This is a genomic window from Pseudomonas sp. St29 (assembly GCF_001547915.1).
In the GTDB taxonomy this organism is placed as follows: domain Bacteria; phylum Pseudomonadota; class Gammaproteobacteria; order Pseudomonadales; family Pseudomonadaceae; genus Aquipseudomonas.
Genome location: NZ_AP014628.1, coordinates 830001 through 886403, shown reverse-complemented (window position 1 = coordinate 886403; position 56403 = coordinate 830001). Strand labels below are relative to the sequence as shown.

The 56403-nt window shown below is 64.7% G+C and carries 49 protein-coding genes, 2 rRNA genes and 2 pseudogenes (2 of these 53 running past the window's edge); 25 read left to right on the top strand and 28 right to left on the bottom strand.

Annotation, left to right across the window (positions count from 1 at the left end):
• A protein-coding gene (locus tag PST29_RS03935) for a hypothetical protein (protein WP_173664400.1) crosses the window boundary here: on the top strand, window positions 1-185 show its 3' portion. Its footprint begins 184 nt before the window's first position; 185 of the gene's 369 nt are visible here — the last part of the coding sequence; the start codon falls outside the window, past its left edge; it ends in the stop codon at window positions 183-185.
• 130 nt (window positions 186-315) lie between these two features.
• Window positions 316-1782: an ArnT family glycosyltransferase gene (locus PST29_RS03930; RefSeq protein ID WP_060842422.1), complete on the top strand. Its 1467-nt coding sequence runs from the start codon at window positions 316-318 to the stop codon at window positions 1780-1782.
• A 55-nt stretch (window positions 1783-1837) separates the two neighbouring features.
• On the opposite strand, the gene PST29_RS03925 is transcribed toward PST29_RS03930, so the two are convergent.
• The gene (locus tag PST29_RS03925; protein WP_060842421.1) at window positions 1838-2173 is read right to left on the bottom strand and encodes a hypothetical protein; all 336 of its coding nucleotides are present in this window, start codon (window positions 2171-2173) and stop codon (window positions 1838-1840) included.
• A 211-nt stretch (window positions 2174-2384) separates the two neighbouring features.
• Here PST29_RS03925 and PST29_RS32350 point away from each other — a divergent pair, with 211 nt between their 5' ends.
• On the top strand, window positions 2385-2933 hold the full coding sequence (locus PST29_RS32350) for a hypothetical protein (RefSeq protein WP_231979001.1): 549 nt from the start codon (window positions 2385-2387) through the stop codon (window positions 2931-2933).
• An 87-nt stretch (window positions 2934-3020) separates the two neighbouring features.
• Window positions 3021-3479, top strand: a complete 459-nt coding sequence (locus PST29_RS03915) for a hypothetical protein (RefSeq protein WP_060842420.1) — start codon at window positions 3021-3023, stop codon at window positions 3477-3479.
• A gap of 42 nt (window positions 3480-3521) precedes the next feature.
• On the opposite strand, the gene PST29_RS03910 is transcribed toward PST29_RS03915, so the two are convergent.
• Entirely contained in the window at window positions 3522-4079 is a 558-nt protein-coding gene (locus tag PST29_RS03910) for a pesticin C-terminus-like muramidase (protein WP_060837438.1), read from the bottom strand.
• Between the two features lie 168 nt (window positions 4080-4247).
• On the opposite strand from PST29_RS03910, the gene PST29_RS03905 reads away from it, so the two are divergent.
• From PST29_RS03905 to PST29_RS03895, 3 genes are all read left to right on the top strand, one after another.
• Window positions 4248-4631, top strand: coding sequence for a hypothetical protein (locus tag PST29_RS03905; RefSeq protein ID WP_016965010.1), 384 nt, complete (start codon window positions 4248-4250; stop codon window positions 4629-4631).
• 82 nt (window positions 4632-4713) lie between these two features.
• On the top strand, window positions 4714-5373 hold the full coding sequence (locus PST29_RS03900; protein ID WP_047283839.1) for a DUF2589 domain-containing protein: 660 nt from the start codon (window positions 4714-4716) through the stop codon (window positions 5371-5373).
• A gap of 80 nt (window positions 5374-5453) precedes the next feature.
• Complete coding sequence (locus tag PST29_RS03895; protein WP_060842419.1) at window positions 5454-6038, top strand: DUF2589 domain-containing protein; 585 nt, start codon at window positions 5454-5456, stop codon at window positions 6036-6038.
• A 46-nt stretch (window positions 6039-6084) separates the two neighbouring features.
• Here the strand turns inward: PST29_RS03895 and PST29_RS03890 are convergent, their stop codons facing one another.
• A complete protein-coding gene (locus PST29_RS03890) occupies window positions 6085-6762 on the bottom strand; it encodes a histidine phosphatase family protein (protein ID WP_060837436.1) in 678 nt (225 codons plus the stop codon).
• A 359-nt stretch (window positions 6763-7121) separates the two neighbouring features.
• Here PST29_RS03890 and PST29_RS32675 point away from each other — a divergent pair.
• The 3 genes and pseudogenes from PST29_RS32675 to gliR form a co-directional block, all read left to right on the top strand.
• Window positions 7122-8135 (top strand): annotated as a pseudogene (locus tag PST29_RS32675) (methyl-accepting chemotaxis protein); the annotation flags it as partial.
• Between the two features lie 42 nt (window positions 8136-8177).
• Window positions 8178-9041, top strand: a complete 864-nt coding sequence (locus PST29_RS32670; protein WP_371920251.1) for a methyl-accepting chemotaxis protein — start codon at window positions 8178-8180, stop codon at window positions 9039-9041.
• A 319-nt stretch (window positions 9042-9360) separates the two neighbouring features.
• On the top strand, window positions 9361-10389 hold the full coding sequence (gliR, locus tag PST29_RS03880; RefSeq protein WP_060842417.1) for an AraC family transcriptional regulator GliR: 1029 nt from the start codon (window positions 9361-9363) through the stop codon (window positions 10387-10389).
• 6 nt (window positions 10390-10395) lie between these two features.
• Here gliR and PST29_RS03875 read toward each other — a convergent pair whose 3' ends face one another.
• From PST29_RS03875 to PST29_RS03840, 8 genes are all read right to left on the bottom strand, one after another.
• Window positions 10396-10764: a glyoxalase superfamily protein gene (locus PST29_RS03875; RefSeq protein ID WP_060837433.1), complete on the bottom strand. Its 369-nt coding sequence runs from the start codon at window positions 10762-10764 to the stop codon at window positions 10396-10398.
• Between the two features lie 116 nt (window positions 10765-10880).
• Window positions 10881-12347: an N-acyl-D-amino-acid deacylase family protein gene (locus tag PST29_RS03870; RefSeq protein ID WP_060842416.1), complete on the bottom strand. Its 1467-nt coding sequence runs from the start codon at window positions 12345-12347 to the stop codon at window positions 10881-10883.
• A gap of 1 nt (window position 12348) precedes the next feature.
• On the bottom strand, window positions 12349-13209 hold the full coding sequence (locus PST29_RS03865) for a MurR/RpiR family transcriptional regulator (RefSeq protein WP_060837431.1): 861 nt from the start codon (window positions 13207-13209) through the stop codon (window positions 12349-12351).
• Window positions 13210-14559, bottom strand: a complete 1350-nt coding sequence (locus PST29_RS03860; RefSeq protein WP_060837430.1) for a GntT/GntP/DsdX family permease — start codon at window positions 14557-14559, stop codon at window positions 13210-13212.
• Window positions 14560-14774: 215 nt separating this feature from the next.
• On the bottom strand, window positions 14775-16220 hold the full coding sequence (locus PST29_RS03855) for a SulP family inorganic anion transporter (protein WP_060842415.1): 1446 nt from the start codon (window positions 16218-16220) through the stop codon (window positions 14775-14777).
• 212 nt (window positions 16221-16432) lie between these two features.
• Window positions 16433-18100 (bottom strand): gamma-glutamyltransferase, encoded by a 1668-nt coding sequence (gene ggt, locus PST29_RS03850; RefSeq protein WP_060842414.1) that lies wholly within the window; start codon window positions 18098-18100, stop codon window positions 16433-16435.
• 710 nt (window positions 18101-18810) lie between these two features.
• Entirely contained in the window at window positions 18811-19722 is a 912-nt protein-coding gene (locus PST29_RS03845) for a LysR family transcriptional regulator (RefSeq protein ID WP_060842413.1), read from the bottom strand.
• Window positions 19723-19797: 75 nt separating this feature from the next.
• On the bottom strand, window positions 19798-20388 hold the full coding sequence (locus PST29_RS03840) for an NAD(P)H-dependent oxidoreductase (RefSeq protein ID WP_060842412.1): 591 nt from the start codon (window positions 20386-20388) through the stop codon (window positions 19798-19800).
• Between the two features lie 203 nt (window positions 20389-20591).
• Between PST29_RS03840 and PST29_RS03835 the strand changes: the two genes are divergently transcribed.
• Window positions 20592-20906 carry a putative quinol monooxygenase gene (locus tag PST29_RS03835; RefSeq protein ID WP_060837425.1) on the top strand — a complete coding sequence of 105 codons (315 nt, stop codon included), beginning with the start codon at window positions 20592-20594 and terminating at the stop codon, window positions 20904-20906.
• Window positions 20907-20915: 9 nt separating this feature from the next.
• On the opposite strand, the gene PST29_RS03830 is transcribed toward PST29_RS03835, so the two are convergent.
• Window positions 20916-21680: a sulfite exporter TauE/SafE family protein gene (locus PST29_RS03830; protein WP_060842411.1), complete on the bottom strand. Its 765-nt coding sequence runs from the start codon at window positions 21678-21680 to the stop codon at window positions 20916-20918.
• A gap of 215 nt (window positions 21681-21895) precedes the next feature.
• On the opposite strand from PST29_RS03830, the gene PST29_RS03825 reads away from it, so the two are divergent.
• The 3 genes from PST29_RS03825 to PST29_RS03815 all read left to right on the top strand — a co-directional run bounded on the left by PST29_RS03825 (window position 21896) and on the right by PST29_RS03815 (window position 23845).
• On the top strand, window positions 21896-22777 hold the full coding sequence (locus tag PST29_RS03825) for a LysR substrate-binding domain-containing protein (protein ID WP_060842410.1): 882 nt from the start codon (window positions 21896-21898) through the stop codon (window positions 22775-22777).
• Between the two features lie 56 nt (window positions 22778-22833).
• The gene (locus PST29_RS03820) at window positions 22834-23409 is read left to right on the top strand and encodes an NAD(P)H-dependent oxidoreductase (protein ID WP_060842409.1); all 576 of its coding nucleotides are present in this window, start codon (window positions 22834-22836) and stop codon (window positions 23407-23409) included.
• 64 nt (window positions 23410-23473) lie between these two features.
• The gene (locus tag PST29_RS03815; protein ID WP_060837421.1) at window positions 23474-23845 is read left to right on the top strand and encodes a MerR family transcriptional regulator; all 372 of its coding nucleotides are present in this window, start codon (window positions 23474-23476) and stop codon (window positions 23843-23845) included.
• Here PST29_RS03815 and PST29_RS03810 read toward each other — a convergent pair.
• Window positions 23842-25270, bottom strand: a pseudogene (locus PST29_RS03810) (amino acid permease). The gene PST29_RS03815 and the pseudogene PST29_RS03810 overlap by 4 nt on opposite strands.
• 110 nt (window positions 25271-25380) lie before the next feature.
• On the bottom strand, window positions 25381-26631 hold the full coding sequence (gene kynU / locus PST29_RS03805) for a kynureninase (RefSeq protein WP_060842408.1): 1251 nt from the start codon (window positions 26629-26631) through the stop codon (window positions 25381-25383).
• Window positions 26632-26819: 188 nt separating this feature from the next.
• Here kynU and PST29_RS03800 point away from each other — a divergent pair, with 188 nt between their 5' ends.
• Complete coding sequence (locus PST29_RS03800) at window positions 26820-27293, top strand: Lrp/AsnC family transcriptional regulator (protein WP_016964416.1); 474 nt, start codon at window positions 26820-26822, stop codon at window positions 27291-27293.
• Between the two features lie 6 nt (window positions 27294-27299).
• Here PST29_RS03800 and PST29_RS03795 read toward each other — a convergent pair whose 3' ends face one another.
• Window positions 27300-28313: an AraC family transcriptional regulator gene (locus tag PST29_RS03795; protein ID WP_060837418.1), complete on the bottom strand. Its 1014-nt coding sequence runs from the start codon at window positions 28311-28313 to the stop codon at window positions 27300-27302.
• A 338-nt stretch (window positions 28314-28651) separates the two neighbouring features.
• On the opposite strand from PST29_RS03795, the gene antA reads away from it, so the two are divergent.
• The 5 genes from antA to PST29_RS03770 all read left to right on the top strand — a co-directional run bounded on the left by antA (window position 28652) and on the right by PST29_RS03770 (window position 34447).
• On the top strand, window positions 28652-30040 hold the full coding sequence (gene antA, locus PST29_RS03790) for an anthranilate 1,2-dioxygenase large subunit (RefSeq protein WP_060842407.1): 1389 nt from the start codon (window positions 28652-28654) through the stop codon (window positions 30038-30040).
• Window positions 30041-30042: 2 nt separating this feature from the next.
• A complete protein-coding gene (gene antB / locus PST29_RS03785) occupies window positions 30043-30534 on the top strand; it encodes an anthranilate 1,2-dioxygenase small subunit (RefSeq protein WP_060837416.1) in 492 nt (163 codons plus the stop codon).
• A gap of 18 nt (window positions 30535-30552) precedes the next feature.
• Window positions 30553-31575: an anthranilate 1,2-dioxygenase electron transfer component AntC gene (gene antC, locus PST29_RS03780; RefSeq protein WP_060842406.1), complete on the top strand. Its 1023-nt coding sequence runs from the start codon at window positions 30553-30555 to the stop codon at window positions 31573-31575.
• Window positions 31576-31654: 79 nt separating this feature from the next.
• Window positions 31655-33055, top strand: a complete 1401-nt coding sequence (locus tag PST29_RS03775; protein WP_060837414.1) for an amino acid permease — start codon at window positions 31655-31657, stop codon at window positions 33053-33055.
• A gap of 183 nt (window positions 33056-33238) precedes the next feature.
• Entirely contained in the window at window positions 33239-34447 is a 1209-nt protein-coding gene (locus PST29_RS03770) for a benzoate/H(+) symporter BenE family transporter (RefSeq protein ID WP_060842405.1), read from the top strand.
• 14 nt (window positions 34448-34461) lie between these two features.
• Here the strand turns inward: PST29_RS03770 and pdxR are convergent, their stop codons facing one another.
• The 3 genes from pdxR to kynB form a co-directional block, all read right to left on the bottom strand.
• Window positions 34462-35961: a MocR-like pyridoxine biosynthesis transcription factor PdxR gene (pdxR, locus tag PST29_RS03765; RefSeq protein WP_060837412.1), complete on the bottom strand. Its 1500-nt coding sequence runs from the start codon at window positions 35959-35961 to the stop codon at window positions 34462-34464.
• Between the two features lie 314 nt (window positions 35962-36275).
• The gene (gene kynA, locus PST29_RS03760; protein WP_060837411.1) at window positions 36276-37127 is read right to left on the bottom strand and encodes a tryptophan 2,3-dioxygenase; all 852 of its coding nucleotides are present in this window, start codon (window positions 37125-37127) and stop codon (window positions 36276-36278) included.
• A gap of 106 nt (window positions 37128-37233) precedes the next feature.
• Entirely contained in the window at window positions 37234-37875 is a 642-nt protein-coding gene (gene kynB, locus PST29_RS03755; RefSeq protein ID WP_060837410.1) for an arylformamidase, read from the bottom strand.
• 296 nt (window positions 37876-38171) lie between these two features.
• On the opposite strand from kynB, the gene PST29_RS03750 reads away from it, so the two are divergent.
• The 3 genes from PST29_RS03750 (at window position 38172) to PST29_RS03740 (ending at window position 39641) form a co-directional block, all read left to right on the top strand.
• Entirely contained in the window at window positions 38172-38516 is a 345-nt protein-coding gene (locus PST29_RS03750) for a cupin domain-containing protein (protein WP_060837409.1), read from the top strand.
• Window positions 38517-38640: 124 nt separating this feature from the next.
• Entirely contained in the window at window positions 38641-39126 is a 486-nt protein-coding gene (gene parS / locus PST29_RS03745; RefSeq protein WP_060837408.1) for a type II RES/Xre toxin-antitoxin system antitoxin, read from the top strand.
• Window positions 39123-39641, top strand: coding sequence for an RES family NAD+ phosphorylase (locus tag PST29_RS03740; protein WP_060842404.1), 519 nt, complete (start codon window positions 39123-39125; stop codon window positions 39639-39641). The genes parS and PST29_RS03740 overlap by 4 nt, the downstream gene beginning before the upstream one ends.
• A gap of 154 nt (window positions 39642-39795) precedes the next feature.
• On the opposite strand, the gene mmsB is transcribed toward PST29_RS03740, so the two are convergent.
• Window positions 39796-40683: a 3-hydroxyisobutyrate dehydrogenase gene (mmsB, locus tag PST29_RS03735; protein ID WP_060842403.1), complete on the bottom strand. Its 888-nt coding sequence runs from the start codon at window positions 40681-40683 to the stop codon at window positions 39796-39798.
• Window positions 40684-40693: 10 nt separating this feature from the next.
• Window positions 40694-42220, bottom strand: a complete 1527-nt coding sequence (locus tag PST29_RS03730) for a CoA-acylating methylmalonate-semialdehyde dehydrogenase (protein WP_060842402.1) — start codon at window positions 42218-42220, stop codon at window positions 40694-40696.
• Between the two features lie 148 nt (window positions 42221-42368).
• Between PST29_RS03730 and PST29_RS03725 the strand changes: the two genes are divergently transcribed.
• Together PST29_RS03725 and PST29_RS03720 are read left to right on the top strand one after the other, a co-directional pair.
• The gene (locus PST29_RS03725) at window positions 42369-43319 is read left to right on the top strand and encodes a LysR family transcriptional regulator (RefSeq protein ID WP_016965434.1); all 951 of its coding nucleotides are present in this window, start codon (window positions 42369-42371) and stop codon (window positions 43317-43319) included.
• 38 nt (window positions 43320-43357) lie between these two features.
• Entirely contained in the window at window positions 43358-43795 is a 438-nt protein-coding gene (locus PST29_RS03720; RefSeq protein ID WP_041115802.1) for a hypothetical protein, read from the top strand.
• 37 nt (window positions 43796-43832) lie between these two features.
• Here the strand turns inward: PST29_RS03720 and PST29_RS03715 are convergent, their stop codons facing one another.
• The 8 genes from PST29_RS03715 to PST29_RS03680 form a co-directional block, all read right to left on the bottom strand.
• A complete protein-coding gene (locus tag PST29_RS03715; protein ID WP_060841871.1) occupies window positions 43833-44327 on the bottom strand; it encodes an OmpA family protein in 495 nt (164 codons plus the stop codon).
• 14 nt (window positions 44328-44341) lie between these two features.
• Window positions 44342-45610, bottom strand: coding sequence for a diguanylate cyclase domain-containing protein (locus PST29_RS03710; protein ID WP_060837403.1), 1269 nt, complete (start codon window positions 45608-45610; stop codon window positions 44342-44344).
• Window positions 45607-46188, bottom strand: a complete 582-nt coding sequence (locus PST29_RS03705; RefSeq protein ID WP_060841870.1) for a YfiR family protein — start codon at window positions 46186-46188, stop codon at window positions 45607-45609. Before PST29_RS03705 ends, PST29_RS03710 begins: the two co-directional genes overlap by 4 nt.
• Before the next feature lie 116 nt (window positions 46189-46304).
• Complete coding sequence (recD, locus tag PST29_RS03700; protein WP_060837402.1) at window positions 46305-48386, bottom strand: exodeoxyribonuclease V subunit alpha; 2082 nt, start codon at window positions 48384-48386, stop codon at window positions 46305-46307.
• The gene (recB, locus tag PST29_RS03695; protein ID WP_060842401.1) at window positions 48383-52075 is read right to left on the bottom strand and encodes an exodeoxyribonuclease V subunit beta; all 3693 of its coding nucleotides are present in this window, start codon (window positions 52073-52075) and stop codon (window positions 48383-48385) included. Before recB ends, recD begins: the two co-directional genes overlap by 4 nt.
• Window positions 52072-55524: an exodeoxyribonuclease V subunit gamma gene (gene recC / locus PST29_RS03690; protein WP_060842400.1), complete on the bottom strand. Its 3453-nt coding sequence runs from the start codon at window positions 55522-55524 to the stop codon at window positions 52072-52074. Before recC ends, recB begins: the two co-directional genes overlap by 4 nt.
• A 165-nt stretch (window positions 55525-55689) precedes the next feature.
• Window positions 55690-55805, bottom strand: a 5S ribosomal RNA gene (gene rrf, locus PST29_RS03685).
• A 148-nt stretch (window positions 55806-55953) separates the two neighbouring features.
• Window positions 55954-56403: ribosomal RNA gene (locus PST29_RS03680) — 23S ribosomal RNA — on the bottom strand (it continues 2443 nt past the right edge of the window).

Genomic DNA, 56403 nt, shown 5'->3' with positions numbered 1-56403 from the left:
GCTCGCTGCAACTGCAGGTGTATCACCTCGACCAGCCCGTGCCGGCCATGGGCGTGAGCCTCCAGGACTACTCTGCCGAGTGCGGTGCAGAGGCCATCGAGATCAGCGTGCTGGGCATTGGCTACCCCCTCTACGAGCAGCTGTTCCCGCATGCCGTGGCCGCCTACCTGAAAGCCCCGGGGTGACTGGGCCGTGCTCGGAAAAACCGACTATTTCCCCCTACTTGTTCACAATTTGTTAAGACTCGCCTCCGTATACTTTGGCGCTTGCCCGCAGCCTTCCGGCTGCGCCTCTTGATCTGCCGGCGCACAACTCATGTCACGACCCGCTCCGCTGCTGTTCCTGCTGGCCTGCCTGCTGTTCTTCTTCGCCCTGGGCAATCACCAGTTGCAAGGCTCCACCGAGGCCCGGGTCGCCGGGATCGCCATGGAAATGCACCTGGACGATGACTGGGTCACGCCGCGCCTGTTCGGCACGCCATTCCTGGAAAAACCACCGCTGAGCCTGTGGCTCGATGCCAGCGCCATCCGCGCCTTCGGCGGCACGCCCCTGGCGGTGCGCCTGGCCTCGGCCTTTGCCGGGCTGTTCAGCGTGATGCTGCTGTACGCCATGCTGCGCCGTTTTGGCCGCCCGGCCACCCTGGCGGCAGTGGCCGGGCTGATGCTGGCGACCATGGCCAGTTACTGGAGCAACGTGCGCGGCGTGGGTGAGGATGCCCTGCTCAGCCTCGGAGTGACCCTGGCCCTGCTGGCGTTCTTTCAGGCCCAGCGCCGTCAGGCCGAACAGCAACCGGCGTTGCTGGCCTGGTTGGCCTTCGCCGGCGGCATCGCCATCGCCACCCTGAGCAAGGGCGTGCTGGGCCTGGCCATGCCGGGGGTGGTGATCTTCGCCTACCTGCTGGCCGACAGCCTGATCGAAAAACGCTTCAGCTTCGGCCAGTGGCTGCGCCCCGGCTTGCTGACCCTGCTGGGCCTGGTGCCGCTGATGATCTGGCTGTACATGCTCTATCAGCGCGGCGGCCTGCAAGCCCTGGGCGAAGTGCTGTGGACCAACAGTGTCGGGCGCTTCGACGGCTCCTTTGTCGAGGCCGGGCACTACGAGCCCTTCTATTACTACCTGGCCAAGCTGCCCCAGGCCTTCCTGCCGTGGAACATCCTGGTCTACCTGGGCCTGTGGCACTTTCGCAAAACCCTGGTGCAAAACCGCTACCTGCTGTTCTTCAGCCTCTGGTTGCTGGCGCAGTTCACCCTGCTGTGCCTGGCCTCCAGCAAACGCACGGTGTACCTGATGTCCCTGACTCCGGCAGCGGCGGTGCTGGCGGCGGAATATGGCGCGGTGCTGTACCAGCGTCTCGCGCAGCGGGCTGCGGGCAGCGGTTTCTGGAGTGCGGTGGGGCGTCGGCGCCAGGGCCTGGCGATCGCCCTCATGAGCCTGATCATCGGCGGTTATCTGGTGAACGCCCAATGGGCCGCGCCCCGGGCCGACCGTGAACTGTCGTTCGTCCCGGTGACCGACCAGATCATGGCGCTGCAGGCCAGCGGGCATCAGTTGGCGCTGTATCAGGCCAACGAGCGCATTGCCGGCGCCAGCGTGTTCTACACCCAGAGCCTGCTCAAGGACCTGCAGACCGAAGCGCAGTTGCAGGCCTTTCTCGCCGAGTCGCCGCAGCATGTCGCCGTCATCGGCGGCGACCAGACGCCCAAGCCGCCATTGCAGATCCTCAAGACCCTCATGGTCAGCCGCCAGGCCTACCACTTCGTCAGCCTCGCGCCGGGCCACTGACCCAGCAACGAAAACGGCACCTGAATCAGGTGCCGTTTGTCTATCCGGGCGAGGCTTACTGAGGGTTCTTCAGCTTGACCACATCACCGGAGACCTTGGTGGTGTAGCCGTTCAGGACCCAGGCCCAGAACCAGCTTTCCTGGACCTGGGTGTTGATCAGAGCGTCGCCGCCCTTGGCCTTGATCGCCGCAGTCTGCGCGCGGACGAAACGGTTGTTCTGCTGGATCGGGAACATGCCCAGCAACATGATGCCGGTGGCGCTCCCTTCACTGTGACCGATCACGGTGTACTGGCTGCTGTCCAACTGCTGGGTTTTCATCGGGGTGCCGGTGCAGCCCGCAAGAACCAGACCGAGGCAGGCAGAGGCAACGACTTTGCTGATGTGCTTCACGACGCAACTCCATGGAAAAAGCGTCCGGGATTCATTTCCCGGGCGCGGCACTTCACTCGCGGGACATTGAAATGCCCATCCCCGTGGCCCCGCCCCTTGCCCACGCCCCCTTGAACGCCACCCCTTGAACCCTTTCCCGCTGATACCCGCTCACCGCCCTTGAAACCATGACTCCTGCCCATTGACGGGCATTTCCTCAAAGGAGTCAGTCATGACCATTACCGTTACCACCACGACCCTGGACCAGGCCGTCGCCCAGAAGCGTTTCGACGATGCCTGCCACTATCTGCGCCAATCCGACCTGGCCAACTTCCTGATCGACGAACTGATCGCCGTCAAGGAAGAGCTGATCGTGGAAGTCACCAACTCGTCGGCAGCGGACAAGACCGACCGCTGGATTCCTCCGGCTGCCAACTCCACCACTTCCGCCGGGCGCGTGGTGTGGAACCTCAAGTCCCAGGTGTACGCCATCGAGAAAAAATACAAGCAGCCGGACCTGAGCAATTTCCAGAAATTCCTCGCGCTGTTCAGCAGCGACCGGGTCGAGCGCCTGTCCCCCGCCCTGGTGCTGATGCACGAGCTGGGACACGCCTGCCAGTTCCTCACCAACAAGGCCGAGTTCCGCCAGCAACTGGCGAACAAAAACATCCTCGAAGTGGAAAACATCAACGTCAACGCCATCGAGAACACCGTGGCCAAGGAATTGACTGCTAAAAACAACAAGGAAGGCCTGCGCTGGGATTACCTCGACGCCCGCTAAGCCTTGCTCCCCGGCGACAGCCTGTCGCCGGGGGGACTTCCCCCGTGTTCGTGTCGGGCCGTGCGGCCTGGAAAAGGAGTTATTCCCATGTTGATTCTGCGTTCACTGATCATCGGCCTGAGCCTGCTGGCCAGCGCTGCCCACGCCCTGGAAACCGCCCAGGTGCCGCCCGCCACCCTCAAGGCCTACGCCGCCACCCTGAGCACCGTCGCCGGCAGCAGCCAGTGGCAGCAACTGTGGAAACGCTCTCGTGACCAGGGCGTGTTCGTCCACCAGGGCGAGCAACCGCGCTTTACCGTCAGCCAGGACAAACTGCCGGACATGGCCCGCAGCACCTTGCTCAACGCCGGCAGCGTCACCCCGCAAAACACCACTCAGGCGCTGTACCGCTACGACTTTTCCAACCCCATCGGCCAGGCCAAGGGCATTTCCCTCAGGGCCATGTGCCTGTTGGTGGACTGGCGTACGCTGCCCAGCAATACCCAGCCCGATGACACCCACTACATGGGCAGTGTGAGCCTGCTGCACACCTACCCCTGCCCTTGAAACCGGCCAGCCGCCCAGGCCCGGGGCCTGGGCGGCAACCGCTCATGAGCCGAGCTGCGAGCCCAGCAGATCGGCCTCCTTGCGCCGCCGAGTGCCGTAGCTGTCGCCAAAATTGCGCAGGTTGGCCAGGGCACTCTTCCAGTCGCGGGCCACCACCTGGGCCCAGAACTTCGGCGTGCGGCTGGCCAGGCTGCCGTACTGAAAGGCCACCGAGGCGATCACGGTCTGCATCGGCGCCGGCAGCTGGGCGAAATCCACCCCGCTGGCCTGGGTGTAGGCCGCGGCCAGGCGATCGACGAAGGGCGCCTTGTACGCCTCATCGATCAGCTCGGCCTCGGCGCTGCTGATGCTCAGGGGCTGGTCAACCAGAAACTGCTTGGCCTTGAGTCCCGTCAGCCCCAGGTAGGGCGTCAGCCGCCGCACCAGATCCGCCGGCAGATTGAGCGCCTGCAGATCCTGGACCCCGCGCTGCCCCAGGTCGAACCCGGTGCCCACCGTCACCCCGCTTTTGCTGTTGGCCGCATCGGGCACATAACCGCGAGTCATGGCACCGCCTTCGAGGGCGGCGATAAAACTGAAATCAATCGCATAACGTGACATGGATATTTCCTCCAACGGTTGAAGAAAATCCAGTGCACCACCCGCGACCGATACAACATCAGAATGTAATAGTTCCCTTTAATAGGGGGGAAATTTCCCACTGAACAACGGACGAGGCACCTCCTTAGGATCGAACCAGCGTTATCCATAATTCCAAGGAGGTACCAAATGGACGTGAAAGACCTCAGTCTCATTGATGTTCGCCAACTACCCCACTCGCTCCAGGCCCTCATCGACTGCATCGGCCTGGAGAACGCCTACCGCCTGACCCGGGAATACGGCGGCCGTCCCAAGTACATTCCCAAGCACGCCGAACGCACCTCGCTGGCCCTGATCCTGCCCCCCGACGCCCTCAACGCCCTGATCGAACGCTTTGCCGGCCTGGCCCTGGAAATCCCCAAGGCCGATCACTTCTGCCGGCAGATCCGCAACCAGCACATCCAGCTGGAAAGCCTGGGCGGCATCTCCCGCAGCGTGCTGGCGGACAAGTACGGCCTGAGCCTGCGGCAGATCGGCAATATCCGTCGCCTGGAAGCCAACACTCACCGGTAATCGATTCCCGCTGAATCGGCCGTCACGGCTTTCTTAAGGTACAGGGGCGCATTTCGCGCAACGAAGAACAAGGAGCTAGACCATGGCAGATATTGATAAGGGCTTGATCGGCGGCGTGATTGCCGCGCTGCCCCTGGACAAGATGATCACCGGCCCACTGATGGCGATGATTCAGGCGCAGGTCGCCGCGAGCAAAGCCTATGCGGACTTCCTCATGGGCGTGTGCATCAAGGACGGCCAGGCGGTATCGGTGCAGTTCGACTACGACGAAACCCTGGTGGATGAACAGGGCGTCTACAAGGGCACGGTGAAGAAGTCGATGCGCATTCCGCTGCTGGCGGCCATCAGTCACCCCAACATCACCATCGAGGAAGGCTCCATCGAGTTCGAGCTGACCATCAGCCAGATGGCCGAGGACACCAGCTCCACCGAAGCCTCCGGCAGCTTCGAGGCGAAGCTGGGCTGGGGCCCGTTCAGTGTGTCGGTCAAGGGTGCGGCAAGCCACAAATCCACCCAGACCCGCAAGACCGACACCCGCGCGCGCTACGCCATCAGCACCAAGATCGTCCGCCAGGACCCACCGGAAGCCCTGATGCGTGTCATCGACTTCCTCACCGACGCCGCCACCAAGCCGGTGCGGCTGCCGAGCACTCAACCGACCGACCCGGACAAGCTGCCAACCGCTAATACGCTGGCAATGCCGGGCGCTGCGGCCGAGAAGAAAACCGGCACCGGCGGTTGATCCACGCGGCACCTTCGACCCAGTAACCCGCCCCGCCTTCACGGCGGGGTTCTCCAGCCACCGAACAAGGAGCGTGATCCATGGCATTCTTTTCCCGCCGCAAGGAGCCCATGTCAGCCAGCGACCTGAGCCACATCACCCGGGGCATGCACCAGGCCGCCGCCGCCACCCACAACCTGATCGCCCAGCAGTACATCAAGCTGTTCGACCAGTTCTTCGATTACAACGTCAACGACCTGGGCACGCCGATGAAGGCCAAGATGGTCGAGGTGGCGCTCAACGAGCAGCACATCATCAATGTGCCGCTGATCGCCCTGGTTTCGCCCAAGGGCCTGGCCCTGCACAAGATGACCGTCGACCTGTCGGTACGCATGCATGGCACCGAACTGCAGAAGGCCAGCCACGACCTGGAGAATGGCGAACTGCAAAGCGAGAAGTTCTTCGTCACCTTCGGCAGCGGCAAGCGCGAGGGCCAGGAACGCGACCCGGACGAAGTGCAGATCAGCATGGAGTTTCGCGACTGCGAGCCGCCGGAAGCGATCCAGCGCCTGATCGAAGAGTTCACCAACCTGATCAGTCCGCAACGGATCGAGCACGGCCCCGCGCCGACGGCGATCGCGCCCGCCGGCAGCCCGCCAGCCGATCCGGACCTGCTGGCCCCCTGAGCCCGGGGCGCGCCCGGCTGACCGCAGCGGTCAGCCCCGAGGCGCATCAAGGCTTGAGGTTCACCGAACGCCAGTCGCTGGCCTCGATCATGCCAAGCATCTTCGGCGCGCCATTGAGGGTATCGGTGGTGATGAACAGGGAAGCGCCATAGCCCAGGGTCGGGGTCGCCAGCTTCAGTTCCTGTTCCAGTTCATCCATGCATTCACTGTGGGTCACCAGCACAAGATTGCGCCCGGCCACCTTGTGCGCCAGCACGTCGCGCAACAGATTGCCCTTGCAGTCGTACAGCCAGCCATCGCCACTGCTGACCTTGCTGAACATGTAGCCCGCAGTCTGCGCGGTACGGGTCATGGGGCTGTTGTAGAGGTCGGTGCGTTCCAGGCCCAACTGCTCGAATCGCGCGCCGATGGCTACCGCCACCTCCCGGGCACGATCGGTAATGCCATCGGCGGGCCCCAGGCAGGGCGCGCTGGAACGGTCGCAGCGCTCCACATGCCGCACCAGGACAATGGTGTCGCCCTTGGCCCAACTGCTGGTCACCGCCTTGATCCCGGCCACATTGCCGTGAGCCAGGTCGGGCACCGCCGTCGGCTGCAACAGCAGCAGGCCAAGGGGAATCAGCAAAAAGGCCGCCAGCAGCAACCCCAGGCGGTTCTTGTAACGCGTCAGGCCGCCCATCGCGAATGAGCGTTTGACCGGCGGCAAAGCGAGTCTTGTGGCCACTGTCCAACCGCCCCTCTGAGAATGATCCGATGTGTTGAGCGACGCGCCATCAGGCTAGCGCCTGCTGATGACAAACGAGCGCCGCCGAATGCCGGCGGCATCGACTCGTCGGACTCTAGGGCGGCAAGCGTGGGGCGCGGGTGAAATGAATGTGAAAAAAAGCTCAACGGACCGACGGTGATCCCGCAAAATGACCGTCCATCGCATCAAACATTGTCCTGGGACAATACCGACGAAATCGTTTCAGCTATGGAACGTCCCGCCGATACACCCCCTACAAAACACCTTGCTGGTCACCAACAACAACAATCTTCCAGCCAACTCAAGATCAAGAAGAGCTACGTTCCTGGAGGAATTCAATGAGTAGTTGGTTTGCCAACATCAGCGTCAACCTTAAGCTGGGCCTGGGTTTCGGCCTCGTCCTGGCCCTGACCACCGTCCTTGCACTGACCGGCTGGACCAGCCTGGGCAACCTGATCGACCGCAGCAACTGGATGAGCGACATCACCCAGCTCAACAGCGGCCTGACCAAACTGCGGGTCACCCGCCTGCAGTACATGCTGGCCAACGGCGACGAAACCGCCGCCCAGGGCGTGCAGAGCACCCTGGACGATTTCAGCGCGCAGCAGAAAAAGCTCCTGGCCTCGTTCCAGAGCCCGGACAACATCAAGCTCCTGCAAGGCCTGGGCACGACCATCAGCGCCTACCAGGACTCGCTGAACAAGATGCGCAATGCCTACCGTACCGGCGACGCCGCGCGCCAGGCGATGAACCAGAACGCCGAGCGCGCCAACGACCTGATCAACGCCATCAACGCCCGGGTCAAGCAGATGCCCCTGAGCGACGAGCGCTTCGAGCAGTTCCAGGCCATCACCCAGGCCAAGGACGCCTTCCAGCTGGCCCGCTATGAAGTGCGCGGCTACGTCACCACCAACAACCCGGACACCGAACAGAAAGCCGCAACCCAGCTCAATGCGGCGATTGCCGAGCTGGACCAGCTCAACGCGCACTTCGGCAGCACCCAGCGCGACGCCATGCAACAGCTGGAAGCGGCCCTGAGCGGCTACCGCAGTTCGCTGCAGGCCTTCAAGCTGGCCTTCAGCGATGCCGTGCAGGCGCGCAAGGAAATGACCGACCAGGGCGCCGACATCGTCAGCCGCAGCGACGCCCTGTACCAGATCCAGCTGGACCGTCGCGACATCGAAAGCGCCCAGGCCCGCAGCCTGCAGTTGATCAGCACCCTGCTGGCGCTGCTGGTGGGCGTACTGGCCGCCGTGATCATCACCCGGCAGATCACCCGCCCGCTGCAGGAAACCCTGGCCGTGGTCGAGCGCATCGCTTCCGGCGATCTCACCGAAAACCTGCGGGTTACCCGTCGCGATGAACTGGGCGTGCTGCAACAGGGCATCGCCCGCATGGGCGTGACCCTGCGCGAGCTGATCGGCGGCATCCGCGACGGCGTGACCCAGATCGCCAGCGCCGCCGAAGAACTGTCGGCCGTGACCGAGGAAACCAGCGCCGGGGTCAACAGCCAGAAAGTCGAGACCGACCAGGTGGCCACCGCCATGCACGAGATGACCGCCACCGTGCAGGAAGTCGCACGCAACGCCGAAGAGGCCTCCCAGGCCGCGGCCGCCGCCGACGGCGAAGCCCGCCAGGGTGACAAGGTGGTGGCCCAGGCCATCGAACAGATCGAGCGCCTGGCCAGCGAAGTGGTGCGCTCTACCGACGCCATGACCGTGCTGCAACAGGAAAGCGACAAGATCGGCAGCGTCATGGACGTGATTAAGGCCGTGGCCGAACAGACCAACCTGCTGGCGCTGAACGCCGCCATCGAAGCCGCCCGGGCCGGTGAAGCCGGGCGTGGTTTTGCCGTGGTCGCCGACGAAGTGCGGGCCCTGGCCCAGCGCACCCAGAAGTCCACCGAAGAGATCGAGGAACTGGTGGCCGGCCTGCAGAACGGCACCCAGCAAGTGGCCACGGTGATGAACAACAGCCGCAGCCTGACCGACAGCAGCGTCGAGCTGACCCGCAAGGCCGGTGCCTCGCTGGAAAGCATCACCCGCACCGTGTCCAACATCCAATCGATGAACCAGCAGATCGCCGCCGCCGCCGAACAGCAGAGCGCCGTGGCCGAAGAGATCAGCCGCAGCATCATCAACGTGCGCGACGTGTCCGAACAGACCGCCGCCGCCAGCGATGAAACCGCGGCCTCCAGTGTTGAACTGGCGCGCCTGGGCGGCCAGTTGCAGATGATGGTCAGCCACTTCCGCGTTTGATTTGCGCCCCGTCGCCGCCCCCCTTGAACCAGGGTGGCGGCCACACGCGGGTTGGTAGACCGGTACTCCAGACAACCGGCGCACGCAAGGTGCCCCGCGCATGGACGCCCTACCTCTGTAGCCGCTGCCGCAGGCTGCGACAAGGCCCGCAGGGCCTTCCTGGGCCCTCAAGAGCGGCGTCCCCTTCGGGGCCGGTCGCAGCCTGCGGCAGCGGCTACAAGAAGCGGGGGCGCCGGCCATTTACAGCCCTTGGGGTTTGCCCTTACCTTTCCCGCTCTTCGTCCTGCTGTCCTAGGGATTAGTCACCAGGAACCCGTACATGCCCAGCCTCGGTTTTACTTCGGTCCCGCCCCTGCTGAAATACCTGCTCTATGCCGAGCAACTGGGTATTGCCACCGAGCCGGCGCTGGCGGCGGCCGGGCTGCAAGCCGCGCAGTTGAACGACACCAGCCTGCGCCTGCCCATGGAGGTGCATGAACGGCTGCTGGACTATTTCTGCCAGCACTCCGGCGATCCGCTGTTCGGGCTCAATTCGGCGCGCTTCGTCAAACCCAGCTCCTGGAACGTGCTGGGCTACATCACCATGAACTGCGCGACCCTGGGCGAAGCCATGGGCCGCATCATGCCGTTCGAAAAACTGGTGGGGGACATGGGCACCAGTCGCGCCGAGGCGGCAGGCGATCAGGTGCGGCTGATCTGGAATTGCCGCCATCAGCGCCCGGACATTCGCCGGCACCTGGTGGAAAACGTCCTGGCCTCCTGGCTGTTGTACGCGCGCTGGATCGCCGACTCGCAGTTGTCGCCCAGCGCAGTGTGGTTCGAGCACGCCCTGCCGGACCAGGCCGAGGCGGCGCAGTACGAGGCGTTGTTCGGCTGCCCGGTGCTGTTCCAGCAACCCTGCTCAGCGCTGGTGGCGCCACTGGACTACCTGCAGTTGCCCCTGCGCCAGGCCGACGCACGCCTGCTCAAGACCCTGGAAGAACATGCCCAGGCGATGATGGCGTCCCTGGGCGATGCGCCCCTGGCGTTGCAGGTGCAGAACCTGTTGCGCCAGTTGCTCAAGGACGGCCTGCCGCGCAAGGAGCAGGTGGCGGAGCAGTTGCAGATGTCGGAACGCACCCTGCAGCGCCAGCTGCAACAGGCCGGCACCTCCTACCAGCAGATTCTCGATGACTTGCGCCAGGAGTTGGCCGAGCACCACTTGCGCCACAGCGCCCTGTCGATCCAGGACATCGCCGATTGCCTGGGCTACAGCGAATCCCGTTCCTTTCACCGCAGCTTCAAGAACCGCACCGGGCTGACCCCGGGGCAATTCCGTCAGGCCACGCTGAGCACCGGCAAGGCCTGAGCCCCCTCAGACGCAAATGGCGTTGGTGAACACCAGTCGATTGCCGAATGGATCGCTGACGGTCATGTCCTGGCTGCCCCAGGGCATGGCCTGGATCTGCGGATGGGAGAAACGGTAGTTCTTGGCCAGCAATTGCTGCTGGAAGGCTTCCAGCTCGTCGGTCTCGATCCGCAGCGCCGCACCCGGGGTGCTATCGCCGTGATGCTCGGACAGATGCAGCACGCATTCGCCCCGGGACACCTGCATGTACAGCGGAAAGTCATCCTCGAAACGATGCTGCCAATCCAGGTTGAACCCCAGGAAGTCGAGGTAAAACTCCCGGGCCTTGGCTTCATCGAAGATCCGCAGGATGGGGGTGGTTTTGCCAAAGCTCATTGCACGACTCCCTGACCGAAATAAGCCGCCTGTACCGACGGCGGTTCCCAGCACTTCGGCGCCACTCAGGGATTCTTTAATAGCACCGCGCCATCACTGTGACGAAGATCAAAGAATCAGCCCGCGGTGCGAAAGCCCCGGCGCAAATCCCCCTCCCGCGGCAGGAAGCGCCCGGCGCGCTGAGCGTTGGCCCGGCCCTGGGCATAACTGCACACCCCGTTGACCCAAACCCCGTCGATCCCTTGCGCCGCTTGCTGCGGGTGCTTGAAGTCGGCCACGTCGCGCACCCGCGCCGGGTCGAACAGCACCAGATCCGCCCAGTGCCCTTCGCGGATCTCGCCGCGCTGCTGCAGGCCGAAGCGCGTGGCGGAAAGCCCGGTCATCTTGTGCACCGCAGTGTGCAGCGGGAACAGGCCCAGGTCGCGACTGAAGTGCCCGAGCACCCGGGGAAAGGCGCCCCACAGGCGCGGATGGGGGAAGGGATCGTCCGGCAGGCCATCGGAGCCGATCATCGACAGCGGATGGGCGAGGATGCGCCGCACATCGCTTTCATCCATGCCGTAGTACACCGCCCCCGCCGGTTGCAGGCGCTCGGCGGCGGCCAGCAGGCTGACGCCCCACTCGTCGGCAATCTCGTTCAGATCACGACCGCCCTGTTCGGGGTGCGGCGTGGACCAGGTGATGGTGATGCGGTACGCATCGGTGACCTGCTTGAGATCCAGGGTCGAAGAGCTGGCGGCGTAGGGATAACAATCACAGCCCACCGGATGATCCTGGGCCGCCCGCTCCAGGGCCGCCAGCAGTTGCGGGCTGCGCCCCCAGTTGCCGGCCCCGGCGCATTTGAGGTGGGAGACGATCACCGGCGCCCGGGCCGCGCGACCAATGAGGAAGGCCTCGTCCATGGCCTCCAGCACCGGCTCGAACTCACTGCGCAGGTGGGTGGTGTACACCGCGCCGAATGCCGTCAGTTCCTGGGCCAGTTGCAGCACTTCATCGGTGTCGGCGCTAAACGCGCTGGCGTAGGCCAGCCCGCTGGACAGGCCCAGGGCCCCCTGCTCAAGGCTCTCGCGCAACTGCCCGCGCATGGCCGCGATCTGATCGGCGCTGGCGCTGCGGTACAGGTCCGGCAGGTGGTTGCTGCGCAGCGCCGTGTGCCCCACCAGGGCCGCGACATTCACCGCTGGCTGCGCCTGGTCCACCGCCGCGCGGTAGTCGCAAAACCGTGGGTAGACAAACATGCCGCGCTCGCCCAGCAGGTTCATCGGGTCCGGCGGGTCGCCCTTGAGGCTCACCGGCGCGGCGCTGATCCCGCAGTTGCCGACAATCACCGTGGTCACGCCCTGACTGAGCTTGGGCAACATCTGCGGCTGGCGGATCACCACCGTGTCGTCATGGGTGTGCACGTCGATGAAACCCGGGGCCAGCACACGCCCGGCGGCATCGATATCGACCTCCGCCGTGGCCATGGACAGATCGCCAATACAGGCGATGCGACCGTCGCCGATCGCCAGGTCGGCGGGGTAACCCGGGCGGTCGCTGCCGTCGATGATCAGGGCGTTGCGGATCAGCGTGTCGTAGCGCATGTCAGTCTCCCAGGGGCAGGCAGTCTTCGCCGCCACGGTAATGGTCCAGGGCCAGCTTGATCCGCCGCAGGCGCTCCTGGTTGTCGTCCGGCTGGGCCAGGGCCAGCTCGGTGGCCAGCACGTCGATGGCCAGGAGCATGCCGTAGCGGGCCGCGGTGGGTTTGTAGATGAACGGGGTTTCGGCGCTGTGCAGGGGCAGCAGCACATCCGCCAGTTGCGCCAGGGGCGAGTCGGGCAAGGTGATGGCCAGGATCCCCGCACCGTAGGTGCGCGCCAGGGTCACCGCCTCCAGCAGCTCGGGGGTGATGCCGGTCAGGGAACAGGCGATCACCGCGTTTTGCGGCCCCAGGGCGGCGGCGGTGACCCGCATCATCACCGGGTCGTGACAGGCGGCGATGGGGTAGCCCAGGCGCACCAGGCGCACCTGCAGTTCATCGCTGCACAGGGTCGAGCAGCCGCCGCTGCCGAAGGCGTGAATCATCCGCGCGCGCCCCAGCAAGCGCACCGCGTCGGCGAACTGCGCCTGGGTGAAACCGGCCAGGTGCCGATGCAGCACGGACTCGATGTCGCCGACGATCTGCCGGTAGAAACCGGACTGCTCGGGCGTACTGCCCGGGTCGAGAAAGCGGCTGCCGACGCCGCTGGCCTGGGCCAGTTGCAGGCGCAGTTGACGCAAGTCGCGGCACCCGACGCTGCGGGCAAACCGCGACAGGGTGGCGGCGCTGACTTCGGCGCGTCGGGCCAGTTCGTCGAGGCTGGCGGAGGCGCCAAAGCCGACGTCGTCCAACAGCAGACGGGCGATCCGCTGCTCCCCGGCGCTGAAGTCGTTCAGCCCCGAACGGATCTTGTAAAGAATGTCCATCTACAGCAGCTCCGCGAGACCCAGGGTCAGGCCGAAGGCGATCAGCGAGATCAGCGTCTCCAGCACGGTCCAGGTCTTGAAGGTTTGAGTGACGGTCATATTGAAGTATTCCTTCACCAGCCAGAAGCCACCGTCGTTGACGTGGGACAGAATTACCGAGCCGGCGCCGGTGGCGATCACCAGCAGTTCCGGGTGCGGGTAGCCCAGGCCGACGGCCACCGGCGCCACCACCCCCGAGGCGGTGGTCAGGGCCACGGTGGCGGAACCGGTGGCGACCCGCATCAGCACCGCGAACAGCCAGCCCATCCACAGCGGCGACAGCTGGAATTCATGGGCCAGGCCGACGATCTGCTCGGTGACCCCGGAGTCGATCAGAATCCGATTCAGGCCGCCCCCGGCCCCCACCAGCAAGGTGATGCTGGCCGTGGGCGCCAGGCACTCGTTGGTGAACTTGAGGATCGATTCACGGTTGATGCCCTGGGCCAGCCCCAGGGTCCAGAAACTCACCAGGGTCGCCACCAGCAGGGCGATCACCGAGTTGCCGATGAACAGCAGGAACTGATTGAGCCCGGTGCCGGGCTCGGCCAGCAGGTTGGCCCAGCCGCCGATCAGCATCAGCACCACCGGCAGCAGGATGGTGAACATGGTCAGGCCAAAGCTGGGCAGGCGCGCCCGGGGTTCGCGAGCAATGAACTGACGCTCCAGGGGGTTCTCGGCCGGCAGATGGATGTGCGGCACGATGAACCGGGCATACACCGGACCGGCGATGATCGCCGTGGGCACGCCGATCAGGATCGCGTACAGCAGGGTCTGCCCCACCGACGCCTGATAGGCCTGCACCGCCAGCATCGCCCCCGGGTGCGGCGGCACCAGAGCGTGGACCACCGACAGCCCGGCGACCATGGGCAGGCCCACCATCAGCAGCGACACCCCCACCCGCCGTGCCACGGTGAAGGCAATGGGGATGAGCAGTACAAAACCCACTTCGAAAAACAGCGGCAGCCCCACCAGAAAGGCGATACAGACCATGGCCCAATGGGCGTTGCGCTCGCCGAAGCGGTCGATCAAGGTCCGCGCCACTTGTTCGGCGCCGCCGGATTCGGCCATCAGCTTGCCGAGCATGGTGCCCAGGGCCACCACCAGGGCGATATGGCCCAGGGTCTTGCCGACCCCGGCTTCATAGGCACCCACCACGCCGGACGGCGGCATGCCGGCCATCAGCGCCAGGCCGACGGACACCAGGGTGATGACAATAAAGGGATTGAGCCGGTAGCGGGCGATCAACACGATCAACGCAATGATGGCGACTGCGGCGTAGCCCAGCAGCCAAAAACCCGATGCAGGAGCCATGGGACCCTCCTTGAAGACAGCGTCACTTCGAATGGTTGTGAAACGCTTTAATCACTTAAGGAGGCGGGTTTCAAACCCAGTGAAACTAATTTTCGTAAAGAGGCAGGCCTTGTCGCGAACAGCTAAGTAAAACGCCGCTCGATGAAAATCGGCAGTGGATATTTTCACTCCACGGCCCTGACAAACCGCCGAGCGGAACGACTCGCCCGAGGGCTTCAGTCGGGCTGCACCCGAGCCCGTTTCAGCAGCTGCCTGCAACGTTCGGACAGGTGCAGCACCTGCAGGTGCTTGCCGGCCTTGGCATAACGCTCGCGCAGGGTTTTCAGGGCGGCGATGGCCGAGTAATCCACGAAGCTCAGGTGGCGACAGTCGACGGTGACGTGCTGCGGATCGCCCGCCGGGTCGAACTGGTTGAGAAACGGCGTGGTGGAGGCGAAGAACAAAGTGCCGTGCAACTGATAGCGCTTGCTGCCGTCGGCCTCCAGGTGAGCGTCGGCATACAGCTCCCGGGCCTGCTGCCAGGCGAAGTTGAGGGCGGCGATGACAATGCCGCAGAACACCGCCATGGCCAGGTCGGTGAACACCGTGATCACGCTCACCGCCAAGATCACCAGCACATCGTTCAGCGGCACCTTGCGGATCACCCGCAACGAGGCCCAGGCAAAGGTCTGCTGTGACACCACGAACATCACCCCCACCAGCGCCGCCAGGGGAATGCTTTCGATCAGCGGCGCCGCAAACAGCACGAACAGCAGGATCAGGCCACCGGCCACCACCCCGGACAAGCGCCCGCGGCCGCCGGAACTGAGGTTGATCACGGTCTGCCCGATCATCGCGCAGCCACCCATGCCGCCGAACATCCCCGAGACCATGTTGGCCGCCCCCAGGGCCACGCATTCACGGTCCGGATGGCCGCGGCTCTCGGTGATTTCATCGGTGAGGTTGAGGGTCAGCAGGGTTTCCAGCAGGCCGACCATGGCCATCAGCAGCGCGTAGGGCGCGACGATCGACAGCGTCTCCAGGTTCCACGGCACCTGGGGCACGGCCAGGCCCGGCAGGCTGCCGGCGATGTGCGCCATGTCGCCCAGGGTGCGGGTCGGCAGGTCCAGCAGGTACACCAGCAAACCGACGCCGAGGATCGCCACCAGGGCCGGCGGCACGGCGCGGGTCAGGCGCGGCAGCAGATAGACGATGGCCATGGTCAGCGCCACCAGGCCGCCCATCAGGTACAGCGGCCGGCCGCTGAGCCAGTGTTCGCCGCTCTTGAAATGCTCCAGCTGGGCCAGGGCAATCACGATCGCCAGGCCGTTGACGAAGCCCAGCATCACCGGGTACGGCACCATGCGCACCAGCTTGCCCAGGCGCAGCAGGCCGAAGGCGACCATCACCAACCCGCCCAGCAACACCGTGGCCAGCAGGTACTGCACCCCGTGCTGCACCACCAGGGCGACGATCACCACCGCCATGGAACCGGCAGCACCGGAGATCATCCCGGGGCGACCGCCGAACAGCGCGGTCAGGGTGCAGATGAAGAAGGCGCCGTACAGGCCCATCAACGGGTTGAGGTGAGCCACCAGGGCGAAGGCGATGCATTCGGGGAGCAAGGCGAAGGACGTGGTGAGTCCGGCCAGGACATCGGCGCGCAGACGTTTTGCTTTCATGGTTGACCTGATCGACGGACCGGCGGACGCGGTCCTGGGGGAGAGCGGAAAAAGGCGCGCAATGGTACGGAATTGAAGCGCCGCCGAACAGCCGCTCGTCGGCGCGTGAGCAACAAAGGCAGGAGCTGGCTTGCCAGCGAAGCGGCGCTCGATCGGGCGCCAGGCTGACGGGCCCGTTCGCCGGCAAGCCGGCTCCTACAGCGGTTCAGCGGTTATTTGACGACCTTGCCGACGCCACGACCACGGGGGTCGGAAGCGGTTTCAAGCGCGGTGCCGTTGACCCGGATCGCCTGGATGTCGCCCATCTCCCAGCCCTGGTCTTCCAGGGTGTAGCCCATGGCTTTGAGCTCGTCGGCGACCTTGCCGGTGAGCGGCGCGTAGGCGTCGTAGTAGATCGTGTCCTTGGGCAGCAACTGGTGATGCACGCGCTGCGCGGCCACGGCCTTCTCCAGGGGCAGGTGGTAGTCGTAGAGGTTGTTCAGCACCTGGAAGATCGAGGTGAAGATCCGCGAACCACCGGGGGTGCCCAGCACCAGGGTGACCTTGCCGTCACGGGTCACCAGGCTCGGGCTCATGGACGACAGCATGCGCTTGCCGGGAGCAATGGCGTTGGCGTCACCGCCGACCACGCCAAAGGCGTTGGCGACGCCGGGCTTGGCGCTGAAGTCGTCCATTTCGTCGTTGAGCAAGAAGCCCGCGCCCTTGACCACCACGCCGCTGCCGTAGTCCCAGTTCAGGGTGTAGGTGTTGCTCACCGCGTTGCCCTGGGCATCGACGATGGAGAAGTGGGTGGTCTGGTGCCGCTCAAGCCCGGGACGCACCTTCTCGGTGGCCGAGATGGCATTCGGGTTGACTTCGGCGGCGCGTTTTTTCAGGTACGCCGGGTCGGTCAGCTGCTTGACCGGCACCTCGGAAAACGCCGGGTCGCCCAGGTAGTCGGCGCGGTCGGCGAATACGCGTTTCTCGATTTCCGCCAGCAGGTGGATGTACTTGGCCGAGTTCAGCTCGACGCCCTTGAAGTCCGCGGCGCGCTCTTCCTTGATGCTGATCAGCTGCGCCAGGGCGACCCCGCCGGAGCTGGGCGGCGGCGCGGTGTACAGGGTGTTGCCTCGGAAGGTCACCTGCAGCGGCTGGCGCCACTGGACCTTGTAGTCCTGCAGGTCCTGCTTGGTGATCAGGCCCTTGTCGGCCTGCATCTGGGCCACCAGCAAGTCGGCGGTCTTGCCGCTGTAGAACTCCTTGGCGCCCTGGTCGGCGATGCGCTCCAGGGTCGCGGCCAGCTCCGGCTGACGGAAGGTTTCACCGGGTTTCATGCTGCCGAAGTAGTCGCCGAAGTTGGTGCTGCCGTTGAACAGCTTCAGCGCATCTTCGCGGTACTGGTACTGCTTGTCCGCCACCTTGAAACCGTTTTTCGCGTAGCCCACGGCCGGGGTGATCAGCTCGCTCCACGGCAACTTGCCGAACTTCTGGTGGGCTTCCCACAGGCCCATCACGGTGCCCGGCACCCCGGCGGCGCGGGCGCCCACCAGGCTCAGGTTCTCGATCACCTCGCCCTTTTCATTCAGGTACATGTCCCGGGTCGCGGCCTTGGGCGCGGTTTCCCGGTAGTCGAGGAAGTAGGGCTTGCCGTCGATGTACATCGTCATGAACCCGCCGCCGCCGATATTGCCGGCCTCGGGGTAGGTCACCGCCAGGGTGAACGCGGTGGCCACCGCCGCATCCACCGCGTTGCCGCCCTTCTTCAGGATCTGCGCCGCGACATCGGCGCCGTACTGGTTGGGCGCCGCTACCGCGCCACCTTCCAGCGTCACGGCAAAGGCCGAACCGCTGGCGGCGATGGCGGCCGTCAGGGCCAGGGACTTGAACAACAGAATGCGCATAAAGTCCTTCCTTTTCTTGTTTTTGAACGGCAAGAACCTTAGGCCCGAGACGGGGGGGTGAGCAATCGCCAATCGTGGCACGAACGTCCCAAGCCTCAGCCATGGATCACCGTAGGAGCTGGCTTGCCAGCGAAGGCGATTTCAAGACGTGCGCAAAACCTGGGGGCCTCTTCGCCGGCAAGCCGGCTCCTACAAGGGATCGATTGCCGGATAGACCCGATACACACAGCCACCGCAGGAGCTGGCTTGCCAGCGAAAGCGATTTCAAGACGTGCGCAAAACCTGGGTGCCCCTTCGCCGGCAAGCCGGCTCCTACAAGGGATCGATTGCCGGATAGACACGATGCACACAGCCACCGTAGGAGCTGGCTTGCCAGCGAAAGCGATTTCAAGACGTGCGCAAAACCTGGGGGCCCCTTCGCCGACAAGCCGGCTCCTACAAGGGATCGATTGCCGGACAGACACGATGCACACAGCCACCGTAGGAGCTGGCTTGCCAGCGAAAGCGATTTCAAGACGTGCGCAAAACCTGGGGGCCCCTTCGCCGGCAAGCCGGCTCCTACAAGGGATCGATTGCCGGACAGACCCGATACGCACAGCCACCGTAGGAGCTGGCTTGCCAGCGAAAGCGATTTCAAGACGTGCGCAAAACCTGGGGGTCTCTTCGCCGGCAAGCCGGCTCCTACGGGTGATAGGCGGGGAACGGGGCTTTCAGCCCTGGAATTCGGGGTGGGCGTAATCGGCCAGCTTGCCCTGGATGAAATCCAGGAAGCACTGGATGCGCAGGGCCAGTTGCGAGTTGCGGTAGTACACCGCGTTGATCGGCTGACGATAGCCGCTGTTGAACGCGGCCAGCAGCGGTTGCAGGCGTCCGGCGCGGATGTCGTCGACGGTCATGAAATGCGACAGACAGGCAATGCCCTGCCCTTCCAGCGCCAGGTGGCGCAAGGTCTCGCCGCTGGAGGCGCTGATGTCCGGCTGGATCTGCCAACGGTCGCCATGCACATGGCGCAACGGCCAGTGGTTGAGGGTTTCGGTCTGGGTGAACCCGAGCAAGGTGTGCCCGGCCAGTTCCGCCACGCTCTGCGGGGTGCCGTGGCGGGCCAGGTAATCGGGGCTGGCAAGAATGTGCAACGGGCTGCAGCCCAGGGAGCGGGCATGCAGGGTCGAATCCGCCAGCACGCCGATGCGGATGGCAATGTCGGTGCTTTGCTCCAGCAGGTCGATGATCAGGTCGTTGCTGTTGAGCTCCAGCTGGATGTCCGGGTACAGGCGGCGGAACTCGGCCACATGGGGAACGATGGCGTGCAGCATGAAGGGCGCTGCGGCGTTGATCCGCAAGCGCCCGGACGGGGTGCGCTGGCGCGACGACAGGCGCTCTTCGAGCTCGTCCATCTGATCGAGAATGCGCTTGGCCTGTTCGAAGAAGTAGCGCCCTTCTTCGGTCAGGTCCATGCGTCGAGTGGTGCGGTTGATCAGCGTGGTCTCGAGCTTGGCCTCCAGCCGCGACAAGCTGCGGCTGACCGCCGAAGGGGTCTGGGCCAATTGCTCGGCCGCGGCGGAAATCGAACCGCACTCGATGACGCAAACCAAGACTTGCAACTCGTCGGATCGGGCTTTCACAGGAGTCCTTTATCGGCGCAGGTGGGCCCTGGATAAACCGCAGGCCCGCTTCAAGGCGCTCAATAGTAGCCGGATTCAGCCCTGGAGATTGAACACCGCCTTGAGGTGCTGCGCATAACGCTGCACATCGCCTTCGATGTTCGGGCGCTTCATCACGTCGACGCAGAGGAAGGTCGGCAAAGCGCTCATGCCGAGGAACTGGTTGGCCTTGTGGAACGGGAAGTACACCGCGTCCACACCCTTGGCTTCGAAGAAGTCGGTCGGGTCTTCGAAGGCCTGCTGCGGCGCGTTCCAGGTCAGCGAGAGCATGTACTGCTTGCCCTGGATCAGACCGCCGCTGCCGTATTTCTGCGAGGCGTCGGAGCGGGTCCGGCCATCGCTGGCGTAGAGGCTGCCGTGGCCTTCGGTGAAGACTTCGTCGATGTACTTCTTGACGATCCACGGCGCGCCCATCCACCAGCCGGGCATCTGGTAGATGATCACGTCGGCCCAGAGAAACTTCGCCACTTCTTCCTGGATGTCATAGCCCTCGTCGATATGGGTGACCTTTACCTCCAGGCCACCGCGATCCAGCACCGCCAGGGCGGTGTCGTGCAGGGTGGCGTTGTAGCGGCCATCGGAGTGGGCGAACTGTTTGGCGCCATTGAGCAGCAGTACTTTTTTCATGATCCGGCCTCATCGGGGACAACCCATCGCGCATTGGCAGCGGCGGGCTGTGAAGGTTGCAAACGATGGCGGCAGGTTAATCAGGCCGGGAGCGGAGAATAAGCCCGGGTTGCTCAAAATACATTTGACCAAAATGCACGAATCGACAGCCGATCTTTGCCTTAGGATTCTCAGCACCTTTCCCGTCAATGAGTGCTTTGTGCATGTCCACGCCCCAGGCCTTTATCCTCCACGCCAAGACCCGCGCCGAACGCGCCGACGCCTTCGAGGCGTTTTTCCTGAGCCATGTCGCCGCCAGCCGCGCTGAAGCCGGCTGCATCGAGTACCACATGCTGCGGGACCGGGAAGACCCGAGCCTGTTCATCTTCTACGAGGTCTGGGCCTCCCAGGAGGCGCTGGATAGCCACTCGGGCCTGCCGCACATGCAGCAGTTTCTCGCCGCGCGCATGGACTACCTGGAGCGCGATTTCGAGATCCGCGCCATCGACATGCTCAGCCCGGCCTCGGCTGGACGCTGAGCACAAGCTCTAGCCACTGATCAGCAAGTGCCCGCCCAGCAGCCCGAGGCCGATGAAGAACACCCGCTTGAACAGCACGGCGCTGATGTGCTGGCGCAACCATTGCCCCAACCACATGCCCAGCAGCGCCGGAGCCAGGGTCAGCACGGACGCCCCCAGTTCGGCGCCGCCCAGGGCGCCACGCCACAGCAGACCGCCGGCCAGGGCCAGGGTCGAGACGGTGAACGACAGGCCCAGGGCCTGCACCAGTGAGTCCCTGTTCAAGCCCAGGGCCTGTAGATAAGGCACCGCCGGGATCACGAACACCCCGGTAGCAGAGGTGATCACCCCGGTGACCAGCCCGCACAGCGGCGCCAGCCAACGCTCCCGGGCCGCCGACACCCGCAAGGTCGGCAGCAGCAGGCCGCTCAGGGCATACAGCAGCAGCGCCGCGCCCAACCCGCGCACCACCCAATGCCCGCCCTCGATGCCCAGCCACAGGGAACCGGCGACGGTGCCGACGAAGATCGCCAGCAACATCGGCCACAGACGCTTGAGCAACGCCGGCAGGTGCCCGCCAAAGGCCAGTTGCCAGAGATTGGTCAGGGTCGCCGGAATGATCAGCAAGGCCGCAGCCTGCGCCGGAGCCATAGCCAGCCCCAATAGCCCCATGGCAATGGTGGGCAGGCCGAGACCGATCACGCCCTTGACCATGCCGGCCAGCAAGAATGTGCCGATGACCAGCAGTGAAAGGGCCATTCCGAGATGCTGATAAAACGCGAGTGAGCTGTTCATGGGCCAATCCTGCACCCGCAGCGGCGTGCTGAAAATCTGCCATATACTGAGCCAGCCTCTTGCCCAGCAAGAGGCACATGCCAAAACCTATTGCCCGCCACCGCTGTAGGAGCTGGCTTGCCAGCGAAGGCGTGCTCAAGCCCGATGCAAAATCCGAAGGCCTCTTCGCCGGCAAGCCGGCTCCTACAGAGATGATGTTCGCCGAGGGATGTCCCATGCACTTCGATCTGATCGACCTGCGCCTGTACCTGAATATTCTGGAGGCCGGCAATATCACCGCCGGGGCCGCTCGCAGCCATCTGTCCCTGGCCGCCGCCAGCGCTCGAATCCGCGCCATGGAAGCCTCCCTGGGCATCGAGTTTCTCGAACGCGGGCGTCGCGGCATCCGCCCGACGGCCGCTGGCAAGGCCCTGGCCCAGCACGCGCGAACGCTGCTGCTGTACGCCGAGCACCTGCAACAGGACCTTGGTGAGTACGCCAGGGGGGTCAAGGGCCAGGTGCGCCTGTTGTGCAACACCACCGCCCTCAGCGAGTACCTGCCGGAGTTGCTGGCGGACTTCCTGCACAGCCATCCACAGGTCGATATCGAGCTGCAGGAACTGCCCAGCCAGCGCATCACCCATGCCCTGCGCCAGGGCGCCGCGGACCTGGGGATCGTCTCCGACGCGGTCGACACCCAAGGCCTGATGACCCGGGCATTTCGCGACGATCCACTGGTGCTGGCGATGCCCCCGGACCACCCCTTGAGCGCCCAGCCGGCCCCCAGCTTCAGCGACAGCCTGGCCTACGACTATGTCGGCCTGGCCAGCCACAGCGCCCTGGCGGTGTACCTGGAGGAACAGGCCCTGCACCTGGGCCGGCGCATGCCATTGCGCATCCGCGCCGAGGGTTTCGACGCGCTGCTGCGCATGGTCGCCCGTGGCGCCGGGCTGGCCCTGGTGCCCCTGGCCGCCCTGCAGCGCAACCCGCATCTGCAACTGCACAGCCGCCCCCTGGAGGAGGCCTGGGCACGGCGCCGGCTGTTGCTGTGCGCCCGCGACTTCGAGGCCCTGCCGCTGTACGCACAGGGTTTGTGTCGCGCGCTGCTGGAACCTTGACTCTCCCCCTAGGGGCAGACTTTAGCCTTGGGGTTTATTCCTCAAGGACCACGGTAATGAGCAAACGCATCCTGGTGATTCTCGGCCACCCCTCGCGCCACAGCCTGTGCGCGGCATTGAGCGAGCGCTACGTGAAGGCGGCGCAGGAGGCCGGGCATGAGGTGCGCCAGCTCAGGCTCGGCGACCTGCACTTCGACCCGGTCCTGCATGAAGGCTACCGGCAGATCCAGCCCTTGGAAGAGGACCTGCGCCAAGCCCAGGCCGACATCCTCTGGGCCGAGCACCTGACCTGGGTCTTCCCGATCTGGTGGGGCGGGATTCCGGCGCTGATGAAGGGTTTTCTCGACCGCGTGCTGCTGCCGGGCTTCGCCTTCAAGTACCGCCCCGGCAAGGCCTTTCCCGAGCAACTGCTCAAGGGCCGCACCGCCCACCTGATGGTGACCATGGACACCCCGCCCTGGTATTTCCGCTGGTTCTACCGCATGCCCGGCTTGCAGCAGATGCGCCGCACCACCCTGGATTTCTGCGGCATCAAGCCGTTGCGCACCCTGACCTTTGGCCCGGTGCTGGACGCCAGCGAACAACGCAAGGCGGATTGGCTGATGCAGGCGCAGTACCTTGCCAGGCAGTGAAAGCGCCGGATAATGCGCAACGCCGTCCACCGCCGGACGGCCCGGTACTGGAAAAGGAGCCTTCATGTACATCGGCCAAGCCGCGCAACTGTCCGGAACCACGGTCAAGAGCATCCGTCATTACGAAGCCATCGGCCTGTTGCCCGCAGCTCCGCGCCAGGGTCGCTACCGCCTGTATGACGCGCAGAGCGTCGAGCAGTTGATGTTCATCAAGTGCGCGCAGCAGTTGGGGTTCAAGCTCAAGGAGTTGCAGCAGGTGTTCGCCACGCACCAGGGCCAGGCCTTTCCCTGGGACCGCGCCCAGGCCGCCCTGGCGCAAAAGAGGCGCGAGCTGCAACGGCAGATCGATGATTTGCAACAGTTGCAGGGCAGGCTCGAAATTTTCGAGACCAGCCTGCAACAGGCTCGCGAGGAGTGCCCCCTGGGCAGCCTCTAGGGCGACCCGGGAGGCGTGGCCTCAGACCTCGGACAACCCGGCGACCGTCCTCGGCTTACGGAAGCACAGGAAGTAGACCAGGGTCAGCAACAGCAGGAACGGCACGCCGAACACCAGGGTCATCTTGAACGCCTCGGTGAAGAAGGTGGTGATCATCACCGCCCCCATCAGCACCAGCCCCAGCAGGGTGCTGTAGGGAAACAGGCGCATGCGGAACGACAGCTGCTGCTCGCCATGGCGCTGGTGATAGCGGCGGAAGCAGTAGTGGGTGAGGAAGATCATGAACCAGGTGAAGATCGCGCCGAACATCGAGATCGCCATCATCAGGGTGAACGAGCTTTCCGGGTACAGCACGTTGACCAGGGTCGCCAGGGCGATGCCGGAGCTGGACAGCAACAGGGCATTGAGCGGAATCCCGCTCTTGCTCAAGGCCCCCATGGACTTGGGTGCGTAACCGGCGCGGGACAGGCTGAACATCATCCGCGTGGTGATGTAGAGCTGGCTGTTCATCGCCGACAGCGCGGCGATCAGGATCACGAAGTTCATCACCCCGGTGGCCCCGGGAATACCGATGGTCTGCATCACCGTGACGAACGGGCTCTGGGCCTTGCCGGCCTGGACCCAGGGCACGATGGCCAGCATCAGCGCCAGGGTCAGCAGGTAGAACACCACCAGGCGCACGATGGTCGCGCGAAAGGCCTGCTTCACCGCGCGCTGCGGGTCCTTGGCCTCCCCCGCCGCCACCGCGATCATCTCCACGCTCAGGTAGCTGAAGATCGACACGATCACCGCGATCCACATGCCCTCGAAACCGTTGGGGAAGAAGCCGCCGTGGGCGCTGTAGTTGTGCAGCCCGTAGTCGGGGTTGCCGGAACCGAACACCACGTACACCGCAAGGATGATGAAGCCGACGATGGCGGCGATCTTGATGGTGGAGAACCAGTATTCGAAGTTGCCGAAGGTCTTCACGCTGATGGCGTTGAGCAGGATCAGCACGCTGGAGAAGGAGATGATCCACACCCATTCCGGAACGTTGGCGAACCAGTACTTCATGTACATAGCGATGGCCGTGACTTCGGCGCCCACCGCCAGGACGATGGCCGCCCAGTAGGCGTAGCGCACCAGGAAACCGGCCAGCGGGCTGACGTAGAACTCGGCATAGGCGCCGAAGGAACCGGAGGTGGAATGGGCCACGGTCATTTCCGCCAGGCAGCCCATCAGGATCAGGGTGATCAGCGCGCCGATGGCGTAGCTCAGCAGCACGCTGGGGCCGGCATAGCCGATGGCATAGGCGCTGCCCATGAACAGGCCGGTGCCGATGGCCCCGCCGATGGCGATCATGCTCATCTGGCCGGCGGTCAGTTGGCGCCTGAGGCCGTGCTCGCGATTGGAGATCGCTTCGAAACCCTTGTTGGAGGTGGTCACTTTGAGTGCCTCTTTATTGTTGTGTGCACGTATGAATCGTTGTGACGGCCCGTCCTTGTGCCGCTTGCCTGGTCGCCGCGAGCGGCGGCGACCAGGGGATGAAGCGCGCCTTAGGTCACGCTGTGACGTACCTGGAACTGCGCCTGGGCCCAGGTTTTTTCATCGAGGATTTCACCGAGGATCTGCACCGCGTCCCAGACTTCGCTGAAGCGGGTGTACAGCGGGGTGAAGCCGAAACGCATGATCCGCGGCTCGCGGTAGTCGCCGATCACGCCACGGGCGATCAGGGCCTGGATCACCGCGTAGCCTTCGGGGTGTTCGAAGCTCACGTGGCTGCCGCGCTTGGCGTGATCACGCGGGGTCACCAGCTTCAGGTCGTGGCCGGCGCAGCGCTGTTCCACCAGTTCGATGAACAGGTCAGTGAGGGCCAGGGACTTGCGCCGCAGGCTCTGCATGTCGGTCTGCTCGAAGACCTCCAGGCCGCACTCGACCATGGCCAGCGAAGTGATCGGCTGGGTGCCGCACAGGTAGCGGGCGATACCGCTGGCGGGTTCGTACTGGGTGGCCATGTCGAACTGCCGGGCATGGCCGAACCAGCCGGACAACGGCTGGGTCACCAGGTTGCACAGGGCCGGGGCGACCCAGGCGAAGGCTTGCGAACCCGGGCCGCCATTGAGGTACTTGTAGGTGCAGCCGATGGCGTAGTCGGCGCCGCTGCGAGTCAGCTCCACCGGCACCGCGCCGGCCGAGTGGGCCAGGTCCCAGATGCTCAGGGCGCCGGCTTCGTGGATCAGTCCGGTGACGGCCTGCATGTCGTGCATGTAGCCGGTCTTGTAGTTGACGTGGGTGAGCATCACCACCGCCACGTCCTGGTCGATCGCCGCCGGCAGTTGGTCCGGGCTGTCCACCAGGCGCAGGGAATAGCCCTGCTCAAGCATCCGGGTCAGGCCCTCGGCAATGTACAGGTCGGTGGGAAAGTTGCTGCTCTCGGAAACGATCACCCGCCGCTCGGGGGCGCGCCCGGCCTGCACCTGCAGGGCGGCGCTGAGCACCTTGAACAGGTTGATGGACGTGGTGTCGGTGATCACCACTTCGCCGCTGCCGGCGCCGATCAGCGGGGCCAGGCGATCCCCCAGGCGCTGGGACAGGTCACGCCAGCCGGCGCTGTTCCAGCTGCGGATCAGGCCGTCGCCCCACTCCTGCTCGATCACTTGCCGGGCCCGCTCCAGGGCCGCCACAGGGCGGGCACCCAGGGAGTTGCCATCGAGGTAGATCACCCCCTCGGGCAGGGCGAACTGTTGGCGCAGCGGCGCCAGTGGGTCCTGTTCATCGAGACGCAGGCAGTGGTTTTTATCGATCATTGGAAGTCCTGTCTTGGTCAAGGTCATGCCCGCCTGGAACAGGCCGGGCACGGGGTCTGGGCGACCCGCAAACTCAGGAAATAATGGACGAAGCCAGCTAGAATTTTCGTGCAAAGTGCAGCGCGTTACCGTACTAATCTCGAATAAAATTCTAATCCTCCAATAAAAAACGCGGATTTATGCCAGCCATGACCCTCGACTCCACCGACCTGCGCATCCTCTACTTCCTGCAACAGGATGGACGTATCAGCAACCAGGAACTGGCGGAGAAAGTGGCCCTTTCACCCTCGGCCTGCCTGCGCCGCCTGCGCATGCTCGAAGGCGACGGAATCATCAGCGGCTACCGCGCCCAGCTCAATGCCGAGCGCCTGGGCATCGAGCTGGAAGCCATCGTCCACGTGTCCCTGCGCCAGGACGTGGAAGGCTGGCACGAGACGTTCATCGGCAAGGTCCAGCAGTGGCCGGAAGTGGTGGCCGCCTACGTGATCACCGGCGCCAGCAACTACGTGCTGCGGGTGCAGGCGCGCAACCTCAAGCACTTCTCGGATTTCATCGTCAATCACCTGAACCGCGCGTCGGGGGTCACCGACATTCGCTCGGAAATCGTCCTGCAGAAGATCAAGGAGCAGGACGGCCTGCTGGACCTGGTACTGCGCAAGTAGTCCGCCCTAGAACCCCACCGGGCGCCGTGCCGGATGGCGCTGCGCGGTGGCGCTGGGCGCCTCGTCGAACAGCTTGCGGTACTCGGCGGAAAAACGCCCCAGGTGAGTGAAACCCCAGCCCAGGGCGATCTCGGAAATATTGCGCGCCGCGCCGTGTTCGAGAATGTCCTGGCGCACACCGTTGAGCCGATGGCGCTTGAGATAGGCCATGGGCGACAGGGCGAAGTATTTGCGAAAGGCCTCGAACAGCTTGAAGCGCGAGACACCGGCGGCGGCTTCCAGGTCCTCCAGGTGCACCGCTTCACGGGCGTGCTCGTGCAGGTACTGGCGGGCTCGCACCAGGTAATGCGGCAGCTTGACCCCGAGCATGGCCCGCAGCTCGCTGGAGTAGTTGTTGGGCTGGGCCAGGATCAGGCCCTTGATCAGCGAGCTTTCGATTTCCCGGGTGAAGGCCAGCTGTTCATAGAGCTCGTTGCCCTGGGTCAGCTCGCCGATGAAGTGCTGGGCCATGCGCCACCAGGCCGCGGTGGCCCCCTGCCGCGCGTCCATCGCCGGTTCGAAGCGCAGCGGCTGCTCGACCGGGCGTTGCAGCAGGGTCTCCAGGGCTTCGCTCATGGCCGGCCGGGAAATCACCACCTGCAGCTTGCGGCAGTCGCCGGAGATGGCCAGCACCTGGCTTTCGTTGGGGGCAACGATCACCCCCTGGTCGCGGTCCGAACGCAGCAGCCGACCGTCCTTGCTCAGTTCCTGTTCGCCGCACAGGGGCAGGCTCAGGCTGTAGCTGCTGAAGCGCTCGGTGTCCTCGATATCGACGGTCACATCGGTGCCGTACTCGATGATGCCCAGGGTCGTGGAGCGTGACCTGAGCACGTTGGCACTGTGGTGAAAACGGATCCGTTCGGGGGTCGCGGTTTCCAGGCGATGCGGCCCACAGATACCCGACATCCAGCTCCTGGCCCCTTCAAGGTCATAGCGATCGATACGAATCTCGCGAAACAGCCCATCAGCCTTGCTATTCATCACGGCGCACCCACGGCAATTGTTATTCAGCGCGCTCTGACGGCGCGTCTTGTGTGACAGGGCAAGTTTTGCGCCAGCCGGCAACGCTGCCAACCCAGTGGATAGCAATCGCCGACTAAGTGGATAACCCGACCCCATCGTCCTCATCTGGCCGGGCTCACAGTAGCCGATCGGCGCCCCGGGATGCAGCCGTCGATCGCTTATCCGCTCGAAGGTGGGTCGCAACTACCCAGGCAATTTTATGGATGGCCTTGGCCGACTAAGCGGATAGCCACCGGCGCCCCGCACTCTCTCTAATGACGGCACCCGATTGACCTGAATAAAAAAGGTACCGACTCATGAGTGGTGCAAGAAGCGTCGAGCAGTGGCAGGACTTCATCCACGGCTGCCTGGATTTTCGCCCCGCGGACGGAGTGTTCCGTATCGCCCGGGAGATGTTCACCGAGCCCGAGCTGTTCGATCTGGAGATGGAACTGATCTTCGAGAAGAACTGGATCTACGCCTGTCACGAAAGCGAACTGCCCAACAATCACGACTTCATCACCCTGCGCGCCGGGCGCCAGCCGATGATCATCACCCGCGACGGCGAGGGCCGCCTCAATGCCCTGATCAACGCCTGTCAGCACCGCGGCACCACCCTGACCCGGGTCGGCAAGGGCAACCAGTCGACCTTCACCTGCCCGTTCCACGCCTGGTGCTACAAAAGCGACGGGCGCCTGGTGAAGGTCAAGGCCCCGGGGGAATACGACGAGGGCTTCGACAAGGCCACCCGCGGCCTGAAGAAGGCCCGCATCGACAGCTACAAGGGCTTTGTCTTCATCAGCCTGGACGTGGCCGCCGACAACAGCCTGGAAGACTTCCTGGGCGACGCGCGGATCTTCTTCGACATGATGGTCGCCCAGTCCCCCAACGGTGAGCTGGAGGTGCTGCCGGGCAAGTCCGCCTACACCTACGACGGCAACTGGAAGCTGCAGAACGAGAACGGCCTGGACGGTTATCACGTCAGCACCGTGCACTACAACTACGTGGCCACGGTGCAGCACCGCCAGCAGGTCAACCGCGACAACGGCAGCGGCAGCAGCGCCACCCTGGACTACAGCAAGCTCGGCGCCGGCGACGCCAGCACCGACGATGGCTGGTTCGCCTTCAACAACGGCCACAGCGTGCTGTTCAGCGAAATGCCCAACCCGGCGGTGCGCTCCGGCTACGCCAGCATCATGCCGCGCCTGGTGCAAGAGCACGGCCAGGCCAAGGCCGAGTGGATGATGCACCGCCTGCGCAACCTGAACATCTACCCCAGCCTGTTCTTTCTCGACCAGATCAGCTCGCAGCTGCGGATCATCCGCCCCATCGCCTGGAACAAGACCGAGATCATCAGCCAGTGCATCGGGGTCAAGGGCGAGAGCGATGCCGACCGGGAAAACCGCATTCGCCAGTTCGAGGATTTCTTCAACGTCTCGGGCATGGGCACGCCGGATGACCTGGTGGAGTTTCGCGAGGCCCAGCGCGGCTTCCAGGGGCGCCTGGAGCGCTGGAGCGATGTCTCGCGCGGTCATCACCGCTGGACCACCGGCCCCACCGCCAACAGCGAGAACCTGGGCATCCAGCCGGCCATGACCGGCACCGAGATCACCCATGAAGGGCTGTACGTCAACCAGCACCGCAACTGGCAGAAATTCCTCCTCGACGGCCTGCAGCGCCAGCCCCTGAAACTGCGTGAGGTATGAACATGAATGCGCAATTGCAGTACCAGATCGAGCAATTCTTCTATCGCAAGTCCGAGCTCTGCGACGCCCAGGACTGGGACGCCTACCTGCAGCTGTTCGCCGTGGACAGCGAGTTCCACCTGCCGCAGTGGGACTCGGAACACGTCTACACCCGGGACCCGAAGCGCGAGATGTCGCTGATCTACTACGCCAACCGTTCGGGGCTGGAAGACCGGGTGTTCCGCCTGCGCACCGGCAAGGCGGCGTCGACCATTCCCATGCCGCGCACCCTGCACATGGTCAGCAACCTGCGCATCAGCGAGGGCGCCAACGGGCTGCTGCAGGTGCGCCTGAACTGGCACACGCTGTTCTATCGCCTGGCCACCTCCGAGGACTTCTACGGTCACGCCACCTACGACCTCAAGCCCCATGGCGACAGCTGGCTGATCCAGCGCAAGCACGTGCTGCTGCTCAACGACACGATCAACTCGGTGCTCGACTTCTACCACCTCTGACTTGACGGACATCCCTTCATGACGCACAAGGTCGCGTTCAGCTTTGCCGATGGCAAGACCCTGTTCTTCCCGGTCAAGGCCAATGAAATACTGCTCGACGCTGCCCTGCGCAACGGCATCAAGATTCCCCTGGACTGCCGCGAAGGCGTCTGCGGCACCTGCCAGGGTCGTTGCGAATCGGGCCAGTACAGCCAGGACTACGTGGACGAGGAAGCCCTCTCGCCCCAGGACCTGGAGCAACGCAAGATGCTCACCTGCCAGACCCGGGTGCAGTCCGACGCGGCGTTCTATTTCGACTTCGATTCCAGCCTGTGCCACAACGCCGATCCGGTGCGACGCACCGGCTCGGTGATCGATGTGCGCCAGGTGTCGGACAGCACCGCGATCCTGCACCTGGACCTGGGCCGCAGCGAGGCGCCGCTGGAGTTTCTCCCCGGTCAGTACGCCCGCCTGCGGATTCCCGGCACCGACAGCAGCCGGGCCTACTCCTTCGCCAACCGGCCGGGGGCGGACAACCAGTTGCAGTTCCTTATCCGCCTGCTGCCCGACGGGGTGATGAGCAACTACATTCGCGAGCGCTGCCTGGTGGGCGACAGCATCGAGCTGGAGGCGCCGCTGGGGGCTTTCTACCTGCGTCAGATCAGCCGGCCGCTGCTGCTGGTGGCCGGCGGCACCGGGCTGTCGGCGCTTCTGGCGATGCTCGAACAGGTCGTCGAGCAGGGCTGCCAGCAACCGGTGCACCTGTACTACGGGGTGCGCCAGAGTGCCGATCTGTGCGAACTGGCGCGCATCCAGGCCCTGGGCGAACGCTTGCCGGCATTCCGCTTCACCCCGGTGATCAGCGACGCCGACCCGCAGTGGTCGGGCAAGCGCGGCTACATCACCGAGCACTTGGACAGCAGCGAGCTGCGCGACCACGACAGCGACCTGTATGTCTGTGGACCGCCACCGATGGTCGATTCGATCCGAATCTGGCTGCAAGAACAGCAACTTAACCGCGTTCAGCTGTATTACGAGCGGTTTACCGAGAGTAATATCTGATCCCATCAGCATTCAGCCGCGATCGCTCCCATTCACCCTGGGATCGGTCCTGATAACAACTAGAAGAGAGCGCAAGTTAGTGGATCAAACCTTGAAGCAAGGTGAACTCAAGCGTGGCTTGAAGAATCGCCATATTCAGTTGATCGCCCTGGGCGGGGCGATCGGCACCGGACTCTTCCTCGGCTCGGCCGGGGTTCTCAAGTCCGCCGGCCCCTCGATGATCCTCGGCTATGCGATTGCCGGATTCATTGCCTTCCTGATCATGCGCCAGCTGGGGGAGATGATCGTCGAAGAACCCGTGGCCGGCTCCTTCAGCCACTTCGCCCACAAGTACTGGGGCGGCTACTTCGGCTTTCTCGCCGGCTGGAACTACTGGGTGCTGTATGTCCTGGTAGGCATGGCCGAACTCACCGCAGTGGGCAAATACGTGCAGTTCTGGTGGCCGGAGATCCCCACCTGGGTCAGTGCGGCGGTGTTCTTCGTACTGGTCAACCTGATCAACATGATGAACGTGAAGTTCTTCGGCGAGGCCGAGTTCTGGTTCGCCATCATCAAGGTGGTGGCCATCGTCGGCATGATCGTTCTGGGCTGCTACATGCTGTTCAGCGGCAGCGGCGGCAGCCAGGCGTCGGTGAGCAACCTCTGGTCCCACGGCGGCTTCTTCCCCAACGGAGGCACCGGCCTGCTGATGGCCATGGCCTTCATCATGTTCTCCTTCGGCGGCCTGGAACTGGTGGGCATCACTGCCGCCGAAGCCGCCGAGCCGCGCAAGGTGATTCCCAAGGCGATCAACCAGGTGGTCTACCGGGTGCTGATCTTCTACGTCGGCGCCCTGGCCGTGCTGCTGTCGCTGTACCCGTGGGACGAACTGCTGGTGAGTCTGAATGCTGGCGGCGACGCCTACAGCAGCAGCCCCTTCGTGAAGATCTTCTCGCTGATCGGCAGTGATGCGGCGGCGCAGATCCTCAACTTCGTGGTCCTGACCGCGGCGCTGTCGGTGTACAACAGCGGCGTGTACTGCAACAGCCGCATGCTCTTCGGCCTGGCCGAACAGGGCGACGCGCCCAAGGCGCTGATGAAGCTCAACAAGCAAGGCGTGCCGATCCTGGCCCTGGGCATCTCCGCCCTCATCACCCTGCTCTGCGTACTGGTCAACTACCTGGCGCCCCATGAAGCGCTGGAGCTGCTGTTCGCCCTGGTGGTGGCCGCGCTGATGATCAACTGGGCACTGATCAGCCTGACCCACCTGCGCTTTCGCAAGGCCATGGCCGAGCGTGGCGTGGTGCCGTCGTTCAAGGCCTTCTGGTCGCCCTTGAGCAACTACCTGTGCCTGGCCTTCATGCTGATGATCGTCGGTGTGATGTGGATGATCCCGGGCATCCGCGCCTCGGTGTATGCGATTCCGGTATGGGTCCTGGTGATCTGGGGCTTCTACCGCCTGAGCCATGCGCGCAAGGCCGGGCAGCCCGCCCTGCACTAAGCCGCACGGTTGCAACACCCCAAAGCCCGGCCTGAATCAAGGCCGGGCTTTTTTGTCGGCGCTCGCAAAGCGGTCTGCCAGCAATGGCAAATGCGGCCTGAAACAACAGTCCACCCGTTCCCTAGAATCGACTCCCTCCCGGCACCCGAGCCTGGGAGCCTGTTTCTGGATGGAGAGCGGCTGATGAACAGAACGGCGACAAGCCTGCGCTGGAGCGATGTTTTCTCACCCACCGTGGCGGCGCTGATTTCAGTGCTGGTGAACTACGGCGGAACCTTTGTCCTGGTGTTCCAGGCCGCCGAACTGGCGCGCCTGTCACCGGCCCAGACCGCGTCCTGGGTCTGGGCGGTGTCGGTGGGCGTGGGGCTTTCCGGCCTGTGGCTGAGCCTGCGTTACAAGGCGCCGATCATCACGGCCTGGTCCACACCCGGCGCGGCCTTCCTGGCCACGGTGATGCCATTCACGCCCTACGCCGAGGTGATCGGTGCCTATCTGATCTCGGCTCTGGGGTTCATCCTGCTGGGCGCATCAGGGGCCTTCGACAAACTGGTGCGGATGATCCCCAAGGGCATTGCCGCCGGCCTGCTCGCGGGCATTCTGTTGCAGTTCGGGATCAATGCCTTTGGCGGTGCCAGCGCCGACCCGCTGCTGGTGATCGTGCTGCTGGTGTCCTACGCCTTGCTGCGGCGTTTCACCTCGCGCTTTGCCGTGGTGGGCATCCTGGTCATCGGCCTGGGGCTGCTCATCGCTCAGCAACGGATCGACTTTTCTGCAGTGCACTTGAGCCTGGCCGTGCCGGTATTCACCACGCCGCAGTTCTCCCTGCAGGCCTTGCTCGGAGTGGCCTTGCCGCTGTTCGTCATCACCCTCACCGGCCAGTACATGCCCGGCATGCTGGTGTTGCGCAATGACGGCTACGGCACCAGCGCCAATCCCGTGCTCACGGTCACTGGCCTGGGGTCGCTGCTGATGGCACCGTTCGGCGCCCATGCCTTCAACGTGGCGGCGATTACCGCGGCGATCTGTACCGGCAAGGACGCCCATCCTGACCCGAAAAAACGCTACATCGCCGGTATCGCCTGCGGGCTGTTCTACATCCTGGTGGGCACCTTCGGCGTGACCCTGGCCAGCCTGTTCATGGTGCTGCCCAAGACCTTTGTCAGCACCCTCGCGGGCCTGGCGCTATTGGGGGCGATCGGCGGCAGCCTGACCAATGCCATGGCCGACGCGGCCACCCGGGAAACCGCGCTGATCACCTTCCTCGCCACTGCAGCCAACGTCACCCTGCTCGGGGTCGGCGGCGCCTTCTGGGGGCTGGTGGCCGGCTTGACCGCGCACCTGCTGATTCACGGCCGGGCCAATGCCCTCGCCGGCCGTGCCGCCAACCCCTGAAGGCCGGCGTTGAGCTAGGCCTTTCGCAGGGCCAGGGACAGGCGAGCCATGGTGGTTTCGATTTCATGGGCGCTCAGCGAGGCGTAGCCGAGCAACCAGCCCTGCCGCTTCGGCTCGGTGGCATAGAGCCGGCTGAGCCCCGGCAGCTGGATGCCGGCCCGGGCGGCCCGTTGCTGGGTCAGTTCCTCGCTCCAGCCGGGCTCCAGCAGGCAAGGAATCTGCAACCCGCCCGGTGGCGGCAAGGCCACGGCAATGCCCTGCAAATGCCGCCCGATGGCATCGAGCATGGCTTGCCGACGCCCGGCGTAGAGCTTGCGCATGGCCCGCACATGGGCGTTGTAGTGGCCCTCCTCCATGAACCGCGCCAGGGTCAACTGGAGGATCTGCGGCGTGTGGCCATCCATGATGCTGCGGGCCGCGCTGAAGGCGCCCACCAGTTCATCGGGCAAGGCCATGTAGCCCATGCGCAGGCCGGGGTAGAGGGTCTTGCTGAAGGTGCCGACGTAGAGCGTGCGCTGATAGGGGTCCAGGCCCTGGACACAGGCGGTGGGCAGGCCGTCGTAATGGAACTCGCTGTCGTAGTCGTCCTCGATGATCCACTTGCCGTGCTCGGCGGCCCAGCGGGTCAGCTCCAGGCGACGCTCCAGGGACAGGGTCACACCGCTGGGGTACTGGTGCGACGGCGTCACGTAGACGCATTGACCGCCACTGCGATCGGCCCGCAGCAGGTCGGTGCGAATGCCCTGGTCGTCGACATCGATGGGATTGATCCAGGCCTCGGCGGCCTCGAAGGCCTTGCGAGCACCGAAGTAGCCGGGGTTCTCCATCAGGATCGGCTTGCCGGCATCCACCAGCAATTGGGCACAGAGGTACAGCGCCTGCCGGGTACTGCTCAGCACCAGGATCTGCTCGGCACGCACCTTGGCCCCGCGCTCCAGGTTCAGGTAGGCGGCGATGGCCTGGCGCAGCGGCTCGGCGCCTTGCGGATCGCCGTGCAGCAAGACGTTGCCGCGATAGGCCTTGAGCACCTGGCGTTGCAGGCGCTCCCAGACATCAAGGGGAAAGCTGCGGGTTTCCGGCAAGCCCGTGGCAAATGCACTCACCGCCTGCTGGTCGGTGACACCGCCGCGCTCGACCAGCATCCGGCCCCGGCGGCTCAGCCCCGAGCCCGGCTCCCGGGCGCTGTGGGGCTGCTCCTGCAAACGCAGGCGACGCCGGGCGGCTCCGCGCAACTGGGCGCCGATGCTTTCGCAGACGTAGCTCCCCGAACCTTCGCGGCGCACGATGAAGCCGTCGCGCTGCAACTGCACATAGGCGTTCTCCACCGTATCCCGGGACACCGCGAGCGACTTGGCCAGACCCCGGGTGGCCGGCAGTTTCACCCCAGGGCCCAGAGCACCGTCGAGGATCAGCCCGCGCAAGGCCCGCTGGATGCGCTGATGCAGGTCCAGGGGCGCGAACTGCGGATCGTTGAGGCGCATGTTGAGGGTTTCAAGCTCGAAGGTCCGGGCCACGTGGTCTGCCTGATCAAATGAAAATAACGCACAAGGGGCGACCACTTTAGCCGCACAACGGCCCCACGTCAGCTGTTGCAACCGTCGCTGATGGTGAACGAGGAATGTGGCGGGGGAGCCTGCTCCCGTTCGATTGCGCAGCAATCGCAAAGCCTGCTGGCGCGGGATGCCTGAAACGCTTACAGGCCGTAGATGGGGTGCTGCGCCCCTCAGCGGGAGCAAGCTCCCTCGCCACAGGGCAATCGGCAAGCTCTACAAAAACGGCGCGTCCCCAAGGTGAGGACGCGCCGTTTCTTGTTGAGCGAACAGGGCGATCAGAGCGAGGATCGCACTCGCCACAATTCGGGGAACAGCACGGTGTCGAGCATCTTGCGCAGGTAGCCGACGCCTTCGGTGCCACCGGTGCCGGGCTGGAAGCCGATGATGCGCTCCACGGTGGTCACGTGGCGGAAGCGCCACTGGCGGAACGAGTCTTCCAGGTCGATGAATTTTTCCGCCAGCTGATACAGGTCCCAATAGGCCGAAGGGTTGGCGTACACCTCGCGCCAGGCGGCTTCCACCGACGGGTCGTGCCGGGTCGTGGTGGTGCTCTTCAACGCCAGGCGCTCGGGATCGATGCTCAAGCCGCTGCGGGCCATCAGGGCGATCGCTTCGTCATACATGGACGGGGTGGCAATCGACTCTTCCAGGGATTGCAGCAACTCGGGGCGGTGAGCATGGGGCCGCAGCAGGGCCGCGCTCTTGTTGCCGAGGATGAATTCGATTTCCCGGTACTGGAACGACTGGAAGCCCGAGGACTGGCCCAGGTACGGGCGGATCGACTTGTACTCGGACGGCGTCATGGTCGCCAGTACGGCCCAGGCGTGCACCAGTTGGTCGAAGATCCGCGAGACCCGCGCCAGCATCTTGAACGCCGGGGGCAACTGGCCCTGGCGCACTTGCTCGCGGGCGGCCTTGAGCTCGTGGAGCATCAGCTTCATCCACAGCTCCGAGGTCTGGTGCTGGATGATGAACAGCATCTCGTTGTGGTCCGGCGACAGCGGGTGCTGGGCACTGAGGATGCGCCCCAGGTCCAGGTAGTCGCCGTAGCTCATGGAGTCGGAGAAATTCAGCTCGGCGTTATGCCATTCATCCGGTGGGTTGCTTGAAAAAGGACATTGGCTCATGGCGTGGGCTCCTCGCCTCAGGCAGCGGTTGCCGCCCGCAGGCTGCGCAACCCGGACTCGGGCTGCACAACGGCGCGGACGGCCAGCTGTGTATTTATTGTAGGAATCAATCGGCCAGGGGGCGCAGGATCGCCCGCACCGGACTGGCGTCCAGGTGAGCGAAGCGCAGTGGCAGGGCAATCAGTTCGTAGTCGCCTTCGGCCACTTCATCCAGGACGATCCCCTCAAGGATCGCCATGCCGTGGCGAGCCACCTTGTTGTGGGCCTCCATGGTCTTGGACTGCTGAGGGTCCAGGGACGGCGTGTCGATGCCGATCAGGCGCACGCCGAGACTGGCCAGCAGCTCGACAGTGGCCGGGGCGACGGCGGTGAAGTCCGGGTCCCAGGTGCTCAGCGGCGCCTGTGGATAAGTGCGCAGCAAGACGCGCGGGGGCAGGTTGTCCAGGCGCCCGAGCAAGGCTTCGGGCTGCACCAGGGCGCCGCTGTCCAGGCAATGCAGGACCCGGCACGGGCCCATGTAGACATCCAGCGGCACCTCGCCGATGGGCAGGCCATCCGGCCGGTAATGCAGGGGCGCGTCGACATGGGCGCCGGTGTGGGGCGACAGGGTCACCCGCCCGACATTTACCGGGCACTCGGGCCCGAACTGCCAGACGCGCTCCTCCTGGAACGGTGTATCTCCCGGCCAGGTCGGGGTCGCGGTACTCAAGGGCGGGCTGATATCCCACCAGCGTGGTGTATTTTCCATTCGTGCGGCTCTCGGTCACTCCGGACTGAATGATACGAGCGATACCGCTGAAGTTTCTTGCGAAATAACTCGGTACTCGTCAGATATTTCGCAAATCCTGCTAATAAAGCGCGCTTCATCAACCGAATCTTGCAACCCCTCAAACCCCTTTCGGGCCGCCCCGGCAGCGCCCCGCTCAACAGCCGCCACAGAGCGCGGCAGCGCTTCTGGATACCCCGAGGTCGAGCACAGACATCCCCCGCAATGCCGGGCGCTATAGGGTGCGTCTTCAGTTCTCTGCCCGCTAGGAGCACAGCATGTCGCAACCCATTACCGTTCTGCGCGATACCCATCCGCTGCCCGTTCTTGATGCCTGCAAGTGGGAAAAGCTCGCAGGCGACCCACACACCGTCAACCTCAACGCCTACACCAGCGAGGACGGCAGCAAGATCATGGGCACCTGGATCTGCACCCCGGGCAAGTGGCGGGTGGCCTACGAAAAGTGGGAGTACTGCCATTTCCAGGAAGGCTACTGCGTGATCACCCCGGACGGCCACGATCCCATCCACCTGCGTGCCGGCGATATTTTCGTGGTGGAACCCGGAATGAAAGGCACCTGGGAAGTGCTGGAAACCGTGCGCAAGTACTTCGTGTTCGCCTGATCCCTGAACACCCGCCGGGAGCCCGCGCCATCCGGGCTCCTCAGGCATGGCGGCCATTCAACTCAACGCATCCTGCCAAATGTCTATATAATCACTGCCAAATGGCAAAGGCAGGAGTAGACCCATGGTTGCGCTGACAGACACCGGCCTCACCCCCAAGCGGCGGGGCAAGCTGGTATTGAAAGAACAGTCTTCGGACATCCTCCTGGGTGGCCGGGCACGCTTTGACGACCGCATCTCGATCTATCGGCTGACCGAGGAAGGCATCCCGCTGACGGCGATCATCAAGTTCGTCTCCTCGGTGCCCATGCTCAAGGACGAACAGGTCCTGGCCAAGATCATCGGCCTCTCCGAACGCACCCTGCACCGCCGCCTGAAAACCCCGGACGAGCCCTTGAATCCGGAGCAGAGCGCCCGCGCAGTGCGCTTTGCCCAGGTGCTGGCCAAGGCCCAGGAGATCTTCGGCAGCAGTGAAGAGGCACAGGACTGGATGGCCAAGCCGGTAATGGGCCTCGATGGCCACAAACCGGTGGACCTGCTGACCAACCCCATCGGCTTCGAACTGGTGGACGAGTTCCTCACCCGCCTGGAATACGGGGTCTATCAGTGATCAGCGCCCCCGGCAGCAGTGCAATTCACTTCTGGCGACTGGACGCCGCCCGACACGCCGACAGCTGGGACAGTGGTATCGGCGCCGAGCTGTGCGGCGGTCGCTGGAACTCCAAAGGGGTCAAGGCCGTGTATGGCAGCGCCGACCCGGCCACGGCGATTCTGGAAGTGGCGGTGCACAAGGGCTTTGCCGCCCTGGACAGCGTGCCCCATGTGCTCACCGGCGCCCTGATCCAGGACCCGTCGGCCATCTACCGGATCGATGAACAGAGCATTCCCAATCCCAACTGGCTGGTGCCGGGCATACCCAGCGCCGGCCAGCAGAAGTTCGCCGACCAGTTGCTGGCCGACCATCCATTCGTGCTGGTGCCCTCATCGGTGTCGCGCCACAGCTGGAACATTCTGATCAATCCGTTGCTGGCCAAAGGGCTGTACCAGGTGGTGGTCCAGGAACGCTTCGGCCTCGACACACGCCTCAATCCTCCCACTCGCACCGTGCCCGGCCGCCCGAACTGAGGCGGCAAAAAAAAGCGGGAACCTGCCCGACGCAGGTTCCCGCAAATGCCCCGACTGAAGGGGCCGCGTTCAATACCAAGCTTCGCCAGAGGTGAAATCGCTGCGGCCCTTCGGGCCGTTCGCAGCCTGCGGCAGCGGCTATACAGTCTTTGCCTTACTGCGGCTTGCGGTAGCTGTTGACGATGGCCGAGAAGTCCTTGCCACCCTCCCCCCGCAGGCTCATGGCCTGGTACAGCTGCTGGGCCACGGCGCCGAGCACCACCGGCTGATGTGCCTGGCGAGCGGCCTCGGTGGCCAGCCCCAGGTCCTTGAGCATCAGCTCGGCCCCAAAGCCGCCGGTGTAGCCGCGGGATGCCGGAGCGGTTTCAATCACTCCCGGCCACGGGTTGTAGGTATCGGAACTCCAGCAACGGCCGGTGGAGCTGTTGATGATCCCCGCCAGCACCTGGGTGTCGATGCCCAGGGCATCCCCCAGGGCCATGGCTTCGCTGACGCCGATCATCGAGATGCCCAGCAGCAGGTTGTTGCAGATCTTGGCGATCTGCCCGGTGCCCACTTCGCCGCAATGCACGATGTTGCGCCCCATCTGCGCCAGCACCGGTTGCAGGGTGGCGAACAGCTCGGCACTGGCGCCGACCATGAAGGTCAGGGTGCCGGCCTGGGCGCCACCGGTGCCGCCAGACACCGGCGCATCGGCCATGGCCACGCCTTGCCTGGCAGCCACAGCGGCCACTTCGCGGGCGGTCTGCGGGTCGATGGTGCTGCAGTCCACTGCCGGCACGCCGCTGGCGATCCCCGCCAGCACCCCGTCTTCACCCAGCCACACACTGCGCACATGGGCCGCGGCGGGGAGCATGGTGATCACCAGCTCGGCGCCTTCGGCGGCGGCCTTGGGCGAGGCGCTGATGCGCCCGCCCAGTTGCGCCAGCTCCGCCAGCACGCTCTGGTTGAGGTCGAACAGGTTCAGCTGATGCCCGGCCTTGATCAGGTTGCGGGCCATGGGCGCGCCCATGTTGCCCAGGCCGATAAATGCAATGTTCATGTCAGGCTCCTCAACGCAGGCTGATGGTGGTGTTCACACCGTCGTTGACGCTGTCGTCGTCGAACCAGCGGGCGGTGACGGTCTTGGTCTGAGTGTAGAACTGCACCACTTGCTTGCCGTACGGGCCCAGGTCGCCGAGCTTGGAACCGCGGGAACCGGTGAAGCTGAAGAACGGCACCGGCACCGGAATCGGGATGTTGATGCCGACCTGGCCGACGTCGATTTCGCTCTGGAACTTGCGCGCCGCCGCCCCGCTCTGGGTGAACAGGCCGGTGCCGTTGCCGAAGGGGTTGGCGTTGACCAGGGCAATGGCCTGATCCAGGGTGTCGACCTCCAGCACCACCAGCACCGGGCCGAAAATTTCCTGGGTGTAGATCTGCATATCGGTGGTTACCCCGGAGAACAGGGTCGGGCCGATGAAGTTGCCCTGCTCGTAGCCCGGGACCTTGATGCCGCGGCCATCGAGTTCCAGCTTGGCGCCTTCTTTCACGCCGCTTTCGATCAGCTCCAGAATCCGCGCCTTGGCGCGCTTGGACACGACCGGGCCCACATCGGTGCCCGGCTCGCTGCCGGCGTTGACCTTGAGCTTCTGCGCCAGGGCCTTGAGGTCTGGCAGCCATTGTTTAGCGGCGCCCACCAGCACCACCACCGAGGTGGCCATGCACCGCTGACCGGCCGCGCCGAAGCCGGCGCCCACCAGGGCATTGAGGGTCTGTTCGCGGTTGGCGTCGGGCAGGACCACGGCGTGGTTCTTGGCGCCCATCATCGATTGCACGCGCTTGCCGTGCTTGCCCGCCAGGTCATAGACGTGAGTGCCGACCGCGGTCGAACCGACGAAGGACACCGCCTTGATGTCCTTGTGGGTGCACAGCGCATCCACCACGTCCTTGCCGCCGTGCACCACGTTGAGCACGCCGGCCGGCACCCCGGCTTCCACCGCCAGCTCCACCAGCAGCATGGTGGACAGCGGATCCTGCTCGGAAGGCTTGAGGACGAAGGTGTTGCCGCAGGCGATGGCCATCGGGAACATCCACAGCGGAATCATCGCCGGGAAGTTGAACGGGGTGATCCCGGCGCACACGCCGATCGGCTGGCGCAGGGTGTAGGTGTCGACACCGCCGGCAACGTTCTCGGCGAATTCGCCCATCTGCAGGGTGCCGATGGAGCAGGCGTGTTCCACCACTTCCAGGCCGCGGAAGATGTCGCCCTCGGCGTCGGCGAGGGTCTTGCCCTGTTCGGCACTGAGGACTGCGGCAATGCGTTTGGAATGCTCGCGGATCAGGGCCTGGAGCTTGAGCATGATGCGCATCCGCGCGCCGATCGGGGTCAGTTTCCAGGTCTGGAAGGCACGCTGGGCGGCGGCAATCGCGGCGTCGACTTCAGCGGCGGTGGCAAAGGGCACCTTGGCCAGCACTTCCTGGGTCGCCGGGTTGACGATGTCATGCCATTCCTGGCTCTGGGACTGGACCCATTCACCGTCGATCAGCAATTTGACCTGTTGCAGGGTGGTGCCGTAGGGCTTGAGGGATGCGTTCATGAGGTCTCCTGACTTCTTGAGTTCTTATGCAGGGAACCAAGGCGGGCAAGCGCCTTGAAAGAGGGGCTGTCGCGAGTTGGTGTCGGACGGTTTTTGGAGTATAGATGTGCAAATTCCTAATAAGAACGCACATAAAATCCGGTCCAACATGCAAAAAAACATCACCTCGCTGAGCACCCTGAACTGGGACGACCTGAAGTTTTTCCTCGAAGTGGCGCGTACCCGCAAGGCCAGCAGCGCGGCCAAGCGCCTGGCGGTGGACTACACCACGGTGTCGCGGCGCATCGGTTCGCTGGAAACCGCCCTGGGCACCCTGCTGTTCGAAAAGTCCCGCACCAACGGCTTCGTCCTCACCGCCGAGGGCCAGCGCCTGCTGGGTTATGCCGAGTCGATCGAGAGCACCCTGCACATGGCCTGCGAGCAGGTCTCGGGTTCCGGGGTGGCATTGTCCGGGCATGTGCGCATGGGCTGCACCGAAGGCTTCGGCAGCTTCTTCGTCACCCCGCAACTGAGCCATTTCCTCGACGCCTACCCGGCGATCTCGGTGGATATCCTGCCGCTGCCGCACTTCATCAGCCTGTCCAAGCGTGAGGCGGACATCGTCATTGCCCTGGAGCGCCCGGAGCACGGACCTTACGTGTGCTGCAAGCTGTGCGACTACCGACTGCAGCTGTACGCCACCCAGGAATACCTCGACCGTCACCCGCCGATCCGCCGTCCCAGCGACCTGGGGGAACATCAATTCATCAGCTACGTGGACGACCTGGCGTTCAGCTCCGAGCTGCTGTACCTGGCCAATGTGGTGCCCGGGGCCAGCGCCAACCTGCGCAGCACCAGCGTCATCGCCCAATACGTGGCGGCGCAGCAGGGCCGCTCGCTGGCGATCCTGCCGTGCTTCCTGGCGGCCCAGGACCCGCGGCTGCTGCCAGTGCTGCCCAAGGAGATCAACCTGACCCGGCAATTCTGGATGTACTGCCGGGAGGATCTCAGGAAGTTGAAGCGCATCACCCTGTTGTGGGATTACATCCGCGAGGTAACCGAGCAGAATCGCCCGCTGCTCATGGGGGACAGTCGCAGCATGCTGTTCGCCGCCCCCTGACGCTTTACCTGCTCATGGATCGATCTGGATACCCGAAGATGAAAAAACTCAGCCGGCGCGGCTCGCTCACCCTTGGCGCAGTGGTTCTCGGCGCCTCGCTGTGGCCCGCTTCGCAATGGTGGGAAAAGGGCCTGGCGACGGCCCGCGGCGCCCCCCGCATCAGCCCCAACGGGTGCTACAGGGTTCAGGTATTCAGGCCGTTCTGGGTCCTGCCCGGCAGATTCCACACCCAGTACCACCCGGACCCGGAGCAGGCTCCCAACGAGAACCCGCACTGGGAGCTGCCGGCGTTTTTCCGTTTGTATGACCAGCGCAATGGCCAATGGCTTGGTGACAGCCAGATCTATGACCTGGTCGTCGACGGGGGGCCCTTGCAGTGGGGCATGAAAGGAGACCCGCGGGTGTCCGCGGCCATGATCGACATCGGCCCCAACGCGCCGGATTGCATCGGCGACCAGCCGGCCAAAGGGCGCTAACGGCTGCCGGGGGTAGCCGCCAGCCGGGCAATGCCGATCAGTCGGCGATCACCACGATCGACACCCGGCGGTTCTCGGTGCGTCCGGCTGCGGTGCTGTTGGAGGCCACCGGCTCGCTGCTGCCCAGGCCGCGCAGCTGGATGTTTTCTTCACGCATGCCGACCTGGGTCAGCACCTTGACCACGCTCTTGGCCCGGCGCACCGACAGCTGCACGTTGTAGGCCTCCTTGCCCGAAGCGTCGGTGTGGCCGTCGACCCGGACCTTCTGGATATCGACGCTGAGCAGGGCCTTGCCGATGCGCTGGACGATCTCGGTGCTGGCCTGGTTCAAGGTTTCCACATCGCTGCCAAACAGCACCTTGCCCGACAGGCCGAAGGCCCAGCCTTCATCCGTCAGTTCGAAGCCCTCCTGTTTCAGTACCGCGATCTGTTTCGGGGTCAGACCTTTGGGCGGCACGCTCTGGCAGCCAGCCAGGGCCAACAGGGCCATGAACACCAGGGTGCTGAACAGTCGAACCGAACGTTGCGTCATCGAGAACAAGGGAATTAGCTCCTGTTTTGAACCTGAACGATTGGGGGCTCCGCCCCCACGGTGTGTTGCCCGCCTCGCGAACCGCGCTTGGCTTGGTACATGGCCTCATCGGCAGCATTCAACAGGCTGCCGGGGGTCAGGCCATGATCCGGGTACACGGCAATGCCGATGCTCAGCGACGTCATGATCGACAGATTGCCGGGCAGCTGGATCGGCATTTCCATGCTGTTGATGATTTTGTCAGCAATGCGCTGGGCGTCTTCGACCCGGTGCAGCGGCGTCAGCAGCACGGCGAATTCATCCCCGCCCAGGCGCGCGACCAGGTCTTCCTCACGCAGTTGCGCGCGAATCCGCGTGGCCACCGCCACCAGCACCGCATCGCCGGCGGCATGGCCGAAGTTGTCGTTGATCTCCTTGAAGCGGTCGCTGTCGAGAAACAGCACCGCCATGCGCTCGTTGAGCTTGCTGGCGCTGCGCAGCGCACGGATCAGCCGGCCCTCGAAAAACGCCCGGTTGGGCAGACCGGTCAGGCTGTCGTGGCTGGCCTGGTGCGCCAGGGTTTCATTCTCGCTTTGCAGATGGGTCTGCCAGGCTTCCAGCTCATCGAGCAGGGCATTGAAGTCGTTGCCCAGGTTGTCCAGCTCGGCGATTTGCGCAGGCGGCACCCGCTGGTCGAACGCTCGCTCGCGCCGGGCCGCGTGAGCCACTTCCGCCAGGCTGCGCAGGGGGCCGGTGATGCCCCGCAGTTGCCGACGCGCCAGGTACAGCGACACCCAGGCACTCAGCGCGGTGCACAGCACGATGCCCACCAGACCGCTGAACAGGAAGCGCAAGAGGCTGCCGCCATGGCCGGTGACATTGACCGTGCCGACTTCGCGGTTCTGATGCAGGATCGGCAAGCTGATGGGCTTTTCCAGGAACGCGCTGGCGACGTGCATTTCCAGGTTGGTCAGCAGGCCGCTCTCCGGACGTTGCCAACTGGCCAGCAGGCGGCCCTGGGTGTCGTAGACCTTGGCATCGGCCACCTCTTCGGTGGAGGCGATCAGGGCCAGGGCCTCGGTGGCCACCACCGTGTCGTTGAACACCACCGCGGCTTCCACGGTGTAGCTGATGGACCGGGCGATCAGGTGCAGGTTGTGATCGGCATAGACCCGCAACGCCAGGACCCCGAGAAAGGTCAGGGACAGGCTGGCCATGCAGATCGCCAGCAGCGCGACGATCAGGTGGCCACGACCGATGACCGACCGCAGGGTGGGGCGGGCCTTGGACTTGAACCCTTTCATGGGGCCGCCGGACGACGACGAGACAATTGCAGCACGCTGGGATGAATCTTCACCCCACTGCGAGCCACCGAGTCCAGATTGACCTCGAACGACACTTGGTTGTCGCTGACCCGCAGGCAGAACAGGCTGCCCACGGTGCACTGGTCGCCGCCCTCGCTGATGCTCAGTACGGGCTGGCCGATCAGCGAGTTGAACAGCCGGTTACGCTCTTCAGTGCTCAATTTGCCGACGTACACCGAGTCGCACTCGCTGGCCAGGGCCGGACTGCTGGCCAGCAACCGGCGCACCAGCACCGGGCGGCCGGTGGCCTGTGTCGTGCCCTTGAGCAGGTCATCGGTGTATTCGGTGGGCCCCACCACGCACAAGCGCAGCTCAGCGGGCTCCACCGGCCATCGCGCGTAGCTGAGGATCCCCAGCACCACTTGCGTCACCGCCTTGGCCCGCTGCTCGGCCAGGCTGGTCGGGGTTGAAGGCTCTGACTGCGCCACGGCGCACAGACTGAACAGGCAAAGAATGGTCGACAGTGCAAACTGTCTCCACCGCAAACTGCGCTCTGTCCTCAAGACAGCCACGTCCATGCAGGGATTCTCGTTGAATTTCACGGAAATGATGCCGCAACGATAGCACAGCCCGGGAAACTGCCGCGAGGCCAGCGCCCCGAAACGGTGCCGGGCACCAGACTCAGACATCGGCGTCAGTCCAGCTCCAGCATCAACCCGCTGAGGCGCTTGACCTTGCGCCGCACGGCCTCTTCGAAGACCCCGGCGCGGGGCTCGATCAGGCTGAACCAGTCCTTGGCCCGAGTGATGCCGGTGTAGATCAACTCCTTGGTCAGCACCGGGTTCAGGGCATCGGGCAGGATCAGCGCCGTATGGGCGAACTCCGAGCCCTGGGACTTGTGCACCGTCATGGCATAGACCGTCTCCACGTCGTTGAGCCGGCTCGGCAGCACCAGGCGCACCCCGCCCTGGCCATCGTTCCGCGGGAAGGCAACCCGCAGCACCTGGCGCCCCGGCTCCTGGCCCTGCGCCTCCGGCAGTTTCAGGGCGATGCCGATATCGCCGTTCATCAACCCCAGGCCATAGTCGTTGCGGGTCATCAGCACCGGACGGCCTTCGTACCACAGCTGGTCGCTGTCGATCAGCCGGGCCTTGAACAGTGCCTGGGTAATGCGCAGGTTCAGGCCTTCGACGCCCCAGGGCCCCTTGCGCACCGCGCAGAGCAACTGGAAACGGTCAAAGGCCAGCAGCACATTGCGCGCCCACTCGGTCCAACACCGGTCGTCCAGGGGCGTGTCGGCGGCGGGACGCTGACTGCGCAGCACATTCAGGTAATGCCGGTAGCCTTGCGGGCCCTCGCCATGGCCTTCCAGCAGCAGGCGCTCCAGCGCCCGATCCTGCTCGCCCTTGAGGCTCAGGCCATACAGGTCGGCATGGCTGCGGGCCGCCAGCAGGCGCCGGGCCTCGTCGGCCTGTTGCTGATTGACCCAACGCGCCAGCTGGCCAATGCCGCTGCCTTCGCCGAAACGCCGGGAGTGACGCAGCATCACTACCTGCTGCGCCAGGGGATGTTGGTGCCCGCTGTCCTCCTGCAGGCCGCTGGCACCCAGATGTTCGCCACTGACCGCTTCCAGCCAGGCACGGGTCTGCGGGTTGTACCAGCCGGCCTCGGCATCGCGGCACAGGTCCCCGAGCACGGCCCCCGCCTCCACCGAGGCCAACTGGTCCTTGTCCCCCAGCAGCACCAGACGCGCATGGATGGGCAAGGCGTCCAGCAGATTGGCCATCATTTCCAGGTCGATCATCGAGGCTTCGTCCACCACCAGCACATCCAGAGGCAGGCGGTTGCCGGCGTGATGGCGGAAATGCCGGGTGCCCGGACGATTGCCCAGCAAACGGTGCACCGTGGTCACTTCACTGGGGATCTTCTCGCGCACTTCGTCGGCCACCGACAGCGAGCGCACCTGCAAGCTGATGGACTCGGTGAGACGCGCCGCGGCCTTGCCGGTGGGCGCCGCCAGACGAATGCGCAGCGGTTTGCGGGCTTCCACCGCCGGGCCCTGGAGCAGGGCCAGCAGGCGCACCACAGTGGTGGTCTTACCGGTACCGGGGCCGCCGGTGATGATGCTGAAGGCACCGCGGGTGGCCAGGGCGCAGGCCAGTTTCTGCCAGTCGATGGGGCCGCTGGCTCGGGCCACACCGAACAGCCCGTCTAGGCGCTGGGACAGGTTTTCCGGGGTGGCCTCGGTGACCGCCAGGCGTTGACGCAGGGCATTGTCGATGCGCCGTTCATAGGCCCAGTAGCGCCGCAGGTACAGGCGCTTGCCGGACAGCACCAACGGCCGCTGGCGGGACGCATCACCCTGATCCGCCGCCAGGGCCACCAGCCGGCTGCCGGCCAGGACCTTGCACCACTGGGCGCCTTCCAGCCCCGCCAGGACCTGGGACGGCAGCACCGGGGCACCGCTTTGCGAATCCCCTTCCGGGGGCAGGGACAGGGCGAAATCCGGCTCCTTGAGGGTTTCGAACAGGTCCAGGCAGACATGCCCATGTCCCAGCTGGTGACTGGTCAGGGCCGCGGCCATCAGCACCAGCGGATCGCAGCCCGGGTCCAGTTCATGGAGAAAGCCGACAAAGGCCTTGTCCAGGGAACGCAGCCAGCCGCGCTCGACCCAGCGCTCGAGCAACAGCAGCAGGTCCTCGGCACGGGCCAGGGGGGCCAGGTCGAACGGCACCTCCGGCGTCTCGGTCGAGGAGTCGAACAGATCCGGGGTCATAGCAGCACTCCCTGCTCCCAGGCGGGCTCGGCCCTGGGCGGCTCGGGCTGGCCCTGGAACATGCGGTCGAGACTCTCGATCAACTGCCGCGGCGGCCGGGCGAAATACGCGCCCTGGCTCGCCGAACGACTGCCGCGCAGGAACAGGTACAGGGCGCCGCCGACGTGCCGGTCATAGTCGTAGTCCGCCAGCCGGGCCTTGAGCTGGCGATGCAGGGCCAGCAGGTACAGCACATATTGCAGGTCGTAGCGGTTGTCGAGAATCGATTGTTCCATGGCCTGCTCGGTGTAGGCGGCGTCGTCCACGCCCAGCCAGTTGGATTTGTAGTCGGCCACGTAATAGCGGCCACGATGTTCGAACGTCAGGTCGATAAAGCCCTTGAACATGCCGTTGAGCAGCACCGGCTCGGCGGTGACCCGCGCCGCGCCCTGGTGGGTCTGCTGACGCACCCGTTGGTCCAGCTTGAGTACGTCGACCTTGTGGCTGGCGAACCAGAACTCCATTTCGACCCGGTACTGGGTCAGTTGCCCCAGCACCACCGGCGGCTGTCCGTCCCCCACCGGCAAGGGGGCTTGCAGCAGGTGCTGCAGCCAGTCGCTGAGGGTCGGGATCCAGCCCTGCCAGCCGCGGCGATTGCAACGGCGGGCGATGGCGTCGCCGATCTGCTCCGGGGTTGCGGCAAAGCCCTCCTCCCCGGCCCACTCCAGCAGACCATGCAGGAAGGTGCCGGGGTTCGGGCCCCGGGGAAAACGATGGATATCGCCACCACTGGCGGCGACTTCACGCGGGGCTTCAGGGTCCAGCCGCTCATCATCGAAGAGTTTCTGCGCCTGGGGGTTTTCCGGGGCTTCGCTGCTGCCCGCGCCCAGGGTGTCGCTGATGCGCAGGGCACTGTAGGAAGCGATCCACCAGTTCTCCGCCGCACGACGAACCGGGATCAGCGGCTCCAGGAGGCTGGCGTCATTGCGTGGCGGATGAAAGCGCTGCTCATCGGCGGCCGGCAGCTCGCCAACGCCGATGGCGTCACAGCCTTGCTGCAAGTCCAGCAGCCAGCGCAGCAGCCCCTTGGACTCGTCGAGCCGGGCACCACCGCCCAGCAGGTAGCCCAGGGCCGAGAGGTGCAGCACCGAGCTGTTGTGATTGCCGCGCTTGAGGTCGGCCACACCCAGCCAGCAGGCATGCTGGGCCCGGGTGAGGGCCACGTAGAGCAGCCGCAGGTCCTCCGCCAGGCGTTCTTCGTCCGCTTGCGCGATCAGCTCCGGGGTCGGTCGCAGGCTGACCTGAGGCTTGCCTGCGCCATCGTGGTAATGCAGGGGCAGGCGGCTGCCATCCACCGGCTTGGTGGAGCAGATAAAGGGTAGGAACACCAAGGGATACTCCAGGCCCTTGGACTTGTGGATGGTCACCACCTTGACCAGTTGCTCGTCGCTTTCCAGGCGCAGGATCTGCTCCTCCGCGGCCTGCCCGGACAGCGCCAGATGCTCGGCCAGATGACGGATCAGGGCTTGCTCGCCGTCCAGTTCCGCGGCGTTCTGTTGCAGCAGCTCGGACAGGTGCAACAGGTTGGTCAGCACCCGCTCGCCATCGCTGCGGGCCATCAGCGCCTGGGGCAGCTGGAAGTCGTGAAGCAGGCGGCGCAGCATCGGCAGCACGCCCTGGCTGCGCCAGATCGCCCGATATCCGCGAAACTGCATGACCCGGGCCTCCCAGGCCAGCTCGTCCTGGTTCAGCCGCTCCAGTTCCACCAGGGACAGGTTCAGGGTCAAGGAAGCCAGGGCGGCCCGCAGCGGGCGCTCCACATCCGGCTCGGCACAGGCCTTGAGCCACACCAGCAGGTCCCGGGCTTCCTGGGCGGCGAACACCGAATCCTTGTCCGACAGGTACACGCTGCGCACCCCGCGGGCGGCCAGTTCAGCGCGGACCGCCTGGGCCTCCTTGCCATCGCGGACCAGGATGGCGATATCCGCCGGCAACAGCCCCTTGAGGGGTTGCTGCTCGCGGACAAAACCGCTGCGGCCCTGCTGGCCGCCATTGAGCATCTGGACGATCGCACTGGCACAGGCCGCCGCCTGCTGCTGACGATACTGGGCCCCGGACAGTGGCTGCTCGGCCGGTAGATGCCAGAAGTTCAGCGCCGGCACCCCTTGCCCCTCGACCTGCAGATGCTCCTTGCGCCCCTGGGCCGCCACCGCCAGGAACGGCACCGGGTTCTGGCCGTCGTCTTCGCGAAACAGAAAGGCCCCGCGCCCCTGCGGACGCTGTTCGGCCTGCAGGAACACATGGTTGACCGCGCTGACCATGGCCTGGCTGGAACGGAAGTTGGTGCCCAACGTGTGCAGGCGCCCGGTGGTGGCCTGGCGGGCCCGCAGGTAGGTGTAGATATCGGCGCCACGGAAGGCGTAGATCGCCTGCTTGGGGTCGCCGATCAGAAACAATCCGGTCTCGGGATCGTTGGCCTCGATGCGGTAGATGCTTTCGAAGATCCGGTACTGCACCGGGTCGGTGTCCTGGAACTCGTCGATCAGGGCCACCGGGAACTGCTCGCGGATCAGGGTCGCCAGGCGCTCGCCGCCATCGCTGTGCAGGGCGCTGTCCAGACGCAGCAGCATGTCGTCGAAGCCCATCTCGGCACGGCGACGTTTCTCTTCTTCAAAGCGCTCACCGACCCACTGCGCGGCGTGCTGCAGGACCGCGGCGTCGGGGCTGGGCAAAGCCTCGAGGCTGGCCTTGAGCCCGGCCATGGCTTCAAGCGCCGGATGCTGCGGCGCCTCTCCCTTCCAGGCCTCGCTCATGCCGTCCGGGGTCAGGCGGGTGAAGCCGGTGCCGATGTCCAACTGTTCAACGGACTCGTCCTCGGCCCAGGCGCTGATCTTTTCAAACCAGGGCTCGAAGAAGCGCGCCTGCAGCTTGCGGCCATCGACGCTCTTGCTGGCCACGCCTTGCAGGCAGATATCCCGCAACTCCCCGGCCCATAGCCGCCAGGGTGCCTTGAGTTGCACCAGGGCTTCCCGGCGCTCCTGCAGGCAAGCCTCGATCAACTCGGCGGGCGTCTGCGCCGAGGGCTCGCGATGCTCGCTGCCAAACAGCGCGCGAACCCGCGGCAGCAACTGGGCCGGGCCGACCCAGTTGGCGCGTACCCAGTTCAGCGCATCGCCCTGCATCGGGTAGCAGAACAGCCGCCAGTAATCGCGCAGCACCTGCCCCAGCAGGTCGCTGTGGTCGGTTTCCAGGGTCTGGGTGAACAGACTGCCGCTGTCGAAGGCGTGCTCGCGCAGCATCCGCTGACACCAGCTGTGGATGGTGGAGACGGCGGCCTCGTCCATCCATTGCGCGGCGATGTCCAGGCGATTGGCGCAGGCGGCCCACTGTTCGCCAGGGTATTGCTCGCGCAGCTCGAGAATCAGGCTGTCGGGGGCACTGATCTCGTCACGGAAGAAACGCGCGGCCTCCGCCAGGCGGGTACGGATGCGCTCGCGCAGCTCCTTGGTCGCGGCGTCGGTGAAGGTCACCACCAGAATCTGCGGCGGCAGCAGTTCGCGGCCAAAACCTGCGGACTCGCCACCGTGCCCCAGCACCAGGCGCAGGTACAGCGCGGAGATGGTGAAGGTCTTGCCGGTGCCGGCGCTGGCTTCGATCAGCTGGCTGCCGCGCAGGGGAAAGGCCAGGGCCAGGGGGGCTTGTTGACTCATTGCGCGGCCTCCTCGCCGAGGGCGGAACGCCAGGGCGCGTCCAGCAGGGGACGATAGAGCGTTTCGGCCCAGCCGCTGAAGGTCTCATCGGCGATCAGTGCGTTGTAATCGGAAAATTGCCGGGCCAGGGCCGGAGTCTCCCGGCGCTCGCCCTCGCTGTTCTGGCCGTCGCCATCGTAAGTCTTGCGGGCGGCGGCGCCGGCTTTGTCCGGATCGCTCTGCCCGAGCCAGGCAAAGGCGGTCTTGACCGCCACCGGCAGCGGCTGGCGCATGCCCGCCTGCCAGGCCAGCAGCAGGTTGCCGAGAATCGTCCGTGCCTGTTGCTGCTCCAGCGGCGCGAGCAACAGGCTGTCATCGCTGGCCACCAGCGCGGTGGTCAGGGAATAGCCGCTGGCGCAGGCCAGCAGGTGATTGATCCAGGGTTTGATCAGGCGGTGCCATTTGCGGGTCTTGATCGAGCCGATGCCATTGGCAATGGTGGTCACCGCCAACAGCCCGCCATCTGCCCGCTGATGCAGGCTGCTCAACCAGCCTTCCACACGCACGCCCTGGAGCTCCAGGCTGACCGGCAAGGCGCTGGTCAGCGGTGTCGGCCACAGGTCCAGCAGTTGCCGGTAGCGCTGCAGCAGGTCCGGCAACGGCTCCATGAGCTCACGTTGCAGGCACTCGCCAAACCCGGCCATGGGCAGCAGGCCGCTGGCTTGCAGCCGCTGCGCCTGGGCCTGCAGGGCCTGCTCCGGATGCGCGGCATCGCTCAAGGCCGCTTCCAGCAAACTGTCGCTCAGGCTGTAGCGTTGCAGGGCATCGAGGACGAAGGGCTCCTCGTCCGCCAGGGGCGCATCCATGGCCTCGAAGAACACCTTGAGCCGCTGGCTGAAAAAGTGCCGTACCGGGTGCCGCAGAAAGTCCTGCAACTGAGCCAGGCTCAGGGGTTCATCCTGGACATAGGGTTCAAGGGGCTGGACGGCCATGGCGGGCTCGTGGGCCTGGTGCAGGACCTGCCATTCCCGGGCATAGCTGAACAGTGTGTCGCTGTCGTGGAAGTAGCGGGCACTGAAGGGCTGCAGCGGGTGCTCCTGGGTCAGGGCGTCGAGCAACGATGCCTGTTCGTCCACCAGCCGCCAGCCGCCGGCCAGATGATCGCGCAGCTGGCCGATCAGTACCGAGGCGGGCCGTTCGCTGTTGTCGCGAATACTGCGGCCAACCCAACTGATGTACAGCTGGTCCCGGGCCGAGAGCAGGGCTTCGAGCAGCAGGTAGCGGTCATCCTCACGCCGTGAACGGTCGCCGGGGCGGTAGTCGCTGCCCATCAGGTCGAAGTCCAGGGGCGGCTGGGCGCGCGGGTAATCGCCGTCGTTCATGCCCAAAAGACACACCAGCTTGAAGGGGATGGCACGCATCGGCATCAGGGTGCAGAAGTTCACGGCGCCGGCGAGAAAGCGCTGGGACAGGCGCCCCTGATCCAGGCCGGCGAGCCAGGCTTCGCGCACCACCGTCAGGGGCAACCGATCTTGCAGGCCGACGGATTCGCAGGTTTCCAGCCAGGTTTCCCGCAGGTCCTCAAGCTGGCCCAACAGGTAGTCGTCGTGCTCGGTAGAGGCCAGGAAGAACAGCTGCAGCAACTGCTGCAGGCGCTCGCCCCACTGGGCGGGCACCGCCGGTTCGATAAGTTGCTGGTAGGCCATCTGCAAGGCATCCAGCAGAGCCACCAAGGGACCGATCAGCGCTGCGTCCAGGCCGCCAATCTCGTCATAGGGCTCGATGCCGTCGCAGGCAGAGGAGCGGCCGACGGCGTACCCCAGGAGCATGCGCCGCAGACCGAAACGCCAGCTGTTTTGCTCAAGCTCCTGCGGCAGCCCCAGTTCGGCCCGTTGCTCGGCGTTCATGCCCCAACGGATACCGGCCCCCTCGATCCAGCGATGCAAGGTCGGCAGGTCGGCTTCGTCGACACCAAAACGGGCGCGCAACGCAGGCACATCAAGCAGGTCGAGGATCTCGCTGACCGGAAAGCGGCTGTCCGGCAGTTTCAGCAGGTGCTCGACGGCAATCAGCAGCGGGTCGCGGCCACGCTGGCCCTGGTCGGTGAGGGTGAAGGGGATGAAGCGGCGGTCATCTCGTTCCAACTGGCCGAATACCGCCCGGATGTGCGGGGCGTAGCTGTCGATGTCCGGCACCATGACGATCACGTCCCGGGGGCGCAGCTCGGGTTCGGCACTGAAGCGCGCCAGTAGCTGGTCATGGAGGATTTCCACTTCCCGTTGCGCACTGTGGGCAATGTGAAAACGGATCGATTGATCCTGCTGCAAATCGACGGCGGGCCAGCGTTCGCGGGTTTCGTTGAGGGGGCGCAGTTCGAGGATGTCGTCCTGCAACTGCTGGAGCATGGTGCGCGGTTCGCTCTCGCTGAACAGGTCGATGCGACCGTCGCGAAAAGCCGCGCGGTAGCTGTTGGGATCGTCGTAGCTGTCCAGCAGATTGATGTAGTCCCGTCCCTGTTTGCCCCAGGCTGCCAGCAGCGGATGGGCGTGCTGGTGCAGGGTTTGCGGATCCAGGGCCAGGGGCATGCCGGCTTTGCGCGCCTGACGTTTGTACTGGTGGCGCAGCAGATCCTTGTCGGCAACGATATCCGCCCAATGGTGACGGCAGGGGTTGTGCACACAGAGCAGGACCTGGCTGAAACGCGCCAGTCCGGCCAAGGCTTCGAGGGCTTGGGCCGGCAATGAGGAAATGCCGAAAACGATCACCCGGGATGGCAAGCCGGCGGGGGGCTGGTCCAGGCTGTTGATCCGCTCGATAAAGCGTTGGTGGACTCCGGCTCGACTCTGGGCCATGCCCTCGGTGCCGACATCCACCAGCAGGGCTCGCCACAGTTCGGCTTGCCAGCAGTTGGCTGGGGTCAGGGCCTTGGCTTCGCCGCGAACGTTGCGCAATTGATGGCGCCCTGCCGACCAGTCTTCCAGCCAGTCGGCTCGATAGACCTGATATTGGTCGAACAGGTCCGCCAGGCGCTCAGCCAGTTGGTAGCGTTTACGCAGATCGCTGTCGTGGGTCAGGAAGCGTTGCAGGGGCTCGAAATGGGGCTCGTCGATCAATTCCGGCAGCAGGCGCATCAGACGCCAGGTCAGCGGGGCTTTATCCAGCAAGGATTTGGGCGGGATTTCATCACGCCCCAGTACCAGACGGTAGAGCTGCCACATGAAGCTACCGGGCAACTGCACATCGATCGCTGCGGCGATCCCGCAGCCGCCGGAGTCATCCTCCTCGGGGTCTTCGGCCAGGGCCAGCTTCAACCATTGGGCGATGCCATTGCTCTGCACCAGGGCGATTTCATTTTCCAGGGGAGCCAGCGGGTAACGCCGCATCCAGCTGACCACCAGACTGCGCAACTCGTCCAGGCGGTTACCGTGAACCACCATAAAACCGGGGGTGAGGGACGAGGCGTCCGGCATAAAGGCTTCCTTGGAGAATGCAAAAAGCTAGGCCGGAACCTTAGCACTGTCGCGGGGTGCTGGCAGCCGCAGCCGAGCGGTCATGGCCGGCCGCAGCAGCGCAACTTTTCTGCAGCGCAAAAACAAAACCCCAACTGCTTTCGCAATTGGGGTTTCGGAATTTAATCTTGACGATGACCTACTCTCACATGGGGAAACCCCACACTACCATCGGCGATGCATCGTTTCACTTCTGAGTTCGGGATGGGATCAGGTGGTTCCAACGCTCTATGGTCGTCAAGAAATTCGGTAGCCAGTCCGTTGCTTGTGCAACGTGCCAGCGAATGGGTATGTAATAGGTTTGTGTGCTTTGTGAGCGGTGCAAACTTTCGGTTCGTTTCGTCTTCACACACCGCAACTCGCTTCTTAAGCAAATTGCTTGGGTGTTATATGGTCAAGCCTCACGGGCAATTAGTATTGGTTAGCTCAACGCCTCACAGCGCTTACACACCCAACCTATCAACGTCGTAGTCTTCGACGGCCCTTTAGGGGATTCAAGATCCCAGTGAGATCTCATCTTGAGGCAAGTTTCCCGCTTAGATGCTTTCAGCGGTTATCTTTTCCGAACATAGCTACCCGGCAATGCCACTGGCGTGACAACCGGAACACCAGAGGTTCGTCCACTCCGGTCCTCTCGTACTAGGAGCAGCCCCTCTCAAATCTCAAACGTCCACGGCAGATAGGGACCGAACTGTCTCACGACGTTCTAAACCCAGCTCGCGTACCACTTTAAATGGCGAACAGCCATACCCTTGGGACCGGCTTCAGCCCCAGGATGTGATGAGCCGACATCGAGGTGCCAAACACCGCCGTCGATATGAACTCTTGGGCGGTATCAGC

Excerpts from the sequence above, each read along its gene's own strand:
- PST29_RS03930 (WP_060842422.1), top strand. The coding sequence starts at position 316 with ATGTCACGACCCGCTCCGCTGCTGTTCCTGCTGGCCTGCCTGCTGTTC.
- PST29_RS32350 (WP_231979001.1), top strand. The coding sequence starts at position 2,385 with ATGACCATTACCGTTACCACCACGACCCTGGACCAGGCCGTCGCCCAG.
- PST29_RS03915 (WP_060842420.1), top strand. The coding sequence starts at position 3,021 with ATGTTGATTCTGCGTTCACTGATCATCGGCCTGAGCCTGCTGGCCAGC.
- PST29_RS03910 (WP_060837438.1), bottom strand. The coding sequence starts at position 4,079 with ATGTCACGTTATGCGATTGATTTCAGTTTTATCGCCGCCCTCGAAGGC.
- PST29_RS03905 (WP_016965010.1), top strand. The coding sequence starts at position 4,248 with ATGGACGTGAAAGACCTCAGTCTCATTGATGTTCGCCAACTACCCCAC.
- PST29_RS03900 (WP_047283839.1), top strand. The coding sequence starts at position 4,714 with ATGGCAGATATTGATAAGGGCTTGATCGGCGGCGTGATTGCCGCGCTG.
- PST29_RS03895 (WP_060842419.1), top strand. The coding sequence starts at position 5,454 with ATGGCATTCTTTTCCCGCCGCAAGGAGCCCATGTCAGCCAGCGACCTG.
- PST29_RS32670 (WP_371920251.1), top strand. The coding sequence starts at position 8,178 with ATGGGCGTGACCCTGCGCGAGCTGATCGGCGGCATCCGCGACGGCGTG.
- gliR (WP_060842417.1), top strand. The coding sequence starts at position 9,361 with ATGCCCAGCCTCGGTTTTACTTCGGTCCCGCCCCTGCTGAAATACCTG.
- PST29_RS03875 (WP_060837433.1), bottom strand. The coding sequence starts at position 10,764 with ATGAGCTTTGGCAAAACCACCCCCATCCTGCGGATCTTCGATGAAGCC.
- PST29_RS03870 (WP_060842416.1), bottom strand. The coding sequence starts at position 12,347 with ATGCGCTACGACACGCTGATCCGCAACGCCCTGATCATCGACGGCAGC.
- PST29_RS03865 (WP_060837431.1), bottom strand. The coding sequence starts at position 13,209 with ATGGACATTCTTTACAAGATCCGTTCGGGGCTGAACGACTTCAGCGCC.
- PST29_RS03860 (WP_060837430.1), bottom strand. The coding sequence starts at position 14,559 with ATGGCTCCTGCATCGGGTTTTTGGCTGCTGGGCTACGCCGCAGTCGCC.
- PST29_RS03855 (WP_060842415.1), bottom strand. The coding sequence starts at position 16,220 with ATGAAAGCAAAACGTCTGCGCGCCGATGTCCTGGCCGGACTCACCACG.
- ggt (WP_060842414.1), bottom strand. The coding sequence starts at position 18,100 with ATGCGCATTCTGTTGTTCAAGTCCCTGGCCCTGACGGCCGCCATCGCC.
- PST29_RS03840 (WP_060842412.1), bottom strand. The coding sequence starts at position 20,388 with ATGAAAAAAGTACTGCTGCTCAATGGCGCCAAACAGTTCGCCCACTCC.
- PST29_RS03835 (WP_060837425.1), top strand. The coding sequence starts at position 20,592 with ATGTCCACGCCCCAGGCCTTTATCCTCCACGCCAAGACCCGCGCCGAA.
- PST29_RS03830 (WP_060842411.1), bottom strand. The coding sequence starts at position 21,680 with ATGAACAGCTCACTCGCGTTTTATCAGCATCTCGGAATGGCCCTTTCA.
- PST29_RS03825 (WP_060842410.1), top strand. The coding sequence starts at position 21,896 with ATGCACTTCGATCTGATCGACCTGCGCCTGTACCTGAATATTCTGGAG.
- PST29_RS03820 (WP_060842409.1), top strand. The coding sequence starts at position 22,834 with ATGAGCAAACGCATCCTGGTGATTCTCGGCCACCCCTCGCGCCACAGC.
- PST29_RS03815 (WP_060837421.1), top strand. The coding sequence starts at position 23,474 with ATGTACATCGGCCAAGCCGCGCAACTGTCCGGAACCACGGTCAAGAGC.
- kynU (WP_060842408.1), bottom strand. The coding sequence starts at position 26,631 with ATGATCGATAAAAACCACTGCCTGCGTCTCGATGAACAGGACCCACTG.
- PST29_RS03800 (WP_016964416.1), top strand. The coding sequence starts at position 26,820 with ATGACCCTCGACTCCACCGACCTGCGCATCCTCTACTTCCTGCAACAG.
- PST29_RS03795 (WP_060837418.1), bottom strand. The coding sequence starts at position 28,313 with ATGAATAGCAAGGCTGATGGGCTGTTTCGCGAGATTCGTATCGATCGC.
- antA (WP_060842407.1), top strand. The coding sequence starts at position 28,652 with ATGAGTGGTGCAAGAAGCGTCGAGCAGTGGCAGGACTTCATCCACGGC.
- antB (WP_060837416.1), top strand. The coding sequence starts at position 30,043 with ATGAATGCGCAATTGCAGTACCAGATCGAGCAATTCTTCTATCGCAAG.
- antC (WP_060842406.1), top strand. The coding sequence starts at position 30,553 with ATGACGCACAAGGTCGCGTTCAGCTTTGCCGATGGCAAGACCCTGTTC.
- PST29_RS03770 (WP_060842405.1), top strand. The coding sequence starts at position 33,239 with ATGAACAGAACGGCGACAAGCCTGCGCTGGAGCGATGTTTTCTCACCC.
- kynA (WP_060837411.1), bottom strand. The coding sequence starts at position 37,127 with ATGAGCCAATGTCCTTTTTCAAGCAACCCACCGGATGAATGGCATAAC.
- kynB (WP_060837410.1), bottom strand. The coding sequence starts at position 37,875 with ATGGAAAATACACCACGCTGGTGGGATATCAGCCCGCCCTTGAGTACC.
- PST29_RS03750 (WP_060837409.1), top strand. The coding sequence starts at position 38,172 with ATGTCGCAACCCATTACCGTTCTGCGCGATACCCATCCGCTGCCCGTT.
- parS (WP_060837408.1), top strand. The coding sequence starts at position 38,641 with ATGGTTGCGCTGACAGACACCGGCCTCACCCCCAAGCGGCGGGGCAAG.
- mmsB (WP_060842403.1), bottom strand. The coding sequence starts at position 40,683 with ATGAACATTGCATTTATCGGCCTGGGCAACATGGGCGCGCCCATGGCC.
- PST29_RS03730 (WP_060842402.1), bottom strand. The coding sequence starts at position 42,220 with ATGAACGCATCCCTCAAGCCCTACGGCACCACCCTGCAACAGGTCAAA.
- PST29_RS03725 (WP_016965434.1), top strand. The coding sequence starts at position 42,369 with ATGCAAAAAAACATCACCTCGCTGAGCACCCTGAACTGGGACGACCTG.
- PST29_RS03720 (WP_041115802.1), top strand. The coding sequence starts at position 43,358 with ATGAAAAAACTCAGCCGGCGCGGCTCGCTCACCCTTGGCGCAGTGGTT.
- PST29_RS03715 (WP_060841871.1), bottom strand. The coding sequence starts at position 44,327 with ATGACGCAACGTTCGGTTCGACTGTTCAGCACCCTGGTGTTCATGGCC.
- PST29_RS03710 (WP_060837403.1), bottom strand. The coding sequence starts at position 45,610 with ATGAAAGGGTTCAAGTCCAAGGCCCGCCCCACCCTGCGGTCGGTCATC.
- PST29_RS03705 (WP_060841870.1), bottom strand. The coding sequence starts at position 46,188 with ATGGACGTGGCTGTCTTGAGGACAGAGCGCAGTTTGCGGTGGAGACAG.
- recD (WP_060837402.1), bottom strand. The coding sequence starts at position 48,386 with ATGACCCCGGATCTGTTCGACTCCTCGACCGAGACGCCGGAGGTGCCG.
- recB (WP_060842401.1), bottom strand. The coding sequence starts at position 52,075 with ATGAGTCAACAAGCCCCCCTGGCCCTGGCCTTTCCCCTGCGCGGCAGC.
- recC (WP_060842400.1), bottom strand. The coding sequence starts at position 55,524 with ATGCCGGACGCCTCGTCCCTCACCCCCGGTTTTATGGTGGTTCACGGT.